At 73.7% G+C, this 55,780-nt stretch carries 55 protein-coding genes and 2 tRNA genes (2 of these 57 running past the window's edge); 36 read left to right on the plus strand and 21 right to left on the minus strand.

What is annotated here, in order from left to right:
• On the plus strand, positions 1-229 hold the 3' portion of the coding sequence (locus RM555_RS01080; RefSeq protein ID WP_151452760.1) for a MarR family winged helix-turn-helix transcriptional regulator. Its footprint begins 248 nt before the window's first position; only the last 229 of its 477 coding nucleotides appear in the window; the start codon falls outside the window, past its left edge; its stop codon occupies positions 227-229.
• Here the strand turns inward: RM555_RS01080 and RM555_RS01085 are convergent.
• Entirely contained in the window at positions 214-768 is a 555-nt protein-coding gene (locus RM555_RS01085; protein WP_311409974.1) for a hypothetical protein, read from the minus strand. The two genes, RM555_RS01080 and RM555_RS01085, sit on opposite strands and share 16 nt — an antisense overlap.
• A gap of 506 nt (positions 769-1,274) precedes the next feature.
• Between RM555_RS01085 and gyrB the strand changes: the two genes are divergently transcribed.
• The 7 genes from gyrB (at position 1,275) to RM555_RS01120 (ending at position 8,435) form a co-directional block, all read left to right on the plus strand.
• Positions 1,275-3,221, plus strand: a complete 1,947-nt coding sequence (gene gyrB / locus RM555_RS01090; protein ID WP_311409975.1) for a DNA topoisomerase (ATP-hydrolyzing) subunit B — start codon at positions 1,275-1,277, stop codon at positions 3,219-3,221.
• A 130-nt stretch (positions 3,222-3,351) separates the two neighbouring features.
• Positions 3,352-5,871 (plus strand): DNA gyrase subunit A, encoded by a 2,520-nt coding sequence (gyrA, locus tag RM555_RS01095; RefSeq protein ID WP_311409976.1) that lies wholly within the window; start codon positions 3,352-3,354, stop codon positions 5,869-5,871.
• Positions 5,872-5,875: 4 nt separating this feature from the next.
• The gene (locus tag RM555_RS01100; RefSeq protein ID WP_311409977.1) at positions 5,876-6,787 is read left to right on the plus strand and encodes a DUF3566 domain-containing protein; all 912 of its coding nucleotides are present in this window, start codon (positions 5,876-5,878) and stop codon (positions 6,785-6,787) included.
• Positions 6,788-7,008: 221 nt separating this feature from the next.
• Positions 7,009-7,082 (plus strand) — tRNA-Ile (locus RM555_RS01105).
• 43 nt (positions 7,083-7,125) lie between these two features.
• On the plus strand, positions 7,126-7,254 hold the full coding sequence (locus RM555_RS01110; protein ID WP_210834795.1) for a DLW-39 family protein: 129 nt from the start codon (positions 7,126-7,128) through the stop codon (positions 7,252-7,254).
• Between the two features lie 42 nt (positions 7,255-7,296).
• Positions 7,297-7,372, plus strand: a tRNA-Ala gene (locus RM555_RS01115).
• 193 nt (positions 7,373-7,565) lie between these two features.
• Positions 7,566-8,435 (plus strand): AraC family transcriptional regulator, encoded by an 870-nt coding sequence (locus RM555_RS01120; RefSeq protein WP_311409978.1) that lies wholly within the window; start codon positions 7,566-7,568, stop codon positions 8,433-8,435.
• A gap of 83 nt (positions 8,436-8,518) precedes the next feature.
• Here the strand turns inward: RM555_RS01120 and RM555_RS01125 are convergent, their stop codons facing one another.
• Genes RM555_RS01125 through RM555_RS01135 form a run of 3 tightly spaced genes read right to left on the minus strand, consistent with a single transcriptional unit; the run spans position 8,519 to position 10,141 of the window.
• A complete protein-coding gene (locus RM555_RS01125) occupies positions 8,519-9,157 on the minus strand; it encodes an SAM-dependent methyltransferase (protein WP_311409979.1) in 639 nt (212 codons plus the stop codon).
• Positions 9,154-9,882, minus strand: a complete 729-nt coding sequence (locus tag RM555_RS01130) for an HAD family hydrolase (RefSeq protein ID WP_311410104.1) — start codon at positions 9,880-9,882, stop codon at positions 9,154-9,156. The genes RM555_RS01125 and RM555_RS01130 overlap by 4 nt, the downstream gene beginning before the upstream one ends.
• Entirely contained in the window at positions 9,764-10,141 is a 378-nt protein-coding gene (locus tag RM555_RS01135) for a DapH/DapD/GlmU-related protein (RefSeq protein WP_311409980.1), read from the minus strand. Before RM555_RS01135 ends, RM555_RS01130 begins: the two co-directional genes overlap by 119 nt.
• A 186-nt stretch (positions 10,142-10,327) precedes the next feature.
• On the opposite strand from RM555_RS01135, the gene RM555_RS01140 reads away from it, so the two are divergent.
• Positions 10,328-11,314 (plus strand): L-threonylcarbamoyladenylate synthase, encoded by a 987-nt coding sequence (locus RM555_RS01140; protein ID WP_311409981.1) that lies wholly within the window; start codon positions 10,328-10,330, stop codon positions 11,312-11,314.
• A gap of 122 nt (positions 11,315-11,436) precedes the next feature.
• The gene (locus tag RM555_RS01145; RefSeq protein ID WP_311409982.1) at positions 11,437-11,856 is read left to right on the plus strand and encodes a CBS domain-containing protein; all 420 of its coding nucleotides are present in this window, start codon (positions 11,437-11,439) and stop codon (positions 11,854-11,856) included.
• A gap of 142 nt (positions 11,857-11,998) precedes the next feature.
• Here the strand turns inward: RM555_RS01145 and RM555_RS01150 are convergent, their stop codons facing one another.
• Both RM555_RS01150 and RM555_RS01155 read right to left on the minus strand, forming a co-directional pair.
• A complete protein-coding gene (locus tag RM555_RS01150) occupies positions 11,999-12,802 on the minus strand; it encodes an MBL fold metallo-hydrolase (protein ID WP_311409983.1) in 804 nt (267 codons plus the stop codon).
• 91 nt (positions 12,803-12,893) lie between these two features.
• Complete coding sequence (locus RM555_RS01155) at positions 12,894-17,324, minus strand: cation-translocating P-type ATPase (RefSeq protein WP_311409984.1); 4,431 nt, start codon at positions 17,322-17,324, stop codon at positions 12,894-12,896.
• A gap of 310 nt (positions 17,325-17,634) precedes the next feature.
• Between RM555_RS01155 and RM555_RS01160 the strand changes: the two genes are divergently transcribed.
• From RM555_RS01160 to RM555_RS01175, 4 genes are all read left to right on the plus strand, one after another.
• Entirely contained in the window at positions 17,635-19,029 is a 1,395-nt protein-coding gene (locus tag RM555_RS01160) for an MFS transporter (RefSeq protein ID WP_311409985.1), read from the plus strand.
• Positions 19,030-19,120: 91 nt separating this feature from the next.
• Positions 19,121-19,759, plus strand: a complete 639-nt coding sequence (locus tag RM555_RS01165) for a GAP family protein (RefSeq protein ID WP_311409986.1) — start codon at positions 19,121-19,123, stop codon at positions 19,757-19,759.
• Between the two features lie 91 nt (positions 19,760-19,850).
• Positions 19,851-20,627, plus strand: a complete 777-nt coding sequence (locus RM555_RS01170) for an SDR family oxidoreductase (RefSeq protein WP_311409987.1) — start codon at positions 19,851-19,853, stop codon at positions 20,625-20,627.
• A gap of 37 nt (positions 20,628-20,664) precedes the next feature.
• Entirely contained in the window at positions 20,665-20,859 is a 195-nt protein-coding gene (locus tag RM555_RS01175) for a hypothetical protein (protein ID WP_132235413.1), read from the plus strand.
• Positions 20,860-21,005: 146 nt separating this feature from the next.
• On the opposite strand, the gene RM555_RS01180 is transcribed toward RM555_RS01175, so the two are convergent.
• Positions 21,006-21,206 (minus strand): hypothetical protein, encoded by a 201-nt coding sequence (locus RM555_RS01180; protein WP_311409988.1) that lies wholly within the window; start codon positions 21,204-21,206, stop codon positions 21,006-21,008.
• A gap of 151 nt (positions 21,207-21,357) precedes the next feature.
• On the opposite strand from RM555_RS01180, the gene RM555_RS01185 reads away from it, so the two are divergent.
• A complete protein-coding gene (locus RM555_RS01185) occupies positions 21,358-21,906 on the plus strand; it encodes a YbaK/EbsC family protein (RefSeq protein WP_311410105.1) in 549 nt (182 codons plus the stop codon).
• A gap of 90 nt (positions 21,907-21,996) precedes the next feature.
• Here RM555_RS01185 and RM555_RS01190 read toward each other — a convergent pair whose 3' ends face one another.
• The 4 genes from RM555_RS01190 to RM555_RS01205 all read right to left on the minus strand — a co-directional run bounded on the left by RM555_RS01190 (position 21,997) and on the right by RM555_RS01205 (position 25,407).
• Positions 21,997-22,632 carry a DsbA family oxidoreductase gene (locus RM555_RS01190; RefSeq protein ID WP_311409989.1) on the minus strand — a complete coding sequence of 212 codons (636 nt, stop codon included), beginning with the start codon at positions 22,630-22,632 and terminating at the stop codon, positions 21,997-21,999.
• 20 nt (positions 22,633-22,652) lie between these two features.
• Positions 22,653-23,081 carry a SufE family protein gene (locus tag RM555_RS01195; RefSeq protein ID WP_311409990.1) on the minus strand — a complete coding sequence of 143 codons (429 nt, stop codon included), beginning with the start codon at positions 23,079-23,081 and terminating at the stop codon, positions 22,653-22,655.
• A 74-nt stretch (positions 23,082-23,155) separates the two neighbouring features.
• Positions 23,156-23,581, minus strand: coding sequence for a CBS domain-containing protein (locus RM555_RS01200; RefSeq protein WP_132235410.1), 426 nt, complete (start codon positions 23,579-23,581; stop codon positions 23,156-23,158).
• 56 nt (positions 23,582-23,637) lie between these two features.
• Positions 23,638-25,407, minus strand: a complete 1,770-nt coding sequence (locus tag RM555_RS01205; RefSeq protein ID WP_311409991.1) for a proline--tRNA ligase — start codon at positions 25,405-25,407, stop codon at positions 23,638-23,640.
• Positions 25,408-25,560: 153 nt separating this feature from the next.
• Between RM555_RS01205 and RM555_RS01210 the strand changes: the two genes are divergently transcribed.
• The 3 genes from RM555_RS01210 to RM555_RS01220 all read left to right on the plus strand — a co-directional run bounded on the left by RM555_RS01210 (position 25,561) and on the right by RM555_RS01220 (position 28,502).
• On the plus strand, positions 25,561-26,091 hold the full coding sequence (locus RM555_RS01210; RefSeq protein WP_311409992.1) for a SigE family RNA polymerase sigma factor: 531 nt from the start codon (positions 25,561-25,563) through the stop codon (positions 26,089-26,091).
• On the plus strand, positions 26,088-27,260 hold the full coding sequence (locus RM555_RS01215) for a hypothetical protein (RefSeq protein ID WP_311409993.1): 1,173 nt from the start codon (positions 26,088-26,090) through the stop codon (positions 27,258-27,260). The genes RM555_RS01210 and RM555_RS01215 overlap by 4 nt, the downstream gene beginning before the upstream one ends.
• A gap of 219 nt (positions 27,261-27,479) precedes the next feature.
• Positions 27,480-28,502, plus strand: coding sequence for a TolB-like translocation protein (locus RM555_RS01220; RefSeq protein WP_311409994.1), 1,023 nt, complete (start codon positions 27,480-27,482; stop codon positions 28,500-28,502).
• 63 nt (positions 28,503-28,565) lie between these two features.
• On the opposite strand, the gene RM555_RS01225 is transcribed toward RM555_RS01220, so the two are convergent.
• Positions 28,566-29,069, minus strand: coding sequence for a roadblock/LC7 domain-containing protein (locus tag RM555_RS01225; RefSeq protein ID WP_311409995.1), 504 nt, complete (start codon positions 29,067-29,069; stop codon positions 28,566-28,568).
• Entirely contained in the window at positions 29,066-29,437 is a 372-nt protein-coding gene (locus RM555_RS01230; protein WP_132235405.1) for a hypothetical protein, read from the minus strand. The genes RM555_RS01225 and RM555_RS01230 overlap by 4 nt, the downstream gene beginning before the upstream one ends.
• Before the next feature lie 425 nt (positions 29,438-29,862).
• Here RM555_RS01230 and RM555_RS01235 point away from each other — a divergent pair, with 425 nt between their 5' ends.
• From RM555_RS01235 to RM555_RS01245, 3 genes are all read left to right on the plus strand, one after another.
• The gene (locus tag RM555_RS01235) at positions 29,863-30,630 is read left to right on the plus strand and encodes an SGNH/GDSL hydrolase family protein (RefSeq protein ID WP_311409996.1); all 768 of its coding nucleotides are present in this window, start codon (positions 29,863-29,865) and stop codon (positions 30,628-30,630) included.
• 3 nt (positions 30,631-30,633) lie between these two features.
• Positions 30,634-31,080: an imidazolonepropionase-like domain-containing protein gene (locus RM555_RS01240; protein WP_311409997.1), complete on the plus strand. Its 447-nt coding sequence runs from the start codon at positions 30,634-30,636 to the stop codon at positions 31,078-31,080.
• A 64-nt stretch (positions 31,081-31,144) separates the two neighbouring features.
• Entirely contained in the window at positions 31,145-32,047 is a 903-nt protein-coding gene (locus RM555_RS01245) for a sulfurtransferase (RefSeq protein ID WP_311409998.1), read from the plus strand.
• Positions 32,048-32,059: 12 nt separating this feature from the next.
• Here the strand turns inward: RM555_RS01245 and RM555_RS01250 are convergent, their stop codons facing one another.
• The 3 genes from RM555_RS01250 to RM555_RS01260 form a co-directional block, all read right to left on the minus strand.
• Entirely contained in the window at positions 32,060-33,247 is a 1,188-nt protein-coding gene (locus RM555_RS01250; protein ID WP_311409999.1) for a hypothetical protein, read from the minus strand.
• Complete coding sequence (locus RM555_RS01255; protein WP_311410000.1) at positions 33,244-33,792, minus strand: SigE family RNA polymerase sigma factor; 549 nt, start codon at positions 33,790-33,792, stop codon at positions 33,244-33,246. The genes RM555_RS01250 and RM555_RS01255 overlap by 4 nt, the downstream gene beginning before the upstream one ends.
• A gap of 166 nt (positions 33,793-33,958) precedes the next feature.
• Positions 33,959-34,537, minus strand: a complete 579-nt coding sequence (locus tag RM555_RS01260; RefSeq protein ID WP_311410001.1) for a TetR/AcrR family transcriptional regulator — start codon at positions 34,535-34,537, stop codon at positions 33,959-33,961.
• 107 nt (positions 34,538-34,644) lie between these two features.
• On the opposite strand from RM555_RS01260, the gene RM555_RS01265 reads away from it, so the two are divergent.
• From RM555_RS01265 to RM555_RS01285, 5 genes are all read left to right on the plus strand, one after another.
• The gene (locus RM555_RS01265; protein ID WP_311410002.1) at positions 34,645-35,808 is read left to right on the plus strand and encodes an FAD-dependent oxidoreductase; all 1,164 of its coding nucleotides are present in this window, start codon (positions 34,645-34,647) and stop codon (positions 35,806-35,808) included.
• 73 nt (positions 35,809-35,881) lie between these two features.
• Positions 35,882-36,448 (plus strand): VanZ family protein, encoded by a 567-nt coding sequence (locus RM555_RS01270; RefSeq protein ID WP_311410003.1) that lies wholly within the window; start codon positions 35,882-35,884, stop codon positions 36,446-36,448.
• 225 nt (positions 36,449-36,673) lie between these two features.
• Positions 36,674-37,297 (plus strand): TetR/AcrR family transcriptional regulator, encoded by a 624-nt coding sequence (locus RM555_RS01275; RefSeq protein WP_311410004.1) that lies wholly within the window; start codon positions 36,674-36,676, stop codon positions 37,295-37,297.
• Between the two features lie 82 nt (positions 37,298-37,379).
• Positions 37,380-38,717: an acetyl-CoA carboxylase biotin carboxylase subunit gene (locus tag RM555_RS01280; RefSeq protein WP_311410005.1), complete on the plus strand. Its 1,338-nt coding sequence runs from the start codon at positions 37,380-37,382 to the stop codon at positions 38,715-38,717.
• Between the two features lie 210 nt (positions 38,718-38,927).
• Positions 38,928-39,848, plus strand: a complete 921-nt coding sequence (locus RM555_RS01285; RefSeq protein ID WP_396888651.1) for a hydroxymethylglutaryl-CoA lyase — start codon at positions 38,928-38,930, stop codon at positions 39,846-39,848.
• A gap of 60 nt (positions 39,849-39,908) precedes the next feature.
• Here RM555_RS01285 and RM555_RS01290 read toward each other — a convergent pair whose 3' ends face one another.
• Positions 39,909-40,469 (minus strand): snapalysin family zinc-dependent metalloprotease, encoded by a 561-nt coding sequence (locus RM555_RS01290; protein ID WP_311410007.1) that lies wholly within the window; start codon positions 40,467-40,469, stop codon positions 39,909-39,911.
• A gap of 207 nt (positions 40,470-40,676) precedes the next feature.
• On the opposite strand from RM555_RS01290, the gene RM555_RS01295 reads away from it, so the two are divergent.
• The 3 genes from RM555_RS01295 (at position 40,677) to RM555_RS01305 (ending at position 46,404) form a co-directional block, all read left to right on the plus strand.
• A complete protein-coding gene (locus RM555_RS01295) occupies positions 40,677-42,209 on the plus strand; it encodes an acyl-CoA carboxylase subunit beta (RefSeq protein WP_311410008.1) in 1,533 nt (510 codons plus the stop codon).
• A gap of 105 nt (positions 42,210-42,314) precedes the next feature.
• A complete protein-coding gene (locus RM555_RS01300; RefSeq protein ID WP_132235377.1) occupies positions 42,315-43,469 on the plus strand; it encodes an acyl-CoA dehydrogenase family protein in 1,155 nt (384 codons plus the stop codon).
• Between the two features lie 250 nt (positions 43,470-43,719).
• On the plus strand, positions 43,720-46,404 hold the full coding sequence (locus RM555_RS01305) for an ATP-binding protein (RefSeq protein ID WP_311410009.1): 2,685 nt from the start codon (positions 43,720-43,722) through the stop codon (positions 46,402-46,404).
• 189 nt (positions 46,405-46,593) lie between these two features.
• Here RM555_RS01305 and RM555_RS01310 read toward each other — a convergent pair whose 3' ends face one another.
• Positions 46,594-47,103: a MarR family winged helix-turn-helix transcriptional regulator gene (locus RM555_RS01310; RefSeq protein WP_311410010.1), complete on the minus strand. Its 510-nt coding sequence runs from the start codon at positions 47,101-47,103 to the stop codon at positions 46,594-46,596.
• 103 nt (positions 47,104-47,206) lie between these two features.
• Here RM555_RS01310 and RM555_RS01315 point away from each other — a divergent pair, with 103 nt between their 5' ends.
• Together RM555_RS01315 and RM555_RS01320 are read left to right on the plus strand one after the other, a co-directional pair.
• Complete coding sequence (locus RM555_RS01315) at positions 47,207-47,788, plus strand: YceI family protein (RefSeq protein ID WP_311410011.1); 582 nt, start codon at positions 47,207-47,209, stop codon at positions 47,786-47,788.
• A 306-nt stretch (positions 47,789-48,094) separates the two neighbouring features.
• Positions 48,095-49,573 carry a glutamate--cysteine ligase gene (locus tag RM555_RS01320; protein WP_311410012.1) on the plus strand — a complete coding sequence of 493 codons (1,479 nt, stop codon included), beginning with the start codon at positions 48,095-48,097 and terminating at the stop codon, positions 49,571-49,573.
• Between the two features lie 77 nt (positions 49,574-49,650).
• On the opposite strand, the gene RM555_RS01325 is transcribed toward RM555_RS01320, so the two are convergent.
• Complete coding sequence (locus RM555_RS01325) at positions 49,651-51,072, minus strand: hypothetical protein (RefSeq protein WP_311410013.1); 1,422 nt, start codon at positions 51,070-51,072, stop codon at positions 49,651-49,653.
• Between the two features lie 124 nt (positions 51,073-51,196).
• Here RM555_RS01325 and RM555_RS01330 point away from each other — a divergent pair, with 124 nt between their 5' ends.
• Positions 51,197-51,871 carry a PASTA domain-containing protein gene (locus tag RM555_RS01330; protein WP_311410014.1) on the plus strand — a complete coding sequence of 225 codons (675 nt, stop codon included), beginning with the start codon at positions 51,197-51,199 and terminating at the stop codon, positions 51,869-51,871.
• A 341-nt stretch (positions 51,872-52,212) separates the two neighbouring features.
• The gene (locus RM555_RS01335) at positions 52,213-53,004 is read left to right on the plus strand and encodes a PASTA domain-containing protein (protein ID WP_311410015.1); all 792 of its coding nucleotides are present in this window, start codon (positions 52,213-52,215) and stop codon (positions 53,002-53,004) included.
• 21 nt (positions 53,005-53,025) lie between these two features.
• Here RM555_RS01335 and RM555_RS01340 read toward each other — a convergent pair whose 3' ends face one another.
• Together RM555_RS01340 and RM555_RS01345 are read right to left on the minus strand one after the other, a co-directional pair.
• Complete coding sequence (locus RM555_RS01340) at positions 53,026-53,478, minus strand: hypothetical protein (RefSeq protein ID WP_311410016.1); 453 nt, start codon at positions 53,476-53,478, stop codon at positions 53,026-53,028.
• Between the two features lie 100 nt (positions 53,479-53,578).
• Entirely contained in the window at positions 53,579-53,866 is a 288-nt protein-coding gene (locus RM555_RS01345) for a hypothetical protein (protein ID WP_311410017.1), read from the minus strand.
• Between the two features lie 626 nt (positions 53,867-54,492).
• On the opposite strand from RM555_RS01345, the gene RM555_RS01350 reads away from it, so the two are divergent.
• The 3 genes from RM555_RS01350 to RM555_RS01360 form a co-directional block, all read left to right on the plus strand.
• Positions 54,493-55,374, plus strand: coding sequence for a helix-turn-helix domain-containing protein (locus RM555_RS01350; RefSeq protein ID WP_132235359.1), 882 nt, complete (start codon positions 54,493-54,495; stop codon positions 55,372-55,374).
• Complete coding sequence (locus RM555_RS01355; protein ID WP_132235357.1) at positions 55,344-55,565, plus strand: DUF397 domain-containing protein; 222 nt, start codon at positions 55,344-55,346, stop codon at positions 55,563-55,565. The genes RM555_RS01350 and RM555_RS01355 overlap by 31 nt, the downstream gene beginning before the upstream one ends.
• Positions 55,566-55,764: 199 nt before the next feature.
• Positions 55,765-55,780: the 5' end (the start) of a hypothetical protein gene (locus tag RM555_RS01360; protein ID WP_311410018.1), read on the plus strand. Its footprint extends 392 nt past the window's final position; 16 of the gene's 408 nt are visible here — the first part of the coding sequence; the start codon lies at positions 55,765-55,767; the stop codon falls past the right edge of the window.

Consider the following 55,780-nt stretch of genomic DNA (forward strand, 5'->3'; position numbering starts at 1 on the left):
CGGCTACGTCCGGCGCGAGCGCGACCCCGCCGACGAGCGGAGCCTCGCGGTGACGCTGACCGCCGCCGGCCAGGCGCTGCGGGCGCGGGCCGAGCAGATCCCGCCCGCGATCGTCGAACGGCTCGGCATGCCGGTCGAGGACCTGCGCCACCTGCACGCCGTGCTGACCCGGGTCATCGACGCCGCCAACCGCGGGTCCGCCGCCGAGAGGGGTCAGGCGTCGGCGTAGACGGCGAAGCCGCGGTCGGCGCAGCGCCGGTAGAAGGCCGCCAGCACGGCCAGCTCGGCGCAGGTGAAGTTCCACTGCGGCGGCTCGCCGCTCTCGTCGCGCAGCGCGTCCAGGCGGCTGTCGAGCCAGCGCAACTGCTGCTCGGCCAACCGCCCGTCGGCGAGCAGCGACCGCAGCACCTGGCTCACCGAGTCGAAGGTGACGACCTCGCCGTGGGGGCGGTGGCCCGTCACGAACCGCTCGATGCCGCCGGCGACCCAGGCGCAGCCGTCGGGATCGATCACCGGATCCTCGTCCTCGGCCGCCGCGTCAGTGGCGTAGAGCACACCCTCCAGGCCGAGCAGGAGGTCGACCAGTTCGGTGTACGCGGTCGCCCGCACGGTGCCGGTCTTGGCGATCAGCTCGGCGAGCGCCGCGGTGGGCGCGGAGATGCGGGGCATGTCGACGATGTCGCCGAAGTCGACGAACTCGGCCGGCGCGACCGGATCGTAGAAGCGGCCGGTCCGCGGCCACTGCACCGCGACGTTGTCCAGCCCCATCGGGCGTCACCTCTTCGAGAGCACGGATAGTTCCTATCGGCTCGATCGTCCGGTTCCGGCCCGAAAAGATCAAGGCCGGGCCGACGGCGTGGCGGCGGTGGCGTTCCCGCCGTCCGACCGGCACCGATCGTCAGGCGGCGCCGCCCTCGATCGCCCCCTGGCGTGTAGGGGGAGTCGAGGGCGGCGCGGTTCGGCCGGCTACGTCGGTCTCAGCCGCCTCGCAGGGGTGCCGAGTGGTGGTTCTGTCGTCCGCGCACAGTAAGATTGAGCCTGAGACGAAGACCCGGTGCGGAGCGACGAGACACGGGCCCGGAGCGGGGCCCGCGATCATTGTCCACGTCGGGTCGAGCCGATCGCGATCCGCGGGCAACCGCGGCGACCGGCGCGTTCGACCCGTACCCCGGAATTGTCCCCGGTGCCGGTCTGCGCGTCGACGTCGCGTCCTGTCCGCCGAACCCGCGCCCGACGCGCCACCAGGCGCGGACGGCGCGAGAAAGTGGCCGAAGGTGGCAGCGCAGGACAAGCAGGAGTACGGCGCCGGGTCGATCACCGTTCTCGAAGGGCTGGAGGCGGTCCGGAAGCGCCCCGGTATGTACATCGGGTCGACCGGTGAGCGCGGTCTGCACCACCTGGTGTGGGAGGTCGTCGACAACGCGGTGGACGAGGCGCTGGCCGGCCACTGCGACACCATCGACGTGGTGCTGCTCGCCGACGGCGGGGTCCGGGTCACCGACAACGGCCGGGGTTTCCCGGTCGACCTGCACCCGAAGCTGAAGAAGCCGGGTGTCGAGGTGGCGCTGACCGTGCTGCACGCGGGCGGCAAGTTCGACGGCAAGGCGTACGCGGTCTCCGGCGGTCTGCACGGCGTCGGCGTCTCCGTGGTGAACGCCCTCTCCACCAAGATGGCGGTGGAGATCCACAAGTCCGGCTTCGTCTGGCGGCAGCAGTACCACAACTCCAAGCCGACCCCGCTGGAGAAGGGCGAGTCGACCGACCGCACCGGCTCCGCGGTGGCCTTCTGGCCCGACGCCGACGTGTTCGAGACGGTCGACTTCGACTTCCAGACCATCTACCGGCGGCTCCAGGAGATGGCCTTCCTCAACCGGGGCCTCACCATCCACCTGCTCGACGAGCGGGTCCCGGAGGGCGAGGAGGGCAAACCGCGCGAGGTCACCTTCTGCTACAAGGGCGGCATCGCCGACTTCGTCCGGCACCTCAACGCCTCGAAGAACCCGATCCACAAGACCGTGGTCGAGTTCGGCGCCGAGGAGGAGGGCATGTCGGTCGAGATCGCCATGCAGTGGAACGAGTCCTACGGCGAGTCGGTCTACACCTTCGCCAACACGATCAACACCCACGAGGGCGGCACCCACGAGGAGGGCTTCCGGGCCGCGCTGACCAGCGTCGTCAACCGCTACGGCGCCGACAAGAAGCTGCTCAAGGGCGACGAGAAGCTCTCCGGCGAGGACATCCGCGAGGGCCTGGCCGCGATCATCTCGGTCAAGCTGGCCAACCCGCAGTTCGAGGGCCAGACCAAGACCAAGCTGGGCAACACCCCGGTGAAGAGCTTCGTGCAGCGCGTCTGCAACGAGTGGCTGGTCGACTGGTTCGACCGCAACCCGGCCGAGGCGAAGATCATCATCCAGAAGGCGTCCCAGGCCGCCCGGGCCCGGATCGCCGCACAGCAGGCGCGCAAGCTGGCCCGGCGCAAGTCCCTGCTGGAGTCCGGCTCGATGCCGGGCAAGCTGGCCGACTGCCAGTCCACCGACCCGCGCGAGTCCGAGGTCTTCATCGTCGAGGGCGACTCGGCCGGCGGCTCGGCCAAGCAGGGCCGCGACCCGCGGACCCAGGCGATCCTGCCGATCCGCGGCAAGATCCTCAACGTGGAGAAGGCCCGGATCGACCGGGTGCTGAAGAACAACGAGGTCCAGGCGCTGATCACCGCGCTGGGCACCGGCATCCACGACGACTTCGACATGGAGAAGCTGCGGTACCACAAGGTGGTGCTGATGGCCGACGCCGACGTCGACGGCCAGCACATCCAGACGCTGCTGCTCACCCTGCTCTTCCGCTTCATGCGCCCGCTGGTCGAGATGGGGCACGTCTACCTGGCCGCCCCGCCGCTCTACAAGATCAAGTGGAACAAGCGCGGCGACGACGCGCAGTACGCGTACTCGGACCGCGAGCGGGACGGGCTGATCGCGCTGCGCCAGCAGAAGAAGCCGAACGCGAAGCCGGACGACATCCAGCGGTTCAAGGGCCTCGGCGAGATGAACTACCCCGAATTGTGGGAGACCACGATGAACCCGGCAACGCGTACGCTGCGTCAGGTCACGCTCGACGACGCGGCCACCGCCGACGAGTTGTTCAGCGTGCTGATGGGTGAGGACGTCGAGGCGCGCCGCTCGTTCATCCAGCGCAACGCCAAGGACGTCCGGTTCCTGGACATCTGACGGGTCCCGGCGGGTCGGCCGGTCATCCACCGGCCGATCCGCCTGTCCACAGAGTTATCCACAGCGCGGCCGGTATCCACAGCCGTTATCCACAGCACGAAAACGACTCTGAGTCTGATAAGGGTTAACAGTGACCGATATCCCCGAGTCCACACCCAACGAGCCCGAGCTCCCGGAGACCGTCGCCGCCGTCGTCGCGCACGACCGCATCGAACCGGTCGGGCTCGAGGTGGAGATGCAGCGCTCCTACCTCGACTACGCGATGAGCGTGATCGTCGGACGGGCGCTGCCGGACGTCCGGGACGGGCTCAAGCCGGTCCACCGCAAGATCCTCTACGCCATGTTCGACTCCGGCTACCGGCCGGACCGGGGCTACGTGAAGTGCTCCCGCGTGGTCGGCGACGTGATGGGCCAGTTCCACCCGCACGGCGACTCGGCGATCTACGACGCTCTGGTCCGGATGGCGCAGCCCTGGTCGCTGCGCTACCCGCTGGTCGACGGCAACGGCAACTTCGGCTCGCCGGGCAACGATCCTGCTGCCGCGATGCGCTACACCGAATGCAAGCTCGACCCGCTGGCCATGGAGATGCTGCGGGACATCGACGAGGACACCGTCGACCTCCAGGACAACTACGACGGCCGGGCCAAGGAGCCCACCATCCTGCCGTCGCGGATCCCGAACCTGCTCGTCAACGGCTCCGAGGGCATCGCGGTCGGCATGGCCACCAAGATCCCGCCGCACAACCTGCGCGAGATCGGCGCGGCCGTGCAGTGGTGCCTGGAGCACCCGGAGGAGGACGAGGCCACCACCCTCGACGCGCTGCTGGAGATCGTCAAGGGGCCGGACTTCCCCACCCACGGCCTGATCGTGGGCACGCAGGCGATCCAGGACGCGTACCGCACCGGGCGCGGGTCGATCCGGATGCGGGCCGTGGTGGAGGTCGAGGAGGACAAGCGGGGCCGCCCCTGCCTGGTCGTCAGCGAACTGCCCTACCAGGTGAACCCGGACAACCTGGCCGAGCGGATCGCCGAGCTGATCAAGGAGGGCAAGCTCGCCGGCATCGCCGACATCCGCGACGAGTCCTCCGGGCGTACCGGCATGCGGATCGTGCTCGTGCTCAAGCGCGACGCGGTCGCCAAGGTGGTGCTGAACAACCTCTACAAGCACACCCAGCTCCAGGAGACCTTCGGCGCCAACATGCTGGCGCTGGTCGACGGGGTGCCGCGCACGCTCAACCTGGCCCAGTTCATCCGCTACTACGTCGAGCACCAGATCGACGTGATCCGCCGGCGGACGGCGTTCCGGCTGCGCAAGGCGGAGGAGCGGGCGCACATCCTGCGCGGTCTGTCCAAGGCGCTGGACGCCCTCGACGAGGTGATCGCCCTGATCCGGCGCTCGCCCACGGTCGAGGACGCCCGGCAGGGCCTGATCCGGCTGCTGGAGATCGACGAGATCCAGGCGACCGCGATCCTCGACATGCAGCTGCGCCGGCTCGCCGCGCTGGAGCGGCAGCGGATCCTGGACGACCTGGCCAAGCTGGAGCTGGAGATCGCCGACCTCAAGGACATCCTCGCCAAGCCCGAGCGGCAGCGCAGGATCGTCTCGGAGGAGCTGGGCGAGATCGTCGCCAAGTGGGGCGACGAGCGGCGCACCAAGATCGTGCCGTTCGAGGGCGAGGTCTCCATGGAGGACCTCATCGCCCGCGAGGACGTGGTGGTCACGATCACCCGTACGGGCTACGCGAAGCGGACCAAGGTCGACCTCTACAGGTCACAGCGTCGTGGCGGCAAGGGTGTCAGCGGGGCGACGCTCCGACAGGACGACATCGTCAGCCACTTCTTCGTATGCTCGACCCACGACTGGATGCTCTTCTTCACCAACAAGGGGCGCGTCTACCGGGCGAAGGCATACGAACTGCCGGAGGCCAGTAGGGTGGCCAAGGGCCAGCACGTGGCCAATCTGCTCGCGTTCCAGCCCGACGAGCAGATCGCGCAGATCATCGAGATTCCGAATTACCAGGTGGCCCCCTACCTGGTACTTGCCACGAAGAACGGCCTGGTGAAGAAGACTCGGCTCGAGGAGTTCGACTCCCCCCGGTCCGGCGGCATCATCGCGATCAACCTGCGCGACGAGGACGAGCTGGTCGGGGCGGCGCTCGTCGCGCCGGAGGAGGATCTGCTGCTGGTCTCGAAGAACGCGCAGGCGATCCGGTTCAACGCGAGCGACGAGGCGTTGCGCCCGATGGGGCGGGCCACCTCGGGCGTGATCGGCATGCGCTTCAGCGAGGAAGACGTCCTGCTGGCCATGGAGGTGGTCCGCGAAGGGCTGGACGTCCTGGTGGCCACGAACGGGGGATACGCGAAACGCACCCCGATCGAGGAATACCCCGTGCAGGGCCGGGGAGGTAAGGGCGTGCTGACTGCGAAGATCACCGAGCGGCGCGGTGGTCTGGTCGGCGCGGTGGTGATCGACCCGGACGACGAGCTGTTCGCGATCACCAGCAACGGTGGTGTCATCCGGACTCCGGTGAAGCCTGTACGCCGTACGCGTGACCGGAACACAATGGGGGTCAAGCTGATGGACCTTCCGGATGGCGTGACTATCGTGGCGATTGCTCGCAATGCCGACGAGCCTGACGAACAGGACTAGTTGAATGACGGAGACACAGGCGAAGTCGGGGAACACGGGGACCTCGGCCACCCCGGTCGACGAGGAGGCCGCAAAGAGCGGCACACCAGCGACCGGCCGCGCGGCCGTGGGTCGGGCGACCGTCCCCGCCGACGCGCCTGCCCCGAAATTCACCCGGGCCCCCGGGATGACACCGCCTCCGGACAAGCCCTCCGAGGACGGCGACGCGGCGGACCGGACCGAAGCGGTGGGGGGCGACAAGCCGGCCCCCGCCGCCAAGCCGGCCGCCGCCACACCGACGACGACGCAGCCGCTGAAGGTCGGTGCCGCCCAGTCGACCGGCACCACCGGGACACAGCCGCGGATCACGGGCACCACCGGCACGCAACCCCGCGTCACGGGCACCGCGAAGCCGCAGCCGGACGGCGCCCGCCCGACCGCCGCCGGCCGCCCCGCCAACGGGGGCGGCCTGCCGCCGGGTATCAGCGGCGCCGCCGCCGTCGGGGCGGCCCGTGTGGGTGACGCGGTACGCGCCGCGCGTACGTCGGTCAGCTCGGCCGCGTCGCGCGGGCCGCGCCGGGCCCGGCTGAACCTCAAGCGGATCGACCCCTGGTCCGTCATGAAGTTCGCGTTCGCGGTCTCGGTGGTGCTCTTCATCGTCGTGGTGGTGGCCACCTCGGTGCTCTACCTGGCCCTCGACGCGATGGGCGTGTTCACCAGCGTCAACGACAGCCTGACCGACCTGGTCAGCGCGGGCGGCGGCCAGAGCACCAGCGGCTTCCAGATCACCGCCAAGGGCGTGATCCTCAGCTCGGCGCTGATCGGCCTGGTCAACGTCGTGCTGTTCACGGCGCTCGCCACGCTCGGGGCGTTCGTCTACAACGTCTGCGCGGACCTGGTCGGCGGCATCGAGCTGACCCTCGCCGAGCGCGACTGAACCACCTCGGAAGCCGGGGCACCGCCGAGCGCGGAGTCCCGGCTTCCGTGCGTCCGGAGCACGTCACCGGGCGTCCGGGCGGGACGTGCGGGCGGCGTAATCGGCTGGGCCGGGCGGGACGCCTCCGGTAGGTTCAGAAGCGACGGCAACGCCCGGACGTCGCGGCGGCCCCCGATTTGGGGCCGCACGGACGGATGGGTTAACCTTGCTCGTCGCCACGCGGGGCTATAGCTCAGTCGGTTAGAGCGCAGAGCTGATAACTCTGAGGTCGCTGGTTCGATTCCAGCTAGCCCCACCGCACATTCGTCCGACGGCAGTCGAGCGCGAGGGTAGGCCCCATGTTCAAGAAGCTCCTGATCCTGGCCGGCGTCGTTGGTGTGGCAGCCGTGGTGGCCAGGAAGGTCAAGGCTTCCAACGACGAGCGCGCCCTGTGGCACGAGGCGACCACCGCGCCCGACCTGCGCTGATCTCGCTGGCACTGCCGGCACCGGCGGCTTCGTCCGCCTCCCGGGGCCCTAGCTCAACTGGCAGAGCACTGCCTTTGCAAGGCAGGGGTTAGGGGTTCGAGTCCCCTGGGCTCCACCAGCACCTTTCTTGGTTGATGTCGACCCCGAGTACAGCCAGTCGTACAGCCGAGCGGTCACGCTGATTCGCGACGCGGATCGCGGCATGCCCCTGCGCTGGCGCCGCGACGTTCCAGGCACCTGATCGGATCGGACCTCCACGATCGGGCACGGCCGGGATCCTTCGACCAGGATCGTCGTCGAAGGGAGGCCTCGTGATCGCGGCACTCAACCGGCTCGTCGACCTCGTGGAGGAGCACCTCACCGAGGAGTTCGACGTCAGCGGACCGGCCAGGGCGCTCGGCACCACCGAGTACCACCTGCGCCGGATGTTCTCGTCGTTGGCCGGCATGCCGTTGTCGGAGTACGTGCGCCGGCGCCGCATGACCGTCGCCGCCGCCGACGTCGTGCGGGGTGAGGACGATCTGCTGAGCATCGCCGTCCGGCACGGATACGGCTCGACGGAGGCGTTCGGACGTGCGTTCCGGGCGGTCCACGGCGCCAACCCCGGTGACGTCCGTCGCGACGGAGGTCCCCTTCGCACGCAACCGCAGGTCAGGTTCCGCCTGACCGTCGAAGGGAGCCTCCCCATGGACACCCGCATCGTGGACCGCCCCGCGTTCCGGCTCGTCGGACACGCGGCCCGGGTCCCACTCATCCACCAGGGCGTCAACCCGCACATCCAGCAGCACATCACCGCGCTCCCGCCGCAGGAGCATCCCCGGCTGAAGGCCCTCAGCGACACCGACCCGGGAGGGCTGCTACAGGTCTGCGACGACCTCGATCCCGACGGCACCGAGGGCAGCGAGCTGACCTACCTGCACGGGGTCGCGGTGTCCCGGGACACGCCGATCCCCGAGGACCTGGACGCCATCGAGGTGCCGGCCGGCAGGTGGGCGGTCTTCCGCACCGCCGGGCCCCACCCGCAGGCACTGCAGGACACCTGGGCCGCAACCGCGACCGAGTGGTTCCCCGCCAATCCGTGGCGTCTGCGGCCGGGTCCCTCGATGGTGGCGATCCTCGAGCGTGCGGACGACTTCAGCACCGCGACCTGCGAGCTGTGGCTACCCGTCGAGCCGACGTGACGGAACCTCGGGGCTGCGGGGCACGGTCCGGTCGGTCTCCCGGGCCCCGCAGCACCACCTGATGCTCGCAGCAGCATCAGCGGTCAGTGCAGGAACGTGAAGAGCGTCCCCGTGGCGTCCAGAGGTCGCGGTGTGCCCTGGAACCGGTGGACGCCGACGGAGAACCGCACGCCGGCCGGAGCGTGGAACGCCTCCTCCACGAAGCCGGCGTCGCGAAACCACCCCCGTACGGCCGGCGTGAGGTCCGGGGTCCGCCGCGCCCGGGTCCAGATCACGGTGGCGCCCGCCGCGCAGAACTGGGGCAGGGCGGCGACGGTCCGCCGCACGTCGGCGTCCGGGATGTTGCCGAAGACTCCGACCATGAGCACCAGGTCGGCCGGAACCGTCCCGGCGTAGGAGGAGAGCTGGCCCGCGTCCGCCTGCCTGATCACGAGGTGGGAGAGCCCGGCCCGGTCGGCGGCGGCCCGCGCGGCGGCCACGTTGCCGGCGTCGTACTCGAGCAGGGTCACGTGCACGCGCGGGGAGTCGGGCCGTGCGGCGAGGACGCCGATGAGGTCGTGGCCCTGCCCCGCACAGGCGCTGACCACCGTGAGCCGTTCCTCGGGGCGCTCGTCGAGCCACGAGGCGATGTGCCGCTGCACCAGCCGCAGCCGACGTGACAGCGGGGAGTCCACGTCGGCGTACGACTCGTGCCACGCCTGCCAGTCGGTACCGCCGGTCACGGGCGGGCGTGCTCACGCAGCAGCGCGAGGAGCCCGTGGCCGTCCTCGATCCGCGCGTCCGGTTCGACTCCCGGGAGCGCCGGTTCCCGGTCGGTGCGGGGCGAGCGCATGAGGATCGCGGCGCCCGTGCCGGCGCGACGGGCGCACACGACGTCGCGGTGCACGGTGTCGCCGACGAACCAGCAGTCGCCGATCGGCACCGCGACGGCGCGGGCCGCGCGCAGCGCCAGTTCCGGGTTCGGCTTCCGGGGCCCGGCCTCGTCGCTGTAGAACTCGGCTCCGAACAGCCCGGAGAGCCCCGCGGCGGCCAGGAAGTCCCGGTGGGCGGCGCCGCAGAGCGTGTTGCTGACGACCGCCATGGGCAGGCCGGCGTCGGCGGCGTGCCGCAGGGCCTCGCCGATGCCGGGACGCACCGCCCACTCCCGGCGCCAGGTCCAGGCGTACGCCAGCGGCGTCGCCTCCCGTTCGACGGCGGCGCGGGCCTCCCGTGGCCAGGACCGGGTCACGAAGTCGGCCCACACCTGGGCGTGCGGCAGCTCGACGGGGTCGCCCGTCCTGCCCACGTCGTCGCGCCACAGCGCGTACGCCCGCGCGCCCTCGCCCAGGTCACGGGCGATCTGCTCGTCCGGTACGGCGCCGTCGACGAGTTCGGCGAGGCGCCGCACCAGACCCGGCGGGGCCGGCGGTTGGGGTGGCGCGTCGGCCAGGACGCCGCCGAAGTCCAGCAGGAGAGCCCGAGGGGTACGAAGCATGCCCGTCATCCTCGCGCACCAGGCTGGCCGGCGGTACGTCCTCGGCCACGACCGCGCCGGCGGCGACAACGGCGTCACGGCCGATGCTGACGCCGGGAAGGATCGTGGCACCCGCGCCGATCCACACGTTCTCCGCCACGTCGATGGGCCCTCCGCTGAGCCAGCCCCGTCGCTCCTCCGGATCGACCGGGTGGCCGACGGTGATGAAGGTGGCCTTCGGTCCGACCAGCACGGGAGGTGAGCTCGGTGACCCGCAGGACCCGCTCGGCCATGGCCTGGAACTCGGGGCTGTGGATGCGCATCAGACGGTCGCTGGACACGCCACGATCCCTCCTGTCGGCGCACGCGCGGGCGCGGTCGGCGCGATTCCGCACGGCCGCCCACGAGCCGCCCGCCCCGGCAGGTTAGCGTCGGAGGCGTGACCACCGGATCCCCACGCGTGCTCCCGGCCGACAGCGGCATCGCCGAGGCGGCCTCCGTCCTGCGTACCGGCGGGCTGGTGGCCTTCCCCACCGAGACCGTCTACGGGCTCGGCGCGAACGCGCTGGACGCCCGGGCGGCGGCCCGGATCTTCGAGGCGAAGGCGCGGCCCAGCTTCGACCCGCTGATCACGCACCTGGCGGACGCGGCCGAGCTGGAGAAGCTGGTCGGGGCGGTGCCGGCGGCGGTGACGGCGTTGGCCGGGCGCTTCTGGCCCGGGCCGCTCACGCTGATCGTGGACCGGCCGGCGGCGATCCCGCCGATCGTCACCTCCGGGCTGCCGACGATGGCGGTCCGCGTGCCGGACAACGCGTACGCGCGGGCGCTCATCGCCGAGGCCGGGGTGCCGGTGGCGGCGCCGAGCGCGAACCGGTTCGGCCAGCTCAGCCCGACGCGGGCCGAGCACGTGGTGCGAGGGCTGGGCGCCGCCGTGGACGTGGTGCTCGACGGTGGGCCGACGCGGTGCGGCATCGAGTCGACCATCGTGGACGCCCGGGGCGGGCGGCCGGTGGTGCTGCGCCTCGGCGCGCTGCCCCTGGAGTCGCTGGAGGAGGCGGCCGGCCCGGTGACCGTACGCCCGGGCAGTTCCGGGCAGCCCGTCGCGCCCGGCACGCTGGCGGCGCACTACGCCCCGCGTACGCCGCTGCGGTTGGCCTCGGGCGGCGAGCCGGCGGCGGCCGACGGGGTCCGGCGCGGCTTCCTGGCCTTCCGGGACCGGCCGGCGGGCGACTGGGCGGCCGTGGAGGTGCTCTCCGCCGCCGGCGACCTGACCGAGGCCGCCGCGCGGCTGTTCGACGCGCTGCACGAGCTGGACGCCGCCGGGGTCGGCGAGATCCTGGTCGAGCCGGTCCCGGAGGTGGGCGTCGGCCGCGCGGTCAACGACCGGCTGCGCCGCGCCGCCGCCACCTGGCACCCGACGGCCTGAGGCGGGCGCGGGACGCCGCCCGACGTCGGCTGTCGGTGCCGGCGGTTCCTCCTGGGCGCATGGGCCGGGAGGACGGGGGTAGGAGAAACGGCAACGACCCCCTGGAAGTGAGGTGTCAGCCAATGCCGACCGCACGCGAGATCATGACGAACGACGTGACCTGCATCCGTGAGCAGGACGACCTCAAGACGGCCGCCAAGCAGATGGCCCAGCTGGGCGTCGGCTCGCTGCCGATCTGCGGGGCCGACAACCGGCTCAAGGGAATGCTGACCGACCGCGACATCGTGGTGAAGGTCCTCGCCGAGGGCCGCGACCCGGGCCGCGTCACCGCCGGTGAACTCGCCCAGGGCGAGGCGGTGACGATCGGCGCCGACGACGACGCGGCGGAGATCCTGCGGACCATGAGCCAGCACAAGGTACGCCGGCTGCCGGTGATCGACGGGCACGAGCTCGTCGGCATCGTGGCCGTCGCCGACGTGGCCCGCTCCCTGCCCGAGCGCCCGGTGGGCGACCTCATCGAGGCCATCTCCGAGCGCGCCTGACCGCACGTCACGACCGATCGCCGCCCTCCGGCCCCGGCCGGGAGGCGGCGATCGGCGTACGCGGGGCACCGGCCGCCGGACGGGCGGGCGGGAGGCGGCCCCGGCGGGACCGGGTGGGTCGGATGGGCAGGAGGCCGGCGGCTCAGTCCGGCGGGGTCAGTGGGACGGTCTCGCCGCGGGCGATGGTGCGGACGGTTCCGGCGAGGCCGCGCCGTCGGGCCTCCGCCACGAAGTGGCCCAGCGGCGAGCGGAACACCGGGTAGTCGTCGTAGTGGATCGGCACGGTGAGCTTCGGCCGGACCAGCTCGACAAGGTCGGCGCCCTGCCGCGCGTCCATGGTGAGCAGGATGCCGGCGATCCGGGTGCCGCCGAGGTGGATCAGCATCGCGTCGATGTCCGGATACCGCTCGGGGATGGCGGCCAGCATCGGCCGGTTGAGCGTGTCGCCGGTGACGTAGAGGCGGAACCGGCGGCTGCCGTCGCGTTCCAGGTCGATCATCGTGCCCATCACGTCGGGCATCAGCAGGTCCAGCGCGCCCGGCCCGTGCCTTCCCGGCATCGAGGTCAGCCGCAGGGTCTCGCCGTCGCGGCGCAGCTCCCGGGAGTTCCAGGTGGGCAGCCCCTCGGCGGCCCGGAAGCCCCAGCGGCGCAGCTTCCGCTCGGCCGCGGGAGTGGTGACGATGGGCAACTCCCGGTCGAGTTCCCGGCGGGCCACGCGGTCGAAGTGGTCGCCGTGCAGGTGGGAGAGGATGACCGCGTCCAGCGACGGCAGTTGGGCGATCCGCAGCGCGGGGTCGGTGCGCCGCCGCGACCAGAGCCCCTTGCCCAGGTACGCGCGTTGGCCCCGATGCAGGAAGTTCGGGTCGGTGAGCAGGGTGAACCCGCCGATCCGCAGCACCGTGGTGGCGGTGCCGATGAACGTGACCTCGGGCTGGGTCGTCGACATGTGCACCTCCACCGGTAGCCCTACCCGTGATCGGCGGGCTCATTCCGGCCGGCGTCACGGCGTGCTGGTCGACTGCGGATACCGGGCCCGGTCACGCCGGTTCGTCGGCCGCGCCGGACCCGGAGCCGGGCAGGCGCTCCACGAGGCGGGTGAGCGCGCCGTTGGCGAAGGTGGCACCGAGCGCGGAGCCCGTCGCGATGGTCCAGCCGACCGGGCCGAGCGGCGTGCAGCCGAAGAAGTGGCTGACCCCCGGCGTCTGGACGACCACCACCAGCGCCCCGAGCGACGCGGCGGTGGAGGCCAGTACGGCCGGGCTGGTGCCGCCGGCCAGCACCGTCTGGCCGAGCTGGGTGCCGACCAGCGAGACCAGTGCGACGGTGCCCGCCCGCCTGCGCCGCCCGGTGTAGCGGGCCAACGTCCAGCCGGCGGTGGCGCCCAGCGTCGTGGCGGCGGCGCGCAGCCCGATCTCCCGGGTCATCGTCTCGCCCAGCGAGGTGTCGGGGCCCTCCCGGAGCAGGCCGTCCGCGTGGTCCGCGTCGGGTGGCCGGATCGCGATCGCCAACGCCGGCGCCAGGTCGGTGAGCAGGTTGACCAGGAGCAGTTGCCGGCCGGTGAGCGCCGAGCGGCCGGTCGCGGCGGCGGTCAGCACGCTGAACGCGATCTCGCCGAGGTTCCCGCCGACCAGGATGCTGAGCGCGTGGCGTACCGAGGACCACATCGCCCGGCCCTCGACCAGGGTGGCGATGATGGTCTCCAGCCGGTCGTCGGTGACCACCAGGTCGGCCGCCGCCCGGGCCGCCGGGGTGCCCCGCTGGCCGAGGGCGATGCCCACGTCGGCCAGCCGGATCGCCGGCGCGTCGTTGGCGCCGTCGCCGGTCATCGCGACCGTACGCCCGCACTTCTGCAATGCCTGGATGATCCGGACCTTGTGCGCCGGGGTGCACCGGGCCACCACGTCCGTGGCGGCGAGCCGCGCGGCGAGGGCCTCGTCGTCGAGCTGGTCGAGTTCCGTCGCGGTGACGACCCGCTGGTCCTCGTGGTCGCTGATGGTGGCCGCGATCGCCTCGGCGGTCGCCGGATGGTCACCGGTGATCATGATGGTGTGCACGCCGGCCTGACGGATCCGGCGCACGGCGGGCGCGGCGCTCTCGCGTACCCCGTCGGCGAGGGCCAGGAAGCCGACGAAGGTCAGGTCGTGCACCTGATCGTCGGTGACGCCGGGCGAGGAGACCCGGCATTCGGCCACGGCGAGGATCCGGTGCCCCGCCCCCGCCCGGTCGGCGAGCATGGCGTGCAGCCCGGCGCGCCCCTCGTCGTCGAGCGGCTCGTGGCGTCCCCCCGGCGTACGCCAGTCCGAGCACCGGGGCAGCACCGACTCCGGCGCCCCCTTCACGCTGAGCAGCAGCCGGTCCCCGGTCCGGCCGACGGTGGCGTGGTAGCCACGGGACGGCTCGAACGGCAGCCCACCCACCGGCTCCCATCCCTGGGCGCCGGTCTGCTCGGTCACCCCGGCGGCCTGCGCGCCGGACCGGACCGCCCGGTCGGTCTGCTGGGCCAGGTGGTGGGGGTCGTCGGCGCCCGGGGTGGCGCGCAGCGCGGCCGAGAGGGTGCGCAGCAGGCCGTCGTCGAGGCGGTCGACCGGTGCGTACCGGCCGTCGTCGCCGACCCCGGCGAGCATCAGCTGCCCCTCCGTGAGGGTGCCGGTCTTGTCGAAGCAGAGCACGTCCACCCGCCCGAGCGTCTCGATGGTGCGCGGGTTGCGGACCAGCGCGCCATGCTCCGCCAGCCGCCGCGCGGCGGCGAGCTGGGCGGCGCTCACCAGGAAGGGCAGCCCTTCCGGCACGGACGCGACGGCCAGGTTCGCGGCGGTCGCGGCGGTCTGGGCCAGGGGTACGCCCCGAAGCAGGCCCGCGCCGGCCACCGCCACCGCCGAGCCGGCGGCCAGCGGGATCGCCGCCCGGGTCAACCGGCCCAGCCGTGCCTCCACGCCGCTCGACGGCGGGGCCTGCCGGGCCATCGCCAGGCTCCGCCCCGCCTCGGTGCCCGCGCCCGTCGCGACCACCACCGCCGTCCCGTGGCCGGCGGCGACGCTGGTGCCCTCGTAGAGCATCGACCGCCGGTCGGCGACGGCGGCGGCGACCACCGGCTGGTCGGTCTTGCCGACCGGCAGCGACTCGCCGGTGAGCGAGGACTCGTCCATCTCCAGCCCGGCCGACTCCAGCACCCGGCAGTCGGCCGGGACGGCGTCGCCCGATTCGAGGAGGACGACGTCCCCCGGCACCAGGTCCTCGGCCGGCAGGATCCGCTCCGCGCCGTCGCGGCGTACCCGGGCGGTCACCGCCGAACGGGACAGCAGTTCGGCCAGCGACCGCTCGGTGTTGTGCTGGTGCACCGCCCCGAGCAGCGCCGACCCGCCGACCACGCCGCCGACCAGGGCGGCATCGACGGGCGAGCCGAAGGTGGCCGAGAGCACCGCCCCGGCGGCCAGCACCGGGGTGAGCGGGTTGGCCAGCTCGTCGACGAAGGCGCGCAGCAACCCCGTCGGCCCCGAGGGCCGGGCGTCCCGGTCGCCCCGGCGGCGCTCGGCCTCGTCGGTGGCGAGCCCGTCCGGGCCGGTGTCGAGCTGGTCGAGCACGGTCGAGGAGGGCATCAGGTGCCACGCGGTGACGGCCGGCGTCGGGGAGTCCGCCGGGCCGGGCAGCCGGTGCGCCCGCAGGACGCCGTGCGCGAAGGCCAGCGCCGCCGCCCCGTTCACGGCGGTGACGGCGCGGCCGGGCAGCTGTGCGCGCGAGGCGGTGAGCGCCCCCAGCGCGCCGAGGCCGGTGCCGGCCATGGCCAGGCCGATGTTCTGCCGGGCCATCCGGCGGGCCACCCCCGCCGCCTCGATCACCAGCGCCGCCACCCGCAGGTCGGCGCCGACCAGCAGGTGCGCGCCCCACGGCGGCAGGTCCTCGGGGGCGGAGATCCCCAGCCCGCAGTCGGCGGCGCCGAGCGCGGCCCGGTCGCCGGAGACCACCATCACCGTCGCCCCGTCGCGTTGCAGTTCCCGCACCGACTCGACCAGCCGGTCGCGGCCGGGCAGGTGGGCGTCGGCGAAGTCGTACCGCCGCTCGTCGTCGCCGGCCACGACCAGCCGCAGGCCCGCCTGGCGGGCGGCGGCCGGCAGCGCGTCGACGCCCGGCGCCGGCTCCGGCTCGACCCGCAGTACGGCGGCGAGGGTGTCGCCGTCGGCCAGGCCGAGCACGGGGGCGCCCGCGTCGCGCAGCCGACGGCTGTCGTCGGTGTCGCCCGGGTCCTCGACGTCCAGCGCGTCCAGCGGTCCGAGCCGCCAGCCGTCGGCGTGCCGCAGCTCCCGGGGCGCGGCGGGGTCGAAGAGGGCGAACGCGCGTGCCGCCACCCGCCCCGTGTCCACACCGGCCAGTGGCGCCAGGTCGGCCAGCACACCGCGGTCGGAGCCGAGCACGGCGGCGTCCAGCACCAGGGTGTCGATCCGGTCGAGTTCGCGCAGCACGCTGCGGTCCATCGCGATCACCCCGCGCCGGGCGAGGATCAGGCCGAGCTGCGCGGCATAACCCTCGCGTCCGCTGCCAGGAGCCTTGGGGAGCGTGGCGAGGCCCAGCGCGGCGGCCCGCTTTCCACCCACGACCGGCGTCGCGGCGGCAGCCGCCACGGCGCCCGCGTCGAGTGTCCGGGACACGTACCTCTCGACGGGGCCGTCCGGCTTCGGCCGGGGGCGCTCGATCTTCGGCACGGAGGCGGCGGCCCGCTCCGGATGCCCGGTCAGCCGAGGTTCGGCCTGTGCCCACGCGCGGAGCTGGGCGCGGGCCTCGCCCCACTGCACCACCCGGTGCGCGCCGTCGAGCACGAGCCCGGTCCAGCTACCCGTGAGGCCCTGCACCACCGCCTCGGCGAGCGGGAACAGCAGTTCGGCCCGGGGGTCGGCGCGCAGCCCCCGGTCCGCCAGCGCGTGCAGCCTCGGGTGCAGGTCGACCGCGCCGAGCAGCCCGGCGACCTCCCCGGGCACCGGCGTGAACGGCAGGATCCGCGTGGCGGCGGAGAGGGTCAGGCCCAGGGCGTCGGAGGCCAGCGCGCCCAGGGTGCGCGGCGTGCGCGGCCCCTCCTCGGGCGGGTGCGGCGGTGGGATCTCCGGGTCCGGCTCGTGCGGGCAGGTGTGTTCGGTGCGGGCGACGGTCGCGATGAGGTCCCGCAGGGCGGGCTCCGGCGTACCGACGGCGACGACCACCCGGCCGGACGGGGCGTTGACCCGCGCCCACTCCACGCCGGGCATCCGCTCCAGCGCCGCCTCGACCTGACGCGCGAGGACGTCGCCGCCGTCCTGGCAGACCCCGAGCACCTCGATGTGGTGCCGCCCGGGGCGGGACCAGACCCGACGCCGGCCCAGCCCGGCCGCCCGCGCCAGCCGGGCCGCGACGGCACCGACGTTCCGGGACGCCTCGCCGACGACCGGCGGCACCGTCACCGGCGGAAGGAGCCGGCCAGCGGTGCGGGCCAGTGAGATCATCGAGGCGTACGACCGGACAGGCGCCGGTCAGGCCCCTCGCTGCCGCTGCTCCCGCCGTACGCCATCTCGCCTCCCACGCCCGAAGCTCCGGCGGCCTGGCTTCCCGGCTGATCGTCCGTTATGCACTCCGAGCAGCGGAAGTTCCCCGGATGGGCCGGAGAGAGTCGGGTCACCCTTGACCTCAAGCCGGGTTGAGGTCCGAGGCTGGTCGCATGCTGATCGAACTGCTCCGCCGCGAGACGGGTCGGTCGGGCCCACGGGCCCGCCTCGGCCACCGACCGCTGTGGCTGCCGGGCGCGGCGGACCGGAGGTGACCGGAACGGCGACGCACGCCGCCCCGGTCGCCGACGAGGCCGGGCTCCTCGCGCCCCGGCTGCGCGCGATGACGGTGGGCAGCGTCGCGTTGATCTCGCTGCTCGCCTTCGAGGCGCTGGCCGTGGGCACCGCCATGCCGACCGTCGCCCGCAGCCTCGACGGGCTGGCCCTCTACGGGATCGCCTTCGGGGGCCCGTTCGCCGCCGGCGTGCTCGCCATGGTCGCCTCCGGCATCTGGTGCGACTCGCGGGGCCCCCGGGCGCCGATGTGGCACGGGCTCGGCTGGTTCGTGCTGGGGCTGGTGCTCGCCGGTGGCGCCACCACCATGGGCGTCCTGGTCGCCGGCCGGATCGTGCAGGGCCTCGGCTCCGGCCTGCTCTCGGTGGCGCTCTACGTGATCGTCGGGCAGGCGTACCCGGAGGCGCTGCACCGGCGGATCTTCGCGGCGTTCGCCGCCGCGTGGGTCGTACCGTCGCTGGTCGGGCCGGCGCTGGCCGGCCTGATCGTGGAACACCTCGGGTGGCGCTGGGTCTTCCTGGCGGTGCCGGTCGTGGCGGTGCCGGCGGTGCTGCTGATCCACCCCGGCCTGCGGGCGATCGGCGCGCCGCCGGTGACCGGGTTGCCGTCCGGCGCGGCGGCCCGGATCGGCTGGGCCTGCGGGGCGGGGGTGAGCGCCGCACTGTTGCACATCGGGGGGCAGCAGCGCGGCGCTGCCACCGTCGCGCTGGTGGCCCTGGCGCTGATCGGGCTGCTGGTCTGCGCGCCCCGGCTGCTGCCGGCCGGGTTCCTGCGCGCCGGCCGGGGCCTGCCCACGGTGATCGGGCTGCGCGGTCTCGCCTCGGCCGCGTTCGTGGGCGCGGAGGTGGTGATCCCGCTGATGCTCTCGCGGGAGCGCGGGCTGTCGCCGACCGCCGCCGGGCTGGTCCTGACCACGGGCGCGCTCGCCTGGTCGGCGGGTTCCTGGTTGCAGGGGCGGATGCCGCCGCCGCGCTCCCGGGCCACCCTGCCGAGGGCGGGGCTGACCTGCATCGCCGCCGGTACCGCCGTGGTCACGCTCGCCGTCGCGCCGGCGGTGCCGGTCTGGGTCGGCGTGCTGGGCTGGGCCGGCGCGGGTCTCGGCATGGGGCTGCTCTACCCCTCGTTGTCGGTGCTCACGCTGGAGCTGTCCGCCCCCGGCGAGCAGGGCCGCAACAGCTCCTCGCTGCAACTGGGCGACTCGCTCTTCGCGGCGACCGTGCTGGCGCTCACCGGCGCGGTGCTCGCGGCCGGTGCCGCCCCGGGACCGGCCAGCTACGCCGGCACGCTCGCGGTGGCCTCCGGGCTGGCCCTGCTGGGCGTCGTGCTCGCCGGCCGGGTGGTGCCCGGCGCGTCCGGGATCCGCGCCGGCTGACCGCCCGCCGGGTGCCCGACTCCGGCACGGGCGGCGGCGATGTGCCGATCCGGTCCGGTGGCGGCCGTCGGCCGGGGAGGATGGGCGGGCGATGAACTTCCTGACCATCCTGCCGATGGCCGTGGTGATGGTCGCCGGGACGCAGCTGGTCGCGGCGGTCTTCCTCGCCTCGGCGGACCGGCCACGTGCCGCGTCGCTGGGCTACCTGGGCGGGGCGGGGCTCGTGGTGGCGGGCGGGGTGACGGCGAGCTGGCTGGTCACCCGGGCCGTGAAGGTCGACGTCGGTGACGGGCTCGGGCGGCGCGCGGTGGAGAGCCGGATCGACGTGGTCGTACTGGCGTTGCTGCTCGTCCTGGCGGTGGTCGTCTTCCTACGCCGGCACACCGCCGGCCCGCCGAAGTGGATGAGCGGCCTCCAGCGGGCGAGCCCGGCGTACGCGCTGCGGCTCGGCGTGCTGCTCTTCCTGGCCATGCCGACGGACGACCTCACCATGCTCACCGTCGGGGCGAGCGCCGCCCGGCACGACCTGTCCTGGTGGCACCTGCTGCCGTTCGTCCTGCTCACGCTGGCGCTGCTGGCCCTGCCGCTGCTGGCGTTGCTGCTGCTCGGCCACCGGGCCGAGGCGGTGCTGCCCCGGATCCGGGACTGGGCCGGGCGGCACTCCTGGGTGGTCAGCGAGATCGTCATCGGGTTCTTCGTGGTCCTGACGGTTGCCGGCCTGCTGCGGTGAGCCGTTGCGCAGCCGGTCACACGCGTGGGCCGGGCGTCGTCATCACCACTGTCGCGCGGCGGGCGCGCGACGGCCGGAGAGGGAGGGAACCATGCGGGTGCTGGTCACCGGGGCGGGCGGTCGGCTCGGGCGGGTGGTGCTGCCCCGGCTGCGCGCCGAGGGGTGGGACGTGCGGGCGACGGGCCGGCGGGCGCGTACCGGCTCGTGGGTGGTCGCCGACCTGGCCACCGGCGAGGGGGTGGTCGAGGCGGTGGCCGGCGTGGACGCCGTACTGCACCTGGCCTCGGCACCGAACCGGGGGCGGCAGACCCACCGGGTCGACGTGCTCGGCACCCGCCGGCTGGTCGTCGCCGCCGGGCAGGCGGGCGTACGGCACCTGGTCTACGTCTCGATCGTCGGGGTGGACCGGGTGCCGATCCCCTACTACCGGCACAAGCTCGCCGCCGAGCAGGTCGTGGCGGCCGGCACGGTGCCGTGGACGGTGCTGCGGGCGACCCAGTTCCCGGAGTTCCTCGACGGGATGCTGCGCGGGGCGAGCCGCCTCGGTCCCGTGATCGGCGACCCGGCCGTACTCGCCCAGCCGGTGGATCCCGGCGAGGTCGCGGACCGCCTCGTCCGGCGGCTCACCGCCGGCCCGCTGCGCGGCATCGAGGAGTACGGCGGCCCGGAAGTGCTCCGCTTCGACGACGCGGCCCGCGCGTGGACGGCCGCGCGGCGGTCCCGCCGTCCGCTGCTCCCGGTCCGGATACCCGGCGCGATCGGCCGCGCCCTGCGCTCGGGCGGCCTGGTCACCGGGGCGACCCCGAAGGGCGTCCGGACCTGGGCCGACCACCTCGCCGACACGTACGGGGGAACGGGCGCAAGATGAACGGCCTGCGCGTTCACGTCCGGCCTACCGTGACGCCATGTTCGCCATGGTCGCCACCGTCATCCTGTACGTCGCCGGTTTCGTCTTCCTCTACGGCGTGATCCGGCTCGCCATCCGCCACGCCCTGGAGGAGATGGAGGTGCGCCGGGTCCAGGCCGAGCGGGCGGAGGAACTGGCCTCCGTCCGGGACCGCGCGCTGCTCCGCGAGAACGGCTTCCTCACCGGCAACTGACCGGCCCACGTCCCGGCCGGCCCGGATCTTCCGTCCGGCCGGCCCGGGTTCTTCCCGTCCCGGCCGTCTCGGTCTTCCCGTCCCGGTCTTCCCGTCCCGGCCGGCCCGTCCCGGCGGTCCGGGACGGGGCCGGTGCTCCGGGATGACTAGAAGTCGGCGGCCACGGCCAGGTTGAACTTGTCGACGGCCGCCTTCTTCTCCTCCGGGAGCGCCTCGACGTCGATCCGGTCGGTCTCGCCTCTCCCGTCGTGGGTGTCGATACCCTTGAGGAGGTGGTCGACGATGGAGTTCGCCTCGTCGGTGGTGAAGCCTGCGTCGGTCAGGATGTGCAGCGGAAGTTCACTCATGCCGATCGCCGGTACCCGGCATCACCCGCTCCCACACGCCGTCGGGACCCGTCTCCGGATCGATAGGGGTGACCCCCTGCCGAGGACGGTTCCGGTCGCTGGTGGTGTGGTGCGGCGCCGGGCCCGGACGGGTGCGAGGATCGCAGGCGTGATGGGGACGCTGAAGACCGAACCCGCCCGAAGTCGGCTCGACCTGCTCGCACCGCCGGTCGCCGCCGCCGTCGGGCAGTGGCCCGCCGAGGCGCCGGTGCACGTCGACGACGTGCTGGTGGCGCCGATCGACGCCGAGCTGGCCGACACCGCCGCCTTCTGCGCCGCGTACGAGGTGGGGCTGGACGAGTCGGCCAACTGCGTGGTGGTGGCCGGCAAGCGCGAGGGGGCCGTGCGCTACGCGGCCTGCGTCGTGCTCGCCACCACCCGCGTCGACGTCAACGGGGTGGCCCGCCGCGCGCTCGACGTGCGGAAGGCGAGTTTCGCTCCGATGGCCGAGGCGGTGGAGCTGACCGGCATGGAGTACGGCGGCATCACCCCGATCGGCCTGCCGGAGCAGTGGCCGATCCTGGTCGACGCGCGGGTGATCGCCGCCCCGCACGTGATCATCGGGTCGGGCGTACGGCACAGCAAGATCGCGCTGCCCGGGCCGGCGCTCGGCGCGCTGCCCGGCGCGCGCGTGGTGGAAGGGCTGGCCAGGCCGGCCTGACCGGTGACGTACGTCGATGCCGTTGCACGTGAAACATCACACACGTCGATGTCCGTCGTCGACTTCGGCCTCGCGGTCGCTGTGGACGGTTCAGTCGGCTTCGGCCTCACGGCGGTCCACCTCGGCCAGGGCGGCGAGCAGCGTCTCCGGCTCCTGCGCGCCGGTGACCGCGTACCTGCCGGCCAGCACGAAGGTGGGCACGCTGGTCACCCCGATCTGTCGGGCGGTGGCCAGCTCGTCGGAGAGTTCCGCCACCCGCTCGCCGGAGTCGAGGAAGCGACGCGCCTCAGCCGCGTCCAGGCCCACCTCGGCGGCGAGCGTGGCGAGCGCGGCACGGGAGCCGACGTCGACGCCGTCGGTGAAGTGGGCGCGGTAGAGCGCGTCGACCGTCTCGGCGGCGCGTCCCCGGTCGGTGGCCCAGGCGACCAGGCGGTGCGCGTCGAAGGTGTTCGCCGCGACCGCGCGGTCGAAGTCGAGCTTCAGGCCGACCTGGGCCGCCACCTCCGTCACCTGACCGAACATCTGCCGGACGCGGTCCGGCCCGCCGAACTTCGCGGCCATCGCGTCGACCAGTGGACGCGGCTCCGGCACCGGCGACGGGTCGAGCTGGAACGGCCGGTAGCGGACGGTCACCTCGCCGTCGTGCGACTCCAGGGCCTGCTCCAGCCGACGCTTGCCGATGTAGCACCAGGGGCACACGACGTCGGCGTAGATCTCGATCTCCATGTCGGGTGACAACCCTCCGTCTAGCTGGTCTGTTCCCGGACCTGCCGCTTGAGCCGGGCCAGGATGGCCGTGCCGCCGCGCACCCGCAGCGGGCTGATCGCCTGGGCCAGTCCCATCCGCTGGTAGAGGTCGTCGGGCACGGCGAGCACCTCGTCCGCGCTCGCCCCGGCCAGCCCTTCGGCGAGGATGCCGGCGAACGCGCGCGTGGTGGGCGCCTCCGGCGGGCAGTCGAACAGCGTCTCCACCGTCTTCTCCGGGGTCACCCGGGCGCGCAGGAAGAACGCCGTCTGGCACTCCGGCACCTGCTCCATGCCCTCCCGGTCGGCGGCGCCGGCGGGCAGCGGCGGGATGACGTCGGCGTACTCCAGCAGCATCTCCAGCACCACGTCGCGGGGCGCGGCGGCGAACTCGTCGACGATCTCGGAAAGCCTGGCCGGCATGGATGACATGCCCCCGAGGCTACCGCCGAAGGAAGGGGCCCTTCCTATACCGCAGGCGTTAGAAAGGGGCCCTTCCTTACACCTCAGACGGTCGGTGCCTGCTCGCTGATGTCGCTCAGCGCCGAGTGGGGGTCGAGCTGCATCGCGAGGTCGCCGAGGGAGACGATGCCGACCAGCTTGCGCTCGCTGTCGCAGACCAGCACCCGCCGGATGCCCCGCTCCCGCATCAGGGCGGCCGCCTCGGCCGCGGTCGAGTGCTGCTCGATCATCACCACCTCGCGGGTGATGATCGAGCCGATCGTGGTGGTGGCCGGGTCGCTGCGTTCGGCCACCGCCCGGACGACGATGTCGCGGTCGGTGAGCATGCCGGCGAGGGTGGCGCCGTCGGTGACCACCACGTCGCCGATGTCCGCCTCCTTCATCACCCTGGCCGCCTCGTCCAGGGTGGTCTCGGCCGGCAGGTAGATGACCTGCTTCGTCATCACGTCGCTGACCCGGTAACCGGTCATGAGAGCCTCCAGAACGCATTCAGTCGATCGGACTGCGGTACCCCGTGACACGTTCGCTACACCATGGCCCCGCGCTCCCGGTTTACCCGCTCGACGAGCCGGTCCGCCACCCCGTCGGCCGGCAGTTCCACCCGCTCGCCGGACGCCCGGTCGCGCAGTTCCACGTACCCCTCGGCGAGACGGCGGCCGACCACGACGGCGCGCGGGATGCCGATCAGCTCGGCGTCGGTGAACTTCACCCCGGCGGAGACGTGCGTCCGGTCGTCGACGAGCACCCGCAGGCCGGCGGCGGCGAGCCGCCCGCCGAGCTCCAGCGCCGCGTCGAGCTGCGGCCCCTTCCCGGCGGCCACCAGGTGTACGTCGCACGGCGCGACCGCCGTCGGCCAGACGAGCCCCCGCTCGTCGTGGTGCTGTTCGGCGATCGCCGCGACCGCGCGGGACACCCCGATGCCGTAGCAGCCCATGGTGGGCCGGACGGGCTTGCCGGCGGGACCGGGCACGTCGACGGCGAAGGCGTCGGTGTAGCGGCGACCGAGCTGGAAGATGTGCCCGATCTCGATGCCCCGCCGGATGGTCAGCTCGCCGGTGCCGCAGGCCGGGCAGGGGTCGCCGGGGCGCACCTCGGCGGCCTCGACCGTGCCGTCCGGCACGAAGTCCCGGCCGCAGACCACACCCGTCGCGTGCCGGCCCGGCTCGTTCGCGCCGGTCAGCCACGCGCTGCCCGGCACCACCCGGGGATCGGCCAGATAGCGGATGCCCAGCTTCGCCAGGACCTGCGGGCCGAGGTAGCCCCGGACCAGCTCGGGGTGGGCGTCCCAGCCGTCGAAGACGTCCACGATGGCCGGAGCGACCGCCGCGCCGAGCCGCTTCAGGTCGACCTCGCGGTCGCCGGGCAGCCCGACCACCAGCAGCTCGGCCTCCTTCACGCCGGGGCGGCGCAGGGCGAGCACCACGTTCTTCAGGGTGTCGGCGGCGGTCCAGTCGTCCCGGCCGCCCAGGCGTCGGGCGTTGGCCAGCTCGACCAGGCTGGCGATGGTCGGGGTCTCGGGGGTGTCGTGCACCTCGGCCGGCGGCTGGGCGTCCGGGTCGCCGGCCGGCGGGGCGGGCGTGGTCACCGCCTCCGTGTTGGCCGCGTAGTCGCAGGCGGTGCAGCCGACGAAGGTGTCCTCGCCGACGGGCGTCGCCGCCAGGAACTCCTCCGACGCCGACCCGCCCATCGCCCCGGAGGTGGCGCGCACGATCGTGTGTTCCAGCCCGAGCCGGTCGAAGATCCGCCGGTACGCGCCGCGGTGCCGCTCGTACGCCGACGCGAGGCCCGCCTCGTCGAGGTCGAACGAGTAGGCGTCCTTCATCAGGAACTCGCGCCCGCGCAGCAGTCCGGCGCGCGGCCGGGCCTCGTCCCGGAACTTCGTCTGGATCTGGAAGAGCGTCACCGGGAAGTCCCGGTACGAGGTGAACAGGTCCTTGACCAGCAGCGCCGCCAGCTCCTCGTGGGTGGGTGCCAGCAGGTGCTCCGCGCCGCGCCGGTCGGCGAGCGTGAAGATGTCGTCGCCGTACTCCGTCCACCGGCCGCTGGTCCGGTACGGCTCGGCCGGCAGCAGCGCCGGGAAGTGCACCTCCTGGTCGCCGATCGCCGTCATCTCCTGCCGGACCACATCGGTGACCCGGTCCAGCACCAGCTTGCCCAGCGGCAGCCAGGTGTAGCCGCCCGGTGCGGCACGACGGATGTAGCCAGCGCGCAGCAGGAGCCGGTGGCTCGGCACCTCCGCGTCGGCTGGGTCCTCGCGCAGGGTCCGGAGCAGCAGGGTCGACATGCGTAGCAGCATTGGCGCAGCGTACGGCGGGGATCAGCGGTCGGCGATCCGATTTGTTCCCCGGCGCGGGAGATTTCCTGCCGCCGGCGGCAACCCTGCCGAACCGGGGGGACGTCTGGGAGTGCGTCACGATGATGCGCCACCAACCCCCAAGGATCGGCTCGTGTGGACCCTCTCCTGAATGAGTTCGACTCGTTCGTTCGGACGCGTACCCCCGCCCTGCTGCGGTCGGCGTACCTGCTGACCGGCGACCAGCACCTCGCCGAGGACCTCGTGCAGTCCGCGCTGGCCCGGACCCACCGCTCGTGGAACCGGCTGCACCACAGCGGGAACGCCGAGGCGTACACCCGAAAGACCATGTACCACCTGCAGGTCTCCTGGTGGCGGCGCCGCCGGGTCGCCGAGTCGATGCCGGGCGACGTGCCCGAGCCACGCGGAGGCGACTCGGCCCCCGACCATGCCCAGCAGACCACGCTCCGGCTGACTCTGCGCGCCGCGTTGCAGAAGCTCTCCGCCAAGCAACGCGCCGTGCTGGTGCTGAGGTTCTTCGAGGACCGCACCGAGGCGGAGTCGGCCGACCTGCTCGGCGTCACCGTCGGCACCGTGAAGAGCCAGACCTTCAAGGCGCTGGCGAAGCTGCGCACCGTCGCCCCGGAACTCGCCGAGCTGTACGTGATGGAAGGAAGCGTCCGATGAACGACGACCGTCTCCGGCTCGACCTCACGGCCCTCGCCGACGAGGTCAGCCCGGTCGACCTGCGCGACCGGGCCCTGCGTACCTCCCGTCGGCTCGGCATCCGACGGAGCATCGCCACCTCCGCCGCCGTCGTGGCGATGCTCGGCGCGGCCACCGGCACGGCCTTCGCGCTGATGGCCCGCGACGAGGGACCGGGGCCACTGCCGGCCGCCAGCCCCACCTCCACGCCCACCGCGAGCCCGAGCGCGGTGCCGCCGCCGCCGAACGCCGTCACCCCGGACGCCCCGGAGACCTCGAAGCGGGTGCCGCCCGAGGCGACCGTCGGCCGGATCTTCTACGGTCCGACGCCCGACGGGAACGGCTCGGATCCGGCCCGGCTCTGGTCGTTCCGGCCCGGCTCCGACCCGGTCCGCATCCTCGCCGTGCCGAGGCCCGCGGCGGTAGGGAACGCGGTCGTCGCACCGGACGGGGAGCGGGTGGCCTGGGTCGACGACTCCTCGTACCTGCGGGTCGCCAGGACGGACGGCACGGGCGCGCGGACGTACCGCACCGACCTGGTCGACCCGGACTGTTGGACGCCGGTGTGGGCGCCCGACTCCAGGCGCCTGCTGGTGTCACGCGTCGTGTCGGCGGAGCCGAGCCTGGTCACCGAGGTCGGGGTCGTCGAACTGTCGAGCGGCAAGTTCACCCGCATCGGCGACTTCAGGGGATGCCACGCGCTCTGGTCGGCCAACGGGAAGGTCCTGGCGTTCCCTGACCGGTCAACGGGACGGGTGACGCTCACGGACCAGTCCGGCGGCCGGCAGCGGTCGATCCCGGGCCTGGGCGGTGGCGCGAAGAACAGTTGCTTCGACGTCGCCAGCCTCTCCCCGGACGGCTCCCGGATAGCCCTGCGGCTGAGCGGTTCCGGCGACGGGTCCGGCACCCTCGCGCGGGACCTCGGCGTGAACGCGGTGCTCGAGACGCGTACCGGCAGGAAGGTCGACCTGGACCTCGGTGGCCGGCGGCTGCTCCAGGTGTACTTCCAGGCGGACGGGACGATGGTCGCCAGGGTTGGGGCGGGCGACCGCAACGTGCTCGTGTTGCTCGACGACGACGGCACGAAGATCAGCGAAACGCCGGAGCCGACCGCCCTGAAGGGTCAGCAGATCCTGCACGTCGCCGGCTGAGCCGGCCTCGTCCGGCGGCGGGCGGGTCACCCCTCGGGAGATGGCCCGCCCGCCACCGTCGGCGAGTCGGCCGGGCCCGGGACGGGCCCGCCCCGCCGCCCGCCGAGTGGCCGTCGGAAGGTTCCCAGGATTTCTTCCGTGGACCGGCAACCCCGTCCGGACGAGGTGGCGTCTGGGATGGCGTCACCGTCGCGCATCACCCTCCCCAAAGGACATGAGATGAACGCCTTCGCCGCCGCCCCCGCCGCCCGTGGCAAGCAGACCCTCCGGCGGGCGGTCGCCCTCTCGGTGGCCGCCCTGGTGCTCCTCGGCGGCGCGGCCTGTTCCGCTCAAGAGCCGGAGCCGGAGCCGGGCGCCGCCCCGGCCGGTCCCCCGGCCGCCGCTCCGGCGGACCGGCCCACCGGCTCCGTGTCGGCCGCCGGCGCCTTGGGCGGCGCCAGCACCCTCTACTACCTGACCCGGGAGGGCGGCAGGCAGTACGTCACCGCGCTGCGGAACGGCACGGTGACCCGGCACCTCAACGTGCCGGACGGGAGGTACTGCGTGGGCGACTCGGTCTCGGTGTCGCCCGACGGCCGGCGGGTGGCGTGGGTGGTCGGCAACGACCAGGGCGAGGGACAGCTGACCGTGGCGAACCTCGACGGCTCCGGCCGGAAGACGCTGTCGCAGCGGGTCTACTGCCTCGGCAACCACCCCGCCTGGGCCGGCGACTCCGCCTCGATGAAGGTGATCCTCGTCGGCTCCGGCGCGAAGGGCCTGCTCGACCTGGGCACCGGCCGATTCACCGCGCAGCAGCCCGAGCAGTTCGCGCGGGACACTGTCCGCTCGGCGAGCGGGGCGTTCCAGGCGTACGGCGACGACCAGCGGATCGTGGTCCGGGACGCCCGGGGTCGCGTCGTGCACGAGGCGCGGCACGGGGCGGAGTCGGAGACCGGCGGCTTCACCGTCACCGGCGTCTCCGACGACGGCCGGTACGTCGCGGTGGGCCCTCGGGCCACCGACCCGTCGCGGGGCATCGGGGGCCGGACGCTGGTCGACATGACGACCGGCCGGGGCGTGCCGCTGCCGGTCGAGGTCAGCCGTGGGCACTTCTCGTTCTGGCTGGGCGCGGCCGGCGCCATGGTCGTACGGGTCGACGAGAGCGGTGGGCCGGCCCGCATCCACGAGGTGTCCGGCGACGGCCGGGTCGTCACCCGTACCGAGCCGGCGTCCCTGGCGACGCCGGTGGCGTTCGACGCCTGACCTCGGGCCCCGAAGGCAGCCGGAGCCGTCGCGACACGGGGCGCGACGGCTCCGGCGCGTCCGTCAGGACCCCTGACCGGTCGCGTTCGTGAACTGTGCCAGCAGGTCGGCGAGTCGTCCGGCCACCGTCGGGGCGTGCAGGTGCAGCCGGGCCACGTTGATGCTGTCCTCGCCGACCACGGCGAGCAGCGCCTGCGGGGCCACCGCGTAGACGCTCAGGTAACCGCCGGCGTTGCGGACCGTCGACTGCTGGAAGTCGCCCTGCCCCAGCCGCAGCCCGACCTGCCGGCCCAGCCCGTACGTGGTGGCGGCGAGCGCCGCCAGGTCGTTCGGGTCGACGTCGGTCTGCAGGTTGTGGGTGATGAGCAGGCCGTCCACGCCGCCGAGGACGCAGCCGTGCACCCCGGGGATCTGGAGGCGCAGCTCCGACAGCTCGTGCCCGATCGCCGGGTACGGCAGTGACGTGTTTCCGGCCAGCGACGGGGGCAACGACCGGGGTGGGGGAAGGGTGCCCGTGCGTGCGGTGCGGCGGGGAAGTGGGGTCTCGGTGTCGTCGATCCCGCTCACAGCTCCAGGCTCTCCTCGATGCTGCGCAGCTGGTGACGCGCCATCGCCAGGTTGGCGCGGCTCTTGCTCACCATCAGGTAGAGGAAGAGCCCCTTGCCGGTGCGGCTGGTCACCGGGCGGATCAGGTGGTACTGCGTGCCGAGCGTGATGAGGATGTCCTCGATCTCGTCGTTCAGGTTGAGCATCTCGATGGTGCGCAGCTTGGCGCGGACGACATCGGTGTTGCCGGCGGCGGCGACGGTCAGGTCGATCTCCCCGGTTCCGCCCGCCACGCCCAGCGTCATCCCGCTGTTGTAGTCGACGAGTGCGGCGCCGATCGCGCCGTCGATGCTCATCGCGGTCTTCAGTGCCAGGTCGAGGTTCGGCACGGTGCTTTCTCCCAGGACGTACGGGCGGCGTCGCCGTCTGCGGTGCAGAGAGTGACACGGCGATGACAAGTGTTACGACCTTGTTAAAAAGGCTTGGACGAGGCTCGCACACCGGAGGCCGCACCGCACCCGCTGGCGCCGCCATCCACCTGACCGGACCGTGCCGGTCGGCCGGCAGTCCCCGCAAATAGGACGCTCCGACGGATGGCCGACAGCGCCATCGAACTGTTCGGCTTGGGCGGGGCACGGCCGGCGCATCCTGCCACGATTCCGCCGTCCACGATGACCTCCGCCACGTTTGTTCCTCGGCCCCCCCCGCCGCCGGCCCTCCTGGTGAAGACTGTCCCGCGTCGGGAAGGGACCCTTGCCCCACCGGAAGCGATGACGAGGCGCCCTTCCCTGCCGCACGTCGGAGGGATGATCAGGTGCGCTGGCGCAGTTACGTGGCGGTCGGGGACAGCTTCACCGAGGGCATGGACGACGCGTACCCGGACGGCAGCTACCGGGGCTGGGCGGACCTGGTGGCCACCCGGCTGGCCGCCGAGGCCGGCCCCGACTTCCGGTACGCGAACCTGGCCATCCGGGGCCGGCTCTTCCCGGGCGTGGTGGCCGAGCAGGTGCCCGCCGCGCTCGCCATGAAGCCCGACCTGATCAGCTTCGCGGCCGGCGGCAATGACGTGCTCCGCCGCACCTTCGACCCGGACGCCCTGGTCACCCGCTTCGACGACGTGGTGCGCAGGCTGCGCTCCGGCGGCGCCGACGTGGTCCTCTTCCGGTTCGCCGACGTGATGGCCCGGCTGCCCGGCCAGCGCCTCGTCGCGCCCCGGGTGCAACTGCTCAACCGGGCCGTCGGCGAGACCGCCGAGCGGCACGGCGCCATCCTGGTCGACCTGTACGCCGACGACGCGTACCTCAACCCGATGCTCTGGAGCACCGACCGGCTGCACCTGTCGGAGGCCGGGCACCGGCGGGTCGCCGCGCAGGTGCTCAACGCGCTGGGCGTCGGCTGCGACGAGGAGTGGCTGATGGTGCCGCCGCACCCGGCGCCGACGCCCTGGCTGGCCGCCCGCGCCGCCGACCTGCGCTGGGCCGGGCGGCACCTGGCGCCGTGGATCAAGCGCCGGCTCACCGGCCGCTCCTCCGGCGACACGGTCACCGCCAAGCGTCCGTCGCTCGGCCCGATCGTCGACTGAGTCGTGCTCACCCTGCACGCCGCGCCGCTGCTGCGGACCGCGCCCGACGCCGCACCCTTCGCCGGGGCCGCCGTCGCGGTCCGGGCCGACCGGATCGTCGCGGTCGGGCCGCTGGCCGAGCTGACCGGGGCGTACGCCGGAGCCCGGATCCGCCGCTGGCCCGGCACGCTCGGGCCGGGGCTGGTGCACGACGGGCCGCTGCCGGCCGCCGACACCCCCCGCGAGCGGGTGCACGCGCTGCTGCGCCTCGGGGTGACCGCCGTGCTGGCCGGTCACCTGACCGATCCGGCGCTGCGGGCCGCCGTGGAGCGCAGCGACCTGCTGGTGCTGCCCGCCGCCGCACCGCCGACGCTGGCGCTTGGCGGGCGCGCGGACCTGGCCGTCCTCGACGCCGACGGCGCCTGCCTGGTGACCGTGGTCGCCGGCCGGATCGCCCACCGTCGCGCCTGACCGTCCGGCGACGCGGTTCCCGATGGCCGGTCGTCGGCCCGCGATGCGGCGTACCTTGGGGATCATGTCTGTGCCGAGCGATCCCGATCCCCGACTCCAGTCGTACGCGGACCCGCAGCGGTTGGTCACCACCGAATGGTTGGCCGAGCACCTGGGCGACGAAGGGCTCGTCGTCGTCGAGTGCGACGAGGACGTGCTGCTCTACGACACCGGCCACATCCCGGGCGCCGTGAAGGTGGACTGGCACACCGAGCTGAACGACCAGGTGACCCGGGACTACCTGGACGCCGAGCGCTTCGCCGAGCTGTGCGCCGCCAAGGGCATCGGTCGGGGCGACACGGTCGTCTTCTACGGCGACAACTTCAACTGGTGGGCCGCGTACGCCCTGTGGGTGTTCACGCTCTTCGGCCACCCGGACGTGCGGCTGCTCGACGGCGGCCGGCAGAAGTGGGTCGCCGAGGGCCGCGAGACGACCCGGGACAAGCCGGCCCGGCCCCGCGCCGACTATCCGGTGCCGCAGCGCAACGACGCGCCGGTGCGGGCGTACCGCGAGCAGGTGATGGCGCACGTGGCGGCGGGCCGTCCGCTGGTCGACGTCCGGTCGCCGGGCGAGTACACCGGCGAGATGCTGCACATGCCGGACTATCCGCAGGAGGGCGCGCTGCGCGGCGGGCACATCCCGGGCGCGGTCAGCAAGCCGTGGAAGTCCGCCGCCAACGACGACGGCACGTTCAAGGCGGCGGACGAGCTGCGCGCGATCTACGCCGACCAGCTCGGGCTGAGCCCGGACGACGACATCGTGGCCTACTGCCGGATCGGCGAGCGGTCGAGCCACACCTGGTTCGTGCTGCGGCACCTGCTGGGGTACCCGCAGGTGCGCAACTACGACGGCTCGTGGACCGAGTGGGGCAACCTGGTCCGGGCCCCCGTCGTGAAGGGCGACCAGCCCGGCGGCCTGGCGGGCTGACGCGCCGGCCGCTCAACCGGCGGAGAGCGACACCGCCCCGAACAGGTTGCGCGTCACGCCCGTCACCTCGCCAGTCTCCGGTGTCCAGCGCAGCAGCCCGCCCGGGTTGTGGCGCAGCAGCACCGCTCCGTCGGGCTCCCAGCCGAGCACCTCGCAGCAGCCCTTCCATCGGTCGCGGCCCAGGTTGAGCAACTGGGTCACCCCGCCGGTGCGCGCGTCCAGCACCGCGACCCCCTCCAGACCGCCCCTGCTGCCGGTGGTGATCCAGGCAGCCCGCGCGAGCCGGTGGCCGTGGAGCCAGCCGCGTCCGTAGAACTCGTCGACCTGGTTGCCCGGGGTCAGCGCGCGGAAGTTGACTGACACCTGGTCCAGTCCTCGCCCCCTCTCGTCGGTGGCGACGCGGTGCAGCCTCAGGCCTCCCGGCGTGCCGCCCAACTCCAACAGGAGATCCGGCTGACCGATCGGATCGGGCGCCGCCACGTTCCAGGGCGACACCGGGACCTTCCGGGCGGCGCCGGTGTGCGGGTCCAACTCGTACGTGGTGTCGTCGTCGCCGACGAGCATCCGGTCGCCGGACCAGAGGACGTGTTCCAGATAGCCCTTGAGCGGGTGGCGGCGTACGGCGGCGGTGGTCAGGTCGACCACGATCACCTCGTCGGTCTGGGCGAAGGCGGCCGTCCGCCCGTCCGGGGAGAGGCTCCCGCTCTTCAGCGGCACCGCCTCGTTGCCCCCGGCGTCTCGGGTCGGGGCGGGGGTGACCACGTCGAGGTCCCGTACGACGCCGTCGTCGCCGAGCACCCGGATCCGGCCGGCGACGCCGGTCCCGGGGTCGATCGGCTGGTGCAGCGCCAGTGCCCGGCGTACGGGCCGGTCGGAGAGCGTCGCGCCGACCGGGTCGCCGAGGCGGCCCAGCGGGTGCCCGGGATACGTCAGGTCGGCCGGGGGCGTCTGCACGGGTACGGGGTGCGGGGTCGCGCTCTCCTGCGGTGTCGCCGTGGTGGCCGGTGGCGGCGGCGCGGCGGGGCGCAGGGCCAGTGCCGTACCGCCGGTGAGCAGGGCGACCGCGAGCGCGGTGGCGCCGGCGGCGCGGCGGGCGCGACGCACCCGGCGGGCCCGTTCCCAGCCGGTCGCGGCGGGGTGCGCCGGCCGGACGTCCTCGGCGGCGACGGTGAGCAGCCGGTGCAGTTCGTCTTCCCTCACGGGTTCACCTCCATGCCGGTGACCAGGCCGCCGCCGGGCCGTCCCTCGTCGCGTCCCAGCTCCGGCGCGATCTCCCGGAGCCGGCGCAGCGCCATGTGGCACTGGCTCTTGACGGTGCCGACGGTGACGCCGAGCGCCTCGGCGGTGGCGGCCTCGGTGAGATCCTCGAAGTAGCGCAGCACCAGCACGGCCCGCTGCCGGGGCGGCAGGTGGCCGAGCGCGTCGCGCAGCGCGAGCCGCAGCGCCGCCCCGTCGCCCTCGGTCGTGGCCCGCTCCGGCGGGTACTCGCTCAGCCACTCGCGGCGGCGTCGGCGCCACCAGGAGACGGCGTCGCGGTAGAGGATGGTCCGCACGTACGCAGCCGGGTCGCCGTGCCGCACCGAGGGCCAGCGCAGGGCGAGCTTGAGCAGGGCCTCCTGGAGCAGGTCCTCGGCCTGGTGCCGGTTGCCGCAGACCAGGTAGGCCGCGCGCAGCAGCCGGTGTTGGTGGCACTCGACAAAGGTGACGTAGCCGTCCCGCCCGTCGTCGGTCGTCGTCGGTCCCATCCGCCCTCCCCTCCGGCCGGCCGTCGCGCGTCGCGCGTCACCAAGGCAGACGCACCGGGGCCGGAAAAGGTTGGGTGGCCGTTCGCCGGAATCCGGACGGCGATGGCGCGACCGACGCGGTACCGGCGGTCACGCCCCGGATCCCACGCCGATGGGCGGCTCCCGGTCAGGCGTCGGGCGCACCGCGCAGGTAACGCTGGACGGTCGGCGCGACCCAGGCGACCAGCTCGCCCGGGTCGGCGTCGGCCACCGGGGGCAGCCGGAGCACGTACCGGGTCAGCGCCAGGCCGAGCATCTGGCTGGCGACCAGCCCCGCCCGCCGGGGGGCCTGCGCCGGTTCCGGCACGACCCGGGCCACCGCCGTGGTGAGCTGGTCGGCGAAGATGCCCCGCATCCGCTCGGCGGCGGCGTGGTTGGTGGCGGCCGTACGCAGCAGCGCGGCCATCGTCCCGTCGGTCTCCCACCGGTCGACGAAGTGCCGGACCAGCAGCTCGCCGAGCCGGTCGGGCGGCATGTCGGCCAGCTCGGGCAGCCGCAGGTCGAACTCGGCCGCCGCCGCGAAGAGCCCCTCCTTGCTGCCGTAGTAGCGCATCACCATCGACGGGTCGATCCGCGCGTCCGCCGCGATGGCCCGGATGGTCGCCCGGTCGTAGCCGTCGGCGGCGAAGCGTTCGCGGGCGGCCCGGAGGATCGCCGCCCGGGTGGCGTCGGAGCGGCGGGCGCGGGTCGGCGCGGCGTCGGTCATGCCCACGACCGTATGCCAACGCCTGTTGACACTCCATCGCCGGCCGGCCTAACGTTGCCAACAAGCGTTTGCCAACAACCGTTGGCGCGTGCGGACGGAGGTCGGCGATGCTGCCCACGAACACGGACGTCCTGGTGGTGGGCGCCGGCCCGACGGGGCTCACCGCCGCGCTGACCCTGGCCCGGCGCGGGGTCGACGTGACCGTGGTCGACCGGCTGGACCGGCCGCCGCAGACCTCCCGGGCGGCGGTCGTGCACGCGTACACCCTCGAGACGCTGGACCGGATCGGCGCCGGCGCCCCGCTGGTGGCGCGCGGGCTGCGGTCGCCGGGGTTCACGGTCCGCGACCGCGACCGGGTGCTGCTCGCCGTGCCGTTCCACGCGTTGCCGTCCCGGCACGCCTACGCGCTGATGGTGTCCCAGGCGGTCACCGAGGAGGTGCTCGCCGGGCAGCTCGCCGCGCTCGGAGTCCCGGTGCTGCGCCCGTACGAGATGACCGGGCTGGCCCCCGACGCGGCCGGCGTCCTCGCCACGTTCGCAGGCGGCGCGACGGTCCGGGCCCGCTACCTGGTCGGCGCCGACGGGATGCACAGCACGGTGCGGGAACGGGCCGGGATCGGCTTCTCCGGCCCGGCCGGCGGCGAGGAGTCGTTCGTCCTCGCCGACGTCCGGCTGGAGAGCGCGCTGCCCCGCGACCGGGTGTCCCTCTTCCTGGCCCGCTCCGGCCCGCTGGTCTGGGCGCCGCTGCCCGACGGGGTGGTCCGGCTGGTCGCCGCGGTGGCGGACGCCCCCGCCGCCCCCGACCGGGCCCACCTCCAGGCGCTGCTCGACGAGCGCGGCCCGGCCCGCCGCCCCGACCGGGTGACGGAGGTGCTCTGGGGCTCCCGGTTCCGGATCCACCACCGGATCGCCGACACCTTCCGCAGCGGGCCGGTGCTGCTGGCCGGCGACGCCGGGCACGTGCACAGCCCCGCCGGCGGGCAGGGGATGAACCTCGGCATCGTGGACGCGGTCGACCTCGGCGACACGCTCGCCGACGTGCTGGGCGGCGCGCCCGACGCACTGCTCGACGCGTACGCGGCCCGGCGCCGCCCGATGGCCGGGGAGGTGGTGGCCCTCGCCGCCCGGCTGACCCGGCTCGCCACCCTGCCGCCGGCCGCCCGGCCGGCCCGGAACCTGCTGTTCCGCCTGCTCGGCGCCGTGCCGCCGGCCCGGCACCGGATCGCGATGCGCCTCTCCGGCCTGCACCACCGCGACGGGACGCGCGGCTGACCTGCCCGGCGGATCGCGCGGCCGGACTGCCCGGTGGGCCAGGCGCGACGGGGCGCGCGGCTAGGCTGCCCCGGTGGGTCAGGTGTGGCATGACTGGGGTGGCGTGCTGCTCGCCGTGGCCGCCGGGCTGCCCCTGCTGGCCCTCCTCACCGCCGTGCTGGCGCGCCACCGGCGCGACGCCGCGACGGTCGGGGAGTCGTGGCGGCGCAGCGTCGCCGAGGTGGGCGCGGTGGCCGGCACCCTGCCGTGGGTGTGGATGATCCTCACCCCCCGGCCCGCGCCCCCGCAGGTCGACCCGGTGCCGCTGCGCGATCTGGCCGACCTGCTGACCGGGCCGCCGGCGACCGCCGTGGTCCAGGTCGTCGGCAACCTGCTGGTCTTCGCCGCGCTGGGCTTCTTCGCCCCGGTACGCCTGGCCGCGTTCGCCGGCGTCGGCCGGCTGTTCCTGCTCGGGGCGGCCGGTTCCGTGCTGGTCGAGTCCCTCCAGTACGCGCTCGACCTCGGCCGGGTCTCCTCGGCCGACGACGTGCTGCTCAACGCGACGGGCGCCGCCCTGGCCGGGCTGCTGTCGCGGGGCTGGTGGGCCCGGCGGCCGGTCCCGGCGCGGCCGGTCGCAGCGTCCGCCACGCCGCGAGGGTGACCAGCACGAAGACCCCGGCCACCGCCGAGTCGCGAGGACACGGCGGCGGACCAGAGCAGTCGGTGGTCGCGGCCGAGCGGGGGTGCGGTCATGCCGGCGACCCTCCGGGCTCGACCGGGTCGAGGGTCAAGGGGCCCGGACGCACCGGTGACCGGCGGCGGACGTGAGCCAACCGACGGGTAGCGGAGGCTCCACGCCGGGCCGGTCGAGGTCTACGCTTGCCCGGTGACGGTCGAGCAGCAGGCACGGGGCAGGGCGAACGGTGCCGCGGGGGCGGCCCGGCGCCGGTCCCGCAAGGACGAGATCCTGGAGATCGCGGTCGGCCTCTTCGCGTCCCGGGGCTACCACGGCGTCTCGATGGACGACATCGGCGCGGCTGCCGGGGTCACCGGCCCGGCGCTCTACCACCACTTCGCGGGCAAGGAGGCCATGCTGGTCGCCGCGCTCATCCCGGTCAGCGAGGAGCTGCTGGCCGGCGGCCAGCAGCGGTCCGCCGGCCACCCCGACGACCCGCGCGGCGCGCTGGAGTCGCTGATCGACTTCCACGTCGACTTCGCGCTGGCCAACCCGGCGGTGATCGCCCTGCACCTGCACGAGCTGGACCGCCTCCCCGACGAGCCGCGCCGCCGGATCCGCCGGCTCCAGCGGCTCTACGTCGAACAGTGGGTGACGGTGCTGACCGCGCTGCACCCGGGCATGCCCGACGGTGAGGCGCGGGTGCTGGCCCACGCCGCGTTCGGCCTGATGAACTCGACGCCGTTCCTGGGTGGCGAGGTGGACCGGCGCCGCCGGGCCGAGCTGCTCCGCGCCGCCACCCAGGCCGCCCTGCTGGCCCACCCCGGTTCCTGAACCGGGCGGGGGCAACTCGTCAGTAACCTTCCGGCCGTGGTTCCCTAGCACCCGTCCCCACCCCTGGACGCTGGAGGGAAACATGATCGAGTCGCTGCTGGTCGCCAACCGGGGCGAGATCGCCCGCCGGATCATCCGGACCGCCAGGCGGCTCGGCATCCGCGCGATCGCGGTGCACTCGGAGGCCGACGCCGACCTGCCGTTCGTGACGGAGGCCGACGAGGCGGTGTGCGTGGGTCCGGCCAACCCGGCCCAGAGCTACCGCAACGTCGAGGCCATCCTCGCCGCCGCCAAGTCGACCGGCGCGCAGGCCATCCACCCCGGCTACGGCTTCCTGTCGGAGAACGCCGACTTCGCCCGTACCGTCGAGGCGAGCGGGCTGATCTGGGTCGGGCCCGGCGCGGACGCGATCACCGCGATGGGCGACAAGATCAACGCCCGGAACCTGATGGCGGCGGCCGGCGTGCCGGTCGCGCCCGGCACCACCGACCCGGCGGCCGACCTCGACGCGGCGGTCGTCGCGGCGGCGGAGATCGGCTACCCGGTGATGGTCAAGGCCGCGGCCGGTGGCGGCGGCATGGGCATGGGCGTGGCGACCGACGAGGCGGCGCTGCGCACCGAGTACGACAAGGTGCGCTCCTTCGCCGAGCGGATGTTCGGCGAAGGCTCGGTGCTGATCGAGCGGTACTTCCCCCGGGTGCGCCACGTCGAGGTGCAGATCCTCGGCCTGGCCGACGGCCGGGTGGTCGCCCTCGGCGAGCGGGAGTGCTCGGTGCAGCGGCGCAACCAGAAGCTGGTCGAGGAGTCGCCGTCGCCGGCGGTCTCCCCGGAGCTGCGCGAGCGCATCCTGGCCGCCGCCGTGCGCGCCGGCGAGGCGGTGGGCTACCGCAACGCGGGCACGGTCGAGTGCCTGCTCGATCCCGCGACGCAGGAGTTCTTCTTCCTGGAGATGAACACGCGGCTCCAGGTGGAGCACCCGGTCACCGAGCTGGTCTACGGCGTCGACCTGGTCGAGGAGCAGCTGCGGGTGGCCGCCGGCCTGGCGCCCACCTTCGACCCGGACGCGCTCGCCCCGCGCGGGCACGCCATCGAGCTGCGGATCAACGCCGAGGACCCGAAGCGCTTCCTGCCCGGCCCCGGCGTGATCAGGACGTGGGTGGAGTCGACCGGCGAGGGCGTCCGGGTGGACTCGGGCTACGTCGAGGGCAACACCGTCACCCCGTTCTACGACAGCCTGATGGCCAAGCTCATCGTCAACGGCGCCACGCGCGCGGAGGCGATCGAGCGCGCCCGGGCGGCGGTCGCTGCGTTCGAGCTGGCCGGCCCGAAGAACAACCTCCCCTTCTTCGCCGAACTCCTGGAGAACGAGGAATTCCTCTCCGGCGACTACGACACCGCCATAGTCACCCGAATGCGCTAACCCCCACCCGGCTCCCACCCGGCTCCCACCCGGCTCCCACCCGGCTCCACCCGGGTCCCACCTCGGTCCCGCCCCGTTGATCATGAAGTTGTTGCCCTCGGCTGCGGCGTGTCGTGGCGATAACTTCATGATCAACCGGGATGGGGCGGTGGAGGGGGTGGGAGGCTGGAGGGGACAGAACAGCTCTGCGTCACAGTGAGGTGACCCCTTATGGCGGAAATGCCGAACTCCGTGTCGATCCGGGAGGTCGGGCCGCGCGACGGGCTCCAGAACGAGGAGCCGATCCCGATTGAGGCCAAGGTGCGGCTGCTCGACGCCCTCTCCGGCACCGGCGTGCAGCGGATCGAGGCCGTCTCGTTCGTGCACCCGAAGGCGATCCCGCAGATGGCCGACGCCGACGAGGTGTGGCAGCGGGCCGCGAAGGCCGACGGCGTGCGCTACTCGGCGCTGGTGCCGAACACCCGGGGCGCGCAGCGGGCCCTGGCCGCCGGCTTCACCGAGATCGAGGTGGTGGTCTCGGCCAGCGACACGCACAACCGGCGCAACGTCAACCGCTCCACCGACGAGTCGCTGGACGACATCGCCGAGCTGATCGACCTGCTGCACGGCGCCGGTGCGCAGGCCGAGGTGATCGTGGCGACCAGCTTCGGCTGCCCGTACGAGGGGGACACCGACCCGGCCCGGGTGGCCGCCATCGTGGACCGGGTGGTCCGCGACGGCGCCGACCGGGTGGCCTTCGGCGACACCACCGGCATGGGTACGCCCCGACGGGTCCGCGAGCTGCTGACAGCGGTACGCGACCGCAACGCGCACGTCCCCGTGCTGCTGCACTTCCACAACACCCGGGGCACCGCGCTGGCCAACATGCTCACCGCGCTGGAGCTGGGGGTGACCGAGTTCGACGCCAGCGTCGGCGGCCTCGGCGGCTGCCCGTACGCGCCGGGGGCCAGCGGCAACCTGGCCACCGAGGAGGCGGTGCACATGCTGCACGACATGGGCGTCGACACCGGCATCGACCTGGATGCCCTGGTCGAGGTGGCCGAGCTGGCCGAGGAGCTGGTCGGCAAGCGGCTCCCGTCAGGGGTGCTCCGCGCGGGCCCGCGTACCCGGCTGACGCCGCTGCCGGGCTGACCGTTCGGAAACGCGGGGAGGGGCCGGCACGACGCCGGCCCCTCCGACGTGCCCGGTCGGTCAGCCCACCGTGGTGAGCATGCTCGGCCAGCTGTTGCGGAAGATCTCGGACCCGGCGCGGTCCGTGCTGCGGGTGCCGGCGAAGAGGTTGGTGACCCGGTTCGCCTCGGTGGTGCTCGGGTACGGGTTGGTGCAGCTGGTGCCGGCGCTGCCGCCGGACATCAGCAGCGCGCAGTTGCCGTTGTAGTTGTCGGGCAGGCCGAGGATGTGCCCGATCTCGTGGGTCATGATCCGCAGCGGGCTGTACTGCTGGGCCTGCTGGGTGTCGATGTAGACCCGCCCGTTGCCGAGGCTGGTCCGGACGGCGTACGAGCCGCCGCCGGTGATCTGGTAGATCCGCAGGTTGGAGCCGCAGTTCGCCGTGAGCGTCAGGTTCGACGTGGCGTTGTTCCAGATCGAGGCGGCCTGGTTGGCGGTGCCGGCGAAGCTCCCCGCCTGGCTGGTGTTGTAGCAGATGGTCATGGCGGCGGAGGCGGGTGACGGGTTGGCGACCGTGACGCCGAGGGTGGCCAGTGCCGTCGCGACGAACGCGACCGCGAGCCGGTTGAGCCGTGAGGTCATCGTTGACTCCAATCCGGGTGGAGGGGTGTCAGGAGCGTAGCCCTATAAATTCATGATTTTCAATGAGTATCGACCGGGTGGGGTCGGGTGGTGTCGTCCCCGTCGGCCGTGGCTCGCCGGGGGGCGGGAGGATGCGCTAGCCTAACGATCGTTCAGGTCAGTCGGTCCGCCCGCGAGGTGACCGGCTCAGGTGGCGAGGGAGTCGGCGTGACGCTCGACGGTGAGGCACTGGAGCAGCTGCGCAAGCGGGCCCGGGCCGGCGGTGCGGACAAGTACCACGCGGCGAACGCCGCCAAGGGCAAGCTCTTCGCCCGGGAGCGGGTCGCGCTCCTGGTCGACGAGGGCTCCTTCGTCGAGGACGGCCTCTACGCCAACGCCATGGCCGAGGGCCTCCCGGCCGACGGCGTGGTGACCGGCACCGCCACCATCGACGGCCGCCCGGTCTGCCTGATGGCGAACGACTCCACGGTCAAGGCCGGCAGCTGGGGCGCCCGTACCGTCGAGAAGATCATCCGGATCATCGAGCGGGCCTACTCGACGAGCGTGCCGATGGTCTACCTGGTCGACTCGGCCGGCGCGCGGATCACCGACCAGGTCGACCTCTTCCCCGGCCGCCGCGGCGCCGGCAAGATCTTCTGGAACCAGGTCCGCGCCTCCGGCGCCATCCCGCAGGTCTGCGCGCTGTTCGGGCCGAGCGCCGCCGGCGGGGCGTACATCCCGGCGTTCTGCGACGTGGTCGCCATGGTCGACGGCAACGCCAGCATGTACCTCGGCTCGGACCGGATGGTCGAGATGGTCACCGGCGAGAAGACCACGCTGGAGGCCATGGGCGGCGCCAAGGTGCACTGCGCCGAGTCCGGCGTCGGGCACTTCCTCTGCAAGACCGAGGCCGACGCGCTCGACGTGGTCCGGCGCTACCTGTCGTACCTGCCGGGGAACTGGACGCAGCAGCCGCCGGCCGCGCCCGCCGTCGCGGCGCCGGAGAAGGCCGACCTGGCCGCGCTGGTGCCGGCGAGCGAGCGGCAGGCGTTCGACATGCGGCGGTACGTGAAGGGCCTGCTCGACGACGGTTCCTTCTTCGAGATCCAGGCGCTCTGGGCCAAGGAGCTGACCATCGGCTTCGGCCGGCTCGACGGCGAGGTCGTCGGCGTGGTCGGCAACAACTCGATGTTCAAGGGCGGCGTGCTCTTCGTCGACTCGGCCGACAAGGCGACCCGCTTCGTGCAGCTCTGCGACGCGTTCAACGTGCCGCTGCTCTTCCTCTCCGACGTGCCCGGGTTCATGGTCGGCAGCGCGGTGGAGAAGCAGGGCATCATCCGGCACGGCGCCAAGATGATCACCGCGATCTCGGAGGCGACCGTACCCAAGATCTGCGTGGTGGTCCGCAAGGCGTACGGCGCCGGCCTCTACGCGATGGCCGGTCCCGGCTTCGAGCCGGACGCCACGATCGCGTTGCCCACCGCCAAGATCGCCGTGATGGGTGCCGAGGCGGCGGTCAACGCGGTCTACGCGAACAAGATCGCCGCGATCGAGGACGAGACCGAGCGGGCCGCGTTCGTCGCCGCGAAGCGCGAGGAGTACGAGCGCGACATCGACGTGGTCCGGCTCGCCAGCGAGCTGGTCGTCGACGCGATCGTCGAGCCGCACGAGCTGCGCGCCGAGCTGGTCCGCCGGTTCGCCGCCGCCCGCACGAAGGAGCGGCACTTCTCCCGGCGCCGGCACGGCGTCACCCCGGTCTGATCCCGCCGCCGGCACACCCGGCCGGCGCGGGCCCGTACCGCACCAGCGACCCGTCCGTTCCCGGCGTCACGAGCGCCCGGCGGCCCATCCACACAGGAGGATTCCATGGACTTCCGGCTCACCGAGGAGCAAGAGGCGCTGCGGGAGAGCGTGCGGGAATTCGCGCGCGAGGTGGTCGCCCCGGTCATCGCGGAGCACTACGAGAAGCACACCTTCCCGTACGAGGTGATCCGGCAGATGGGCAAGATGGGCCTGTTCGGCCTGCCCTTCGCCGAGGAGCACGGCGGCATGGGCGGCGACTACTTCGCGCTCTGCCTCGCGCTGGAGGAGCTGGCCCGGGTCGACTCCAGCGTCGCCATCACCCTGGAGGCGGCGGTCTCGCTGGGCGCGATGCCGATCTACCGCTTCGGCACCGACGAGCAGAAGGCGACGTGGCTGCCGAAGCTGCTCAGCGGCGAGGCGCTGGCCGGCTTCGGGCTGACCGAGCCGGGCACCGGCTCGGACGCCGGCGGCACCCAGACCCGCGCGGTGCTCGACGAGTCCACCAACGAGTGGGTGATCAACGGCTCCAAGGCGTTCATCACCAACTCGGGCACCGACATCACGGCGCTGGTCACCGTCACCGCGGTCACCGGCACCCGCCCGGACGGCGCCAAGGAGCTGTCCACCATCATCGTCCCCTCGGGTACGCCGGGCTTCACCGTCGCGCCGGGCTACTCGAAGGTCGGCTGGAACGCCTCGGACACGCACGAGCTGACCTTCGACGACTGCCGGGTGCCGGCGGCGAACCTGCTCGGCGAGCGCGGCCGGGGCTTCGCCCAGTTCCTGCGCATCCTCGACGAGGGGCGGATCGCCATCGCCGCCCTGGCCGTCGGCCTCGCCCAGGGCTGCGTCGACGAGTCGATCAGGTACGCGAAGGAACGCCAGGCGTTCGGCCAGCCGATCGGCAACTACCAGGCGATCCAGTTCAAGATCGCCGACATGGAGATGAAGGCGCACACCGCCCGGCTGGCCTACTACGACGCCGCGGCGCGGATGCTCGCCGGTGAGCCGTTCAAGCGGCAGGCCGCCATCGCCAAGCTGCACGCCAGCACCATCGCGGTGGACAACGCCCGCGAGGCCACCCAGATCCACGGGGGCTACGGCTTCATGAACGAGTACCCGGTGGCCCGGTTCTGGCGCGACTCCAAGATCCTGGAGATCGGCGAGGGCACCTCCGAGGTGCAGCGCATGATCATCGCCCGCGATCTGGGCATGTGACGGCGACGGGTCCGCTGGCGTCGAGGCAGCCGCCTTCGCGCCACCGGGCCCGCTCGGTGTGACCGGTCCGCCCGGCGTGACCGGTCCGCTGCGCGCCACCGGTCCGTTCCCCGCTGCCGATCCGTTCCGTGCCGCCGGGGCCGGTCCGCGTCGCCGCCGGTCCGTTCCGCTGTCGGATATCCGCGCCGGGGCGTCGGCAGGGCGACGCTCGGCTGCCGTCGGTCGTACCCCGTCCGTACCCTTCCTGCCCATGACGCCGGTTCATGATCGTTCGCCGCATCCGGGCGGTCGTACCGGGCTGCCGGAGCTGTTGCGCGGGCACCGGCTCGCCGCCGGCCTGACCCAGGCCGAGCTGGCTGGCCGGGCCGGTGTGGGCATCCGGACCGTCCGCGACCTGGAGCGGGGCCGCTCGTCCCGACCGCAGCGCACCACGGTCGAGCTGCTCGCCGGCGCGCTGGAGCTGGCCGGAGCCGTCCGGTCGACGTTCCTGGCCGCCGCCCGGGGGCCGGTCCCGGCCGCCGCGCCGGCCAGCCTCCGCGGCGCCCCGCCGGCCCGCGTCGACCTCGACCACCACGCCGGTACGCCGACCGCGCTTCCGCCCCCGGTCGCGCTGGTCGGCCGGGAGCGTGACCTGACCGAGCTGGCCGGGTTGTTCACCGACGGGCGCGGGCCCCGGCTGGTCAGCCTGGTCGGCCTGGCCGGCGTGGGCAAGACCGCGCTGGCCCTCTCGGTGGTTCACGCGGTCGCCGACGACCATCCCGGCGGGGCGGCCGGAGTGCTCATCGGCGAGGGCTCGGACGCGGCCGACGTGCTCTCCGCCTCGGTCGCCGTCTTCGGCGTCGCCCGGCTGCCCGAGCTGACCGCCCGCCTCGCCGACCGGCCGGCGCTGCTGCTCGTGGACGCGGCCGAGCGGGCCCCCGACGCGGTAGCCGAGACGGTGCACCGGCTCGCCAGCGCGGTGCCGTCGCTGCGGGTGCTGGTCACCGGCCGGCACCCGGTCGGCCTGCCCGGGGAACGGGTGTGGCCGGTCGCCCCGCTCGACGTGCCGCCGCCGGACAGCGAGCGGGAGGGCCCGGCGGCGCTGGCCGGCTATCCCGCCGTGGCTCTCTTCACCGCCCGGCTCGCCCAGGTCCGCCGGGAGCCGCCCGGTCCCGCCGAGCTGCCCGCCCTCGCCGCCCTGGTACGCCGCCTGGGCGGGCTCCCGCTCGCCATCGAGCTGATGGCTGCCCGGGGCCGGATCCTCGACCTCAACGAGCTGCTCGACCGGTACGGCGACCGCGTCCTCGACCTGACCACCTCGTCGGGGGCGGCCGGGCGGCCGGGGTGGGACAGCACGGAGCCGGGCCGTCCGGAGAGCCCACGGGCTGCGGTGGCGGAGACCCTGCGCGACGCGGTGGCTGTCAGCTACCGCCTTCTCGCCCCCGACGAGCGGGCCGCGTTGCGCCGGCTCGCCGCATTCGGCAACCGCTGGTCGGTCGAGCTGGCCGAGGAGATGCTCGCCGACCCCGCCGACCGGGACGGGACGGTGGTCGTGGACCCGGTGCCGTTGCTCGACCGGCTCGTCGAACTCGGTCTGCTCAGCGTCCGGGGCGCCGGGCCGTTCCGGTTCCGCCTGCTCGACGCCGTACGGGACTTCGCCGCGGAGCAGGCGACCGGCGCCGGCGAGCTGACCGCGATCCGGCGCCGGCACGCGCAGGTCGTCGCCCGGCTGGTGGCGCGGACCGCACCGGAGCTGGTCGGGGCCAACCTGCCGGCGGCGGTGCACCGCCTGGACGAGGTGTCCGGCGACATCAGCTCCGCCCTGGCGCACGCCGCCGTCGACGACCCGTTGACCGCGCTGCGGTTGGCGGCGGCGCTGTCGCGGTGGTGGCGGTTCCGGGGGCGCGACGTCCCCGGAAGGCAGTGGCTCCAGCGCCTGCTGGCGGATCCGCGTACCGCCGATGTCGACCCGGTGCTGCGGGCGTGGGCGTTCCTCGGGGTGGCCCGGCTCGCCGCCGAGCACGGCGCCGGGGCCGAGGAGCTGCCGGCCGCGCGACAGGCGTTGGCCGCGTTCCGGGACGCGGGCGACGTCACGGGGGAGTTGGAGGCGCGTTCGGTGCTCTGCGCGCTGCTGATCGCCCTCGGCGAGCACGACGAGGCGCGTACGCAGGCCGAGGCGGTGCTCGCGCTGGCCGTGCGGCACGGGCGGACCCGCGACATGACGGTGGCGCAGAACAACCTCGCCTGGCACGACATCCGGGTCGGTGACCTGGCGGCTGCCCGGCGCCGGCTGGCCGCGGTCGACCGGCTCGCCGCGCAGGGCGGGGAGCAGCGGCTGCGGGTGCTCGCGCGGGCCAACCTCGCCGAGGTGTCCCGCCTCGAGGGCCGCTACGCCGACGCCGTCGACCAGGGCCGGCGGGTGGTGGCGGCACTGGCGGACCTCGGCGACCCGGGCCACCGTCGCCGGGTGCTCGGCACGGTGGGACTGGCGCTGGCCCGCGACGGCCGGTCCGCCGAGGCGGCCGAGGTGCTGGCCGAGCTGCGCCCACCCCCGGTGCCCCGCGCCGAGGAGGTCTGGTCGCCCGGGCGCCTGCCGGGTACGCCGACGCCCGGGGCGCGCCCGGAGGACGGGATCTGCGCGTTGATCGAGGGGAACCTGGCCCTGCGCCGGGGCGACCGTGAGCTGGCGGCGGAGTGGTTCGCCGCCGCGGCGGAAGCGGGCGTCGACGGCCAGGACCGGCGTGACGTGGTCGAGGCGCTGGTGGGGCTGGCGGCCAGCTCGGGCGAACCCGTCGTGCTGGACCGTCTCGACCAGGCCTGCCGGCAGAGCGGTGTCCGGCTGCTGCCGCACGAGGAGGAGCAACTGCGCCCGTGGAGGGCGCGCCGGAGCGGGTGGCCCGTCGGCGACGGCGTCGGTGGTCACCTGGAGGGCGTTGCGCAGAGCGACCGGGGGTGACGCGGGCGACGAAGCCCCTCTTGCTACCCCTCGCTCGTCGCCCGCGCCAACACCCCCCGGTGCGTCCCCACTGCCCGAAGACTAGCCACCGCCCGCACGCGGTCCCGTCCGGTTTGAACGTCTATCGTCCCGTGGGCGCGGCAGTTCTGCCGCTCTTTCTGCCGGTGCCGAGCGGGTCCCGGCAACGGGTCAGGAGGACGTGGCCGTCTCGTCGCAGTCGGCGGCGGACCCGGTGCTTCCGGCGGTGGCGCCGGGGTGCACCGCGTCCCGGACCTGGCGCAGCCCGTCGAGCAGGGCGTCCAGGGCCGCCGGGTCGAGCTGGCCGGTGAACCACTGCTCGATGATCCGTAGGTGCCCGGGCAGGGTCTCGTCGAGGCGTTGCAGGCCGGTGGCGGTGACCACCGCGAACGAGCTGCGCCGGTCGGAGGGGCAGGCGCGGCGGGTGAGCAGCCCGTCGCGTTCCATCCGGTCCACCACGCGGGTGACGCCGCTCGTCGAGAGCGAGGTCTGGGCGGCGAGGTCGGTCATCCGCAACTGGTTGCCGGGTGAGCGGGCGAGTCTGGTCAGCACCTCGAACTCGACCGGTGAGAGGCCGTGCTCCTCGAACTGGGCGGCGAACCGGGCCGAGAGCCCGGCGTGCGCCTCGACGAGCAGGCCGACAGCGGTGATCCGGGGGTCGTCGAACACGTTCTGGTCCACGTGCCCATCGTAGCAGTACTTGACACGAGGAATATTGCTGTGCCTATAGTTGCTACGACAGTCGTTGGGCTACTAAACAACTTTCCCCACGGAGGGCAGCTTCATGACCAGCAGCACCGCACCGGTTACCCGCGACTGGGACGGCCTCACGATCCCGACCGCCGGCACCTACCTGCTGGACGCCGCGCACAAGCGCGTGGGCTTCGTCGCCCGGCACATGATGGTCAGCAAGGTACGCGGTGAGTTCGCCGACGCCAGCGCCACCATCACCGTCGCCGAGGACCCGATGCAGTCCTCGGTCAGCGCCACCATCCAGGCGGCCACCATCAACACCAACCAGGCCGACCGGGACGCGCACCTGCGCAGCCCCGAGTTCCTCGACGCCGAAGCCTTCCCGACCCTGGAGTTCCGCAGCACGGCCGTGAAGTCCCGCGACGGCAACGAGTTCGTCCTCTCCGGCGAGCTGACCATCAAGGGCGTCACCCGCCCGGTCGACCTCGAGGTCGAGTTCGAGGGCGTCGGCCGCAGCCCGTTCGGGCAGGACATCTTCGGTTTCTCCGCCTCCACCGAGATCGACCGCGAGGACTTCGGCCTGACCTGGAACGTCGCCCTGGAGACCGGGGGCGTGCTGGTCGGCAAGAAGATCAAGATCGAGATCGAGGGCGAGGCCGTCCGCCAGGCCTGATCCGCCGTACCGCTTCCGGGCCCGCGCCGCGTCACGGCGCGGGCCCGACGCGTGTACGCACGGTCAGAGCCGCCGACCGGGTGCGATTTGTCACGACTCATTCGCGGTTCGACCGGGTGCCGGGCGCCGCCGCTGGGTAGAGATGCCGCCGGGAGCGCGTCCGCCGACCGGAGTACGGTCGTCCCGGCCGTGGGACCGCCGCGACCTCCTCTGGTCCCGGCGATGCCGACACTCCTAACGTGGAGGGGTTAACCACGCGCTTACCGGGCCGGCACGGTCCGACTGCGCCTCGCGCCGGGAGGAAACATGGGCAGGGACGTCGAGCAGGGCGCCTTCTCCCGGGAGGACCGGGTCCGCTACCGACAGAAGGTCCGGCGGTGCCTGGACGTCTTCGCCCTGATGCTGGACGACTTCGGCTTCGACGCCGACCGGCCGATGACCGGGCTGGAGATCGAGCTGAACCTGGTCGACTCGGCGGCCGAGCCGGCGATGCGCAACGACCAGATCCTCGCCGACATCGCCGATCCGCTCTTCCAGACCGAGCTGGGCCAGTTCAACCTGGAGCTGAACGCGCCGCCCCGGCTGATCGAGGGCGACGGCTTCGCCGACTACGAGCAGGACCTGCGCGGCAGCCTCTCCCGCGCCGACGAGCGGGCCGCCAAGTCGGACGCGAAGATCGTCCTGGTCGGCATCCTGCCCACCCTCACCGAGCGTCACCTCGTCGAGGACAACCTCTCCACCAACGAGCGGTACCGGGTGCTCAACGACCAGATCGTCGGCGCCCGGGGCGAGGACATCGAGCTCGACATCCGAGGCGTCGAACGCCTCCAGACCCACACCGACTCGATCGCCCCCGAGGCCGCCTGCACCAGCCTCCAGTTCCACCTCCAGGTCGCCCCGGACAGCTTCGCCGACTACTGGAACGCCTCCCAGGCCATCGCCGGCGTGCAGGTGGCTGTCGGGGCCAACTCGCCCTTCCTCTACGGGCGGCAGCTCTGGGCGGAGACCCGCATCGCCCTGTTCGAGCAGGCCACGGACACCCGGCCGGACGAGCTGAAGGCGCAGGGCGTACGACCCCGGGTCTGGTTCGGCGAACGCTGGATCACCTCGATCTTCGACCTCTTCGAGGAGAACGTCCGCTACTTCCCGCCGCTGCTGCCGATCTGCGAGGACGAGGACCCGGTCGAGGTCCTGCACGGCGGCGGCGTACCGGAGCTGGGCGAGCTGCGCCTGCACAACGGCACCGTCTACCGGTGGAACCGGCCGGTCTACGACATCATGAACGGCCGCCCGCACCTGCGGGTGGAGAACCGGGTGCTGCCGGCCGGCCCGACCGTGGTCGACATGCTGGCCAACGCCGCCTTCTACTTCGGGCTGGCGCGCGGGCTGGCGGAGTCCGACCGGCCCATCTGGAGCCAGCTCACCTTCAGCTCCGCCGAGGAGAACTTCCACGCCGCCGCCCGGCGCGGCATGGACGCCGTCCTGCACTGGCCCCGCCTCGGCGAGGTGCCGGTGACCAAGCTGGTCCTGGACGTCCTGCTGCCCAAGGCGGCCGCCGGGCTCGACCGGTTCGGGGTGTCCCCGGCCGAACGCGACCGGCTGCTCGGCATCATCGAGCAGCGCTGCCGTACGGGCCGCAACGGCGCGGTCTGGCAGACCGAGGCGGTCTGGGCGGCCGAGCGGCACCGTGGCATGGACCGGGGCGCCGCCCTGCACCACATGGTGCAGCGCTACGCCGAGCTGCAACGCAGCAACGAGCCCGTGCACACCTGGCCCGTCGACTGACCCGTCCCGGGCGCTGCGCGGCGGTGACGCCCCTCAGCGGGCCGGGGTGGAGTGGTCAACCCCGTACCGGCCGCCGGTCAGCGGGTGCGGCGGCTGGAGCGGGATCGGCGGCCGGTGGCCTGCGGTTCCACCGGATCGTCGACGGCCGGCCCGGACGGCTCCCCGGTCGTCGCCGACGCCGGCGTGCCGTCCCCGGCGGCCGAAGCGGCCGGTTCTCCGGCCGGCGTGCCGGATGCGGCCGGCTTCCCGGCCGGCGTGCCGGATGCGGTCGCGGGCCTCGCGGCGGCGGGGACCGGCGCCGGTTCGCGGTCGGCCGGGAAGGCCCCTTCGCCCGCCGCGACGGGTTCCCCGCCCGGCGCGCTGTCGCCCGACCCGGTGAAGGCATCGCTGTCGTCCGGCGTGGTGGAGGTGTCGTTGCTCCAAGGCGTCGTGCGGGTGTCGCTGCCGTCGGGCGTCGCCTGGGCGTCGCCGTCGGTGCCGTCGGCCGGAGCGGTGTGCCGCCCCGGGGCCGGGTCGCCCGGGTGGTCGGCGGGCCCGCCGGTGCGTTGGCGGGGGACCCGCACGGGCCCCCGGGCCGCGGCCCGTCGGGCGGCCCGCTGGGCGAGGACGGTGACCAGGACGGCGCCGCCGACCCCGACGATCACCGCGTACGGCGCGATCAGGTGCGCCGACACCTGCTCCGGGCTGATCGCGGTCAGCCTCGGCACCGCCAGGAAGTACGCGGTCGCGACGAGCAGCGGCCCGGCCGCACCCGAGGCGGCCGCCCCGACCCGGTGGTCGGGGTTCCGGGCGTCCCGGCGGGCCGCGAGGGCACCGATCACCAGCGCGGAACCGAGGGACAGCAGCGCACCCGGCCAGTAGAAGTAGTCGCGGATCCAGTACCGTCCGTCGTCGGGGCCGAGCTGCCAGATGCCGAGCTGGGCGCTGGTCAGGCCGCGCCCGGCCAGCACGCCGTCCACGACGGCGATCACGGCGAGCAGCCAGAGCCAGCCGACGGTGGCGAGCACGTTGTTCGCGGCGGCCGGCGAGCGCAGCGCCCAGGCCGCCGTCAGCACGCCGACCAGCACGCCGACCGCCGCGTAGGCGGCCGCGACGTTCCGGGGCGAACCGGTGTCGGCCACCGCCACCGCCTGCCGTGCCGGTACGGCCACCAGCAGCACGGTGATCAGCGCGCCCACCCCGGCGGCCACGGCGAGTGCGGCGGAGCCGAGGACGCCGCCACCCGGTCCTTCCGGAGCCGCGTCGGCGGGACCGGTGTCCGGTGCCGGGGCGCGGTCGCGCAGCCGCTGCGCGCAGACCGCGCCGAAGACCGTCGAGGTGGCCGCGATCCAGGTGGCCCAGATCAGGCCCGCCACCCAGGCGGTCCCACCGGCGGTCGCGTCAGCCGGCGCCCAGTTGATGATGCCCAGCCCGTAGCCGAAGCCCAGTTGGGCCGCGCCCGCGCCGGCAGCGACGCCGACCGCGATCGCGATCGATCCTCCCCAGCCCCGTCTGGCCATGCCGGGCAGCGTAACGTCCCGTGGTCGGCGCGGCGAGTCGTGGCGGTCCGGCCCGGGCGACCGCGATGACGCCGGCGTCGGCGGAAGCGGGTACGGTCGCCGGTGATCGAGGCGGGGTGGGCGTATGACGGACGGGGACACGGGCGCGCGGGACGCCGCCGGGCCGGACCGGTCGGCGTTGCTGCTCAGGGGCGGGCTGGCCGTCGTGCTGCTCGCTGCCGTCGGCGCGACCGGCGGCTGGCTCCTGGCCGGCGAGGACGACCCGTCGGCCCCGCCGACGGCGGCGGCGGAGGGTCTGCCCGCCACCAGCACGCCCGCCGCGACCCGACCGACCCCGGGCCGGTCCGCGCCGGCGGCGGCTCCCCGGACGACCGCACCGAGCCGCTCCGCCGGGCTGACGGTCCCGGCGGTGGTCGGCGAGGATTTCACGGACGCCCGCGAGGAGCTCCGCGACAAGCGGCTGGGCTGGCGGCTCGTCTTCGGCCGTGGCACGGGTACGACCGTGGAGCGCACCTCCCCGGCGGAGGGCACCGAGGTGCAGCCCGGGCGCACCGTGACGCTCTACGTGAGCGGTCCGGCGCCGGCCGCCACGGTGCCGGACGTGGTGGGCGACGACTGCGACGACGCGGCGGACGAGCTCGTCGACGAGGGCTTCTACCCGCAGTACCGGACGGGCCGGACCGGCAAGGTCAGCCGCCAGGATCCGCCCGGCGACGGTGCGGGCCGGTGGAACGACCAGGTGTCGATCTGGTGCGGCGACGCGCCGGAGGACGGCGGTTCACCCTCCCCGACACCCTGACGGAGCGTCCGACACGCTGATCCCGGCCGATGGCCTCCGGGACCGCTAGGTTGGCGGTCAGGGCCCGCGACGCCCGCCCGGGCCGGGAGAGGACGCGCCATGAGTGAGCGTCAGCGAGCGAGTCATCGGCACGGTGCGGTGGTGCCTCAGGTCGGCACGCAGCGGAGCGGAGTGCCGGGCATGAGTGAGCGTCAGCGAGCGAGTCATCGGCACGGTGCGGTGGTGCCTCAGGTCGGCACGCAGCGGAGCGGAGTGCCGGGCATGAGTGAGCGTCAGCGAGCGAGTCATCGGCACGGTGCGGTGGTGCCTCAGGTCGGCACGCAGCGGAGCGGAGTGCCGGCATGAGCGACGACCGCCGGGAGCCGCCCGCCGGGGAACACGACGACCGGACCCGCCCGCTGCCTCCGTCGGGCGATCCCTCGGCCGGGCCGGAACCCGACCGTACGCAGCCGCTGCCCCGCCCCGACCGGAGCGCCCCGGACGCTGGCGACGCCACCCGACGGGTGCCACTCGACGGCACCGCCCCGCTGGACCGTACGGCTGCCGTGCCGCCGGAGCGGTCCGGGCCGGCGGCGTGGTCCGGCCGGGCGGAGGTGCGCCCCGGCGGGCCGGCCGACCAGCCGGAGGCCGAGTGGTACGCCGAGGAGCAGGACACGCGGCGCTGGTGGCTGCCGATCCTGTGGGGCGTGATCGTGCTGCTGCTGCTCGGCCTGCTCGGCGCCGGGCTGTGGCTGGCCCTCCAGTCGGCGGACGACGATCCGGGCGGGCCGGAGCCGTCGCCGTCGCCGTCGGTGACCCGCGCGTCGCCGACCACCGCCGCGCCGACCTCGGCGGCCCCCACCAGCTCGTCGCCCTCGGCGTCCCCGACGCCCTCGGAGCCGGCCGAACTGCCGATGCCGCCGGTGGTGAACCTGCCGCTAGAGACGGCGCAGGCCATCCTGGACGACGTCGGGCTGGACCACCGGGTCGAGTACGAGACGTCGGACCGTCCGGCCGGCACGGTGATCCGCACCGAACCGGCGGCGGGGGAACTGGTGCCGGCGGACGAGGAGGTCACGCTGGTGGTGGCTCGCGCCGCCGCCTCGCCGACCGGCGAGGTCACGCCGTCGGTCGAACCGACCGCCACCCGGTGAGCCGCCGACCGCGCCGCCGCGTCACCACATGCGTCGTCTCGTTCCGACCATGCCGAGCCCGGCCAGCGAGATGGCCAGTCCGAAGATGCCGGACCAGAAGAGGGAACGGCGGACGTCGTCGGGCGCGGGGCGGGCGGCGTGTGCCGCACCGTCCGGGGAGCCCGTGGGAACCCCGGCCCCGGCGGTGGGTCCGGCTTCGCCGGCGGCGCCGAGCGCGTCCGGTTCGTCCGGCCCGGTCAGGGCGTACGGGGGGTCGAGGGCGTCCGGCACGTCGTCGTAGGGCGGGTCCTCGTCCACCACGGTGATCTCCGGTGCCGGGACCGGGGTGGTCAGCCGCGTGGTGGACGAGAGGGCGGGATCGCGGACCACGACCACCAGTGTGGTGGCGGCGCCGATCAGCGCCAGTAGTCCGAAGGCGTAGGCGATACGGGAGCGGTGGTGCCGCCGCGCGGCGGGCTGATTGACCATGGCCATCCCAGGTTCGGGGTCCTGGACGCGCGGGGTGGGAACGTGCCGGGGTGGGCGTACCTCATCCTATGGCGACGGCACGCCCCTCGGCTGCCGATCGCGCAGGTCAGCCCACCCGGACCGGGGTGCGGGCGGCGGGCCGGCGCGGCGTGCGCACGGTGTGCGGACGCGGCTCGGGGGCCGACCGCAGGTGGCGCAGCCCCTCCCGCTGGACGAAGATCGACCGCCGGCTGACCGCGTCCCCCGATGCGTTCAACTCGTAGCCTTCGAGCCAGATCCAGCCGTCGTAGGTCGGCCAGTCCAGCACCCGGATGACCCGGAACATGATGGGCCTGAGGAACTGGACACTCGCCGCGCGAGTCACGTGCACTACGTCACCGGAGCGGGGAAGCACATGGGCTCCTGGGAAGGGTCGGCCGGCCGACGGGCCGGCGGTGGGGGTCGGGGGACGTCGATGGCCCGGTGGCGGGGTCGTGCCTCGTGGACCGGTCTTGCGGGCGGTGGTGGTCGGGCCGTATCCGCTGGTGGCGAACCGCCACCCGACCAACACCCGGCTACTCCGGGTACCGCTCCCGCCGCCGCAGCCAACTGGCGTGCAGCGGCGAGGTCATCAACCCGGGGCAGGTCTGGTTGTCGACTGCCGGGCGCTCCCACCGCCGCGCGTCCCGCGGTCCGTGGGGTCACCACGGCGAGGAAGCGGACGGAGACGGTGAGTAACCCGTGCCATACGGACAGAGTGCATCAGCGACGTGCTTCATGCAAGTTGCACGTCGACTTTTGCCGATACGTGAGCGGCTCGTGCAAAGCAGCGCTTGAAGCCATTCACGTATGCCCGGCACACTGGGAGCGGTTTCGCCCGTCGCGGCCGGCCGATGACCGGCACCACCCCACGCCGCGAACGACGCCCGCCGTACGACGGTCGCGCCCCTGGCGGGTGACGACAGTGGCGCACGGCGAGGCGGAGGTGGACCGGGTGAGGCCTGACAGGCGGTGGTTCCGACCAGCGGGCGGGGTCGTGTCGTGAGCGAGCGGCGCAGCCCCACCATCCGGCGGCGTCGCCTCGGCGCCGAACTGCGCCGGCAGCGGGAGACGGCCGGCATCACCATCGAGGCGGTCGCGGAGCAGTTGGAGTGCTCGGCGTCGAAGGTCTCGCGGATCGAGACCGGCCACACCACGGCGACGCCCCGCGACGTGCGGGACATGCTGCGGATCTACGGCGTGGTGGGTGCCGAGAGCGACGAGCTGGTGCAGATCGCCCGCGAGGCGCGGCAGAAGGGCTGGTGGCACCCCTACAGCACGGTGCTGGTCGGCGCGTACGTCGGGCTGGAGGCGGCGGCCGGTTCGATCCGGGCGTACGAGCAGCAGGTGGTGCCCGGGCTGCTGGAGACCGAGGACTACGCGGGCGCGATGATCCGGGCCGCCCGGCCCGACTTCACTCCCGAACAGGTGCGGCAACGGGTGCGTGTCCGTCTGGGCCGTCAGTCGTTGTTGACGCAGGATGATCCGGTCGATCTGTGGGTGGTGCTCGATGAAGCGGTGGTGAGCCGTCCGGTGGGCGGGGACGAGGTAATGCGTGACCAGCTCAAACACCTGGTCGAGGTGGCGGAACTGCCGAACGTGACGCTCCAGATCCTGCCTTTCACGGTGGGGGCGCACGCCGGCATGGACGGCACCTTCACGATCCTCAGCTTCCCTGAGCCCGGTGATCCGGATGTCGTGTACGCGGAGAATGCCACGGGTGGGCTCTTCCTGGAGAAGAGTGACGAACTGCAGAAGTACAGCTTCATCTTCGATCACATCCGAGCGGCGGCCATACGTCCTGAGGAGTCCATCGCACACATCGCGAAACTGGCAGAGGAGCCGATGTGGAAATGGCGACCAACGGGTTCCCCGTGGACCTGACGCAGGCGACGTGGTTCAAGAGCTCGAAGAGCGGGCCGAACTGCGACAACTGCGTGGAGGTGGCGTACGTGACGGGGGCGGTCGGCGTGCGGGACTCGAAGGACAAGACGGGCCCGGCCCTGGTCTTCTCCCCGGGTGGCTGGCACGCCTTCGTCGCCGGCGCCAGGGGCGGTGTGTTCGACAAGGGCTGACGGGACCGGACGTGACGGGATGCCCCCGCCCGGCAGCGGAGCCGGGCGGGGGCATCGTCGTGCCCGCGTCCGGACCGGCCGCGAAGTCGTCCCGCCGTCGGCGTCGCCACATCGGGTCCCGTGTCGTTGTACCCCTCGGCACGGCGGTGGTCGACGAGCCGCCGCCGGGATCGGCAACCGAGCGAGGCAGGCGAGACGGATGACGACGATCGGTT

This window comes from Micromonospora reichwaldensis (genome assembly GCF_031845925.1).
Taxonomy (GTDB): domain Bacteria; phylum Actinomycetota; class Actinomycetes; order Mycobacteriales; family Micromonosporaceae; genus Micromonospora; species Micromonospora reichwaldensis.

Bases quoted from the DNA above. Each gene is read 5' to 3' on its own strand.
- RM555_RS01100 (WP_311409977.1), top strand. From the start codon at position 5,876: ATGACGGAGACACAGGCGAAGTCGGGGAACACGGGGACCTCGGCCACC.
- RM555_RS01245 (WP_311409998.1), top strand. From the start codon at position 31,145: ATGTCTGTGCCGAGCGATCCCGATCCCCGACTCCAGTCGTACGCGGAC.
- RM555_RS01165 (WP_311409986.1), top strand. From the start codon at position 19,121: ATGAACTTCCTGACCATCCTGCCGATGGCCGTGGTGATGGTCGCCGGG.
- RM555_RS01265 (WP_311410002.1), top strand. From the start codon at position 34,645: ATGCTGCCCACGAACACGGACGTCCTGGTGGTGGGCGCCGGCCCGACG.
- RM555_RS01215 (WP_311409993.1), top strand. From the start codon at position 26,088: ATGAACGACGACCGTCTCCGGCTCGACCTCACGGCCCTCGCCGACGAG.
- RM555_RS01155 (WP_311409984.1), bottom strand. From the start codon at position 17,324: ATGATCTCACTGGCCCGCACCGCTGGCCGGCTCCTTCCGCCGGTGACG.
- RM555_RS01335 (WP_311410015.1), top strand. From the start codon at position 52,213: ATGAGCGACGACCGCCGGGAGCCGCCCGCCGGGGAACACGACGACCGG.
- RM555_RS01195 (WP_311409990.1), bottom strand. From the start codon at position 23,081: ATGTCATCCATGCCGGCCAGGCTTTCCGAGATCGTCGACGAGTTCGCC.
- RM555_RS01200 (WP_132235410.1), bottom strand. From the start codon at position 23,581: ATGACCGGTTACCGGGTCAGCGACGTGATGACGAAGCAGGTCATCTAC.
- RM555_RS01305 (WP_311410009.1), top strand. From the start codon at position 43,720: ATGACGCCGGTTCATGATCGTTCGCCGCATCCGGGCGGTCGTACCGGG.
- RM555_RS01325 (WP_311410013.1), bottom strand. From the start codon at position 51,072: ATGGCCAGACGGGGCTGGGGAGGATCGATCGCGATCGCGGTCGGCGTC.
- RM555_RS01220 (WP_311409994.1), top strand. From the start codon at position 27,480: ATGAACGCCTTCGCCGCCGCCCCCGCCGCCCGTGGCAAGCAGACCCTC.
- RM555_RS01205 (WP_311409991.1), bottom strand. From the start codon at position 25,407: ATGCTGCTACGCATGTCGACCCTGCTGCTCCGGACCCTGCGCGAGGAC.
- RM555_RS01320 (WP_311410012.1), top strand. From the start codon at position 48,095: ATGGGCAGGGACGTCGAGCAGGGCGCCTTCTCCCGGGAGGACCGGGTC.
- RM555_RS01340 (WP_311410016.1), bottom strand. From the start codon at position 53,478: ATGGCCATGGTCAATCAGCCCGCCGCGCGGCGGCACCACCGCTCCCGT.
- RM555_RS01180 (WP_311409988.1), bottom strand. From the start codon at position 21,206: ATGAGTGAACTTCCGCTGCACATCCTGACCGACGCAGGCTTCACCACC.
- RM555_RS01260 (WP_311410001.1), bottom strand. From the start codon at position 34,537: ATGACCGACGCCGCGCCGACCCGCGCCCGCCGCTCCGACGCCACCCGG.
- RM555_RS01255 (WP_311410000.1), bottom strand. From the start codon at position 33,792: ATGGGACCGACGACGACCGACGACGGGCGGGACGGCTACGTCACCTTT.
- RM555_RS01300 (WP_132235377.1), top strand. From the start codon at position 42,315: ATGGACTTCCGGCTCACCGAGGAGCAAGAGGCGCTGCGGGAGAGCGTG.
- RM555_RS01285 (WP_396888651.1), top strand. From the start codon at position 38,928: ATGGCGGAAATGCCGAACTCCGTGTCGATCCGGGAGGTCGGGCCGCGC.
- RM555_RS01290 (WP_311410007.1), bottom strand. From the start codon at position 40,469: ATGACCTCACGGCTCAACCGGCTCGCGGTCGCGTTCGTCGCGACGGCA.
- RM555_RS01355 (WP_132235357.1), top strand. From the start codon at position 55,344: ATGGCGACCAACGGGTTCCCCGTGGACCTGACGCAGGCGACGTGGTTC.
- RM555_RS01175 (WP_132235413.1), top strand. From the start codon at position 20,665: ATGTTCGCCATGGTCGCCACCGTCATCCTGTACGTCGCCGGTTTCGTC.
- RM555_RS01145 (WP_311409982.1), top strand. From the start codon at position 11,437: ATGCCGACCGCACGCGAGATCATGACGAACGACGTGACCTGCATCCGT.
- RM555_RS01190 (WP_311409989.1), bottom strand. From the start codon at position 22,632: ATGGAGATCGAGATCTACGCCGACGTCGTGTGCCCCTGGTGCTACATC.
- RM555_RS01280 (WP_311410005.1), top strand. From the start codon at position 37,380: ATGATCGAGTCGCTGCTGGTCGCCAACCGGGGCGAGATCGCCCGCCGG.
- RM555_RS01150 (WP_311409983.1), bottom strand. From the start codon at position 12,802: ATGTCGACGACCCAGCCCGAGGTCACGTTCATCGGCACCGCCACCACG.
- RM555_RS01110 (WP_210834795.1), top strand. From the start codon at position 7,126: ATGTTCAAGAAGCTCCTGATCCTGGCCGGCGTCGTTGGTGTGGCAGCC.
- RM555_RS01330 (WP_311410014.1), top strand. From the start codon at position 51,197: ATGACGGACGGGGACACGGGCGCGCGGGACGCCGCCGGGCCGGACCGG.
- RM555_RS01315 (WP_311410011.1), top strand. From the start codon at position 47,207: ATGACCAGCAGCACCGCACCGGTTACCCGCGACTGGGACGGCCTCACG.
- RM555_RS01185 (WP_311410105.1), top strand. From the start codon at position 21,358: ATGGGGACGCTGAAGACCGAACCCGCCCGAAGTCGGCTCGACCTGCTC.
- RM555_RS01170 (WP_311409987.1), top strand. From the start codon at position 19,851: ATGCGGGTGCTGGTCACCGGGGCGGGCGGTCGGCTCGGGCGGGTGGTG.
- RM555_RS01085 (WP_311409974.1), bottom strand. From the start codon at position 768: ATGGGGCTGGACAACGTCGCGGTGCAGTGGCCGCGGACCGGCCGCTTC.